We start from the raw sequence: 56,724 nt of genomic DNA on the forward strand, positions 1-56,724 counted from the left end.
ACCCGGAGACGGCGTCCGACCGGGTGCAGCCGTTGCGGGACGCCACCGCCGGCGTGCAGAGCGCGCACCCGCAGCTCCGCGTCGAGCAGGTCGGCGGGCCGTCGATCGGTCAGGCGCTGGACGACACCCTCGGCAAGGACTTCGAGCGGGCCGAACTGCTGAGCCTGCCGGTGACCCTGGCCATTCTGATCATCGCGTTCGGCGCGTTGATCGCGGCCAGCGTGCCGGTGCTGCTGGCGCTCTCGTCGGTCGCCGCGGCGATGGGTCTGTCCACGCTCGCCTCGCACCTGGTTCCGGCCACCGACACCACGTCACCGGTGATCCTGCTAATCGGCATGGCGGTGGGGGTCGACTACTCGCTGTTCTACATCCGCCGAGAGCGGGAGGAACGCGCCAAGGGCCGCTCCGGGCTGGACGCGGTGGAGATCGCCGCGGAGACCTCCGGGCATGCCGTGGTGGTCTCCGGGGTCGCGGTGATCATCGCGATGGCCGGGCTGTTCCTCGCCGGAGACGTCGTCTTCTCGTCGCTGGCCGTGGGCTCGATCCTGGTGGTGGCCGTCGCGGTGACCGGTTCGCTGACCGTACTGCCCGCTCTGCTGGCCCGGCTGGGCCGCTGGGTCGACCGTCCCCGGGTGCCGCTGCTGTGGCGCCTCACCGCGCCGCGCACGGGACGGCACGGCGAGGCGCGTACGCCCCGGCTCTGGCCGACGGTGCTGCGTCCCGCGCTGCGGGCGCCGGTGGCGACGCTCGTCATCTCGGTCGGCCTGCTGCTCGCGTTGGCCGCGCCGGCGCTCGGCATGAAGCTGAAGTTCCCCGGCATGGAGGACCTGCCGCGCACCACGCCGGCCATGCAGGCGTACGACCGGCTCACCGCCGCCTTCCCGAGCACCGGCACCAATCACGTGGTGGCCGTCCGCGCGCCGGCCGACCAGGCCGACCGGGTCGGGGCGGCCCTCACCGACCTGGCCGCCCGCGCCTCCGCCGATCCGCTGTTCGCCCCCACCGAGGCGGACGGCCCGAAGATCAAGGTGTCGGCCGACCGGCGGGTGTCGGTGCTGGACGTCGCCACCCCGTACGCGAGCCGGGACGACCGGTCGGTGCAGTCGTTGGAGAAGCTGCGCGCCGACCTGGTCCCGGCCGAGCTGCGGGGCATCCCCGGCATCGAGTACGCGGTGGGCGGCAGCGTGGCCGACAGCGAGGACTACGCGGCGCACGTCCGCGACAAGCTGCCGCTGGTGATGGGCTTCGTGCTGGTGCTCACGTTCCTCGTCATGACGCTCACCTTCCGCTCGGTCGTGGTGGCGGCCAGCTCGATCGTGCTGAACCTGCTCTCCGCCGGCGCCGCGTACGGGCTGCTGGTGCTGGTCTTCCAGGGTGACTGGGCCGAGGGGCTGCTCGGCTTCACCTCGATGGGAGCGATCGTCTCCTGGCTGCCGCTGTTCCTGTTCGTGGTGCTGTTCGGCCTCTCGATGGACTACCACGTGTTCGTGGTGAGCCGGATCCGCGAGGGGGTACGGGCCGGAATGTCCAACCGGGACGCGGTCTCGTACGGCATCACGTCGTCGGCCGGGGTGGTGACCAGCGCGGCGATCGTGATGGTCGGAGTGTTCTCGATCTTCGCCACGTTGAGCACGATCGACATGAAGCAGCTCGGCATCGGTCTGGCGGCGGCGATCCTGCTGGACGCCACGATCATCCGGGGCGTGGTGCTGCCGGCTCTGATGACCATGCTCGGGGACGCGAACTGGTGGGCGCCGCGGTTCCTGCGCCGCCGTCCGGAGCCCGCTCCCACCGATCCGCCGACGCCCGCCCCGGAGCTGGTGCCCGTCTCCTGAGCAGCCGACCGTGTGCCGGGCCGCGACCAGCGGCCCGGCACGTGTCTTATCGGCGGGCACGGGGGCGCCGGGCGGTCACGGCAGCGGGCAGGGCTCCCGCCAGGCGTCCAACTCCCGGTCCTTGCGGATCGACGCGAAGCCGTAGCCGACCGTGGTGACGCAGAACTCGTCGGTCGTGCCGACGTACTCGACGTGGAAGACCGGTTTGCCGGCGTCCGCGAACGGCAGCAGCTTGGCGCACTGGTCGAGCCGGACGCACTCCTCGTTGACCACGAAGTCGAAGTCCGGTGCCAGGGCCGCGAGCTGCGGCACGTCGTTGACCAGCCCGGGGGAGAGGTCCAGCGAGCGGGCCAGGCGGGCCAGCCGGCGGTTGAACAGCAGTTGGTCGTCGAAGCCCAGGGGGAAACCGCTGCGGTGCCCGTACCCGTCGGCGTCGGCCAGCGCCACCGCGCCGAAGCCCTTGCCCCGGCACAGCCGGAACCGGTCGGCCAGCACCGGCTCCAGCGCGTCCCAGGCCCGTACGTCCAGCCACCGGCTGCCGGATTGTCGACCGGGGGCGCCGAGCACGACGGCGGGCAGTCGGCTGGCGTCCGGGTCGGCCGGGCGCACCGAGCCGACCGCCACCTGGCAGATCAGCCGTCGGTCCCGTGCGCGCAGCTCGGCCGTCTGCGCCGCCGTGGTCGCCACCGGGTCGAGCAGGAAGACGTCCGCCTCCACCGTCTCGTCGAGCGGGCCGTCGAGTTGCCACTGCCACTGCCAGTGGCGGGACTGGGCGGCCGGCCACGGGGTGGGCGCGCCGGGCGGAATCAGCTCGCGTCGGCAGCCGTACGCCGGCAGCACCAGGACGAGCGCGACGGCGGCCGACACGATCCGGCGCAGCGCAGGTGCGGCGCGACGCCGCCGTGGCCGGATCCGCATCGGCAGCTCCCGGGTCCCGGGCGGCCCGTCGCCGCCCCCACCGGCACGCCACCGTCCACCCCGGCGTACCCAACCGGGTCAACGAGCGCGGGGGCGCGGACGACGCGCGTTCAGCGCGGCGCCGCGAAGACCTGCGTCCAGTACGGCCCGTCGCTGCTGGCGATACCGACGCCGATCTCGGTGAACGCGCAGTTCAGGATGTTGGCGCGGTGCCCGGAGCTGTTCATCCAGGCATCCATCACGGCGGCCGGCGTCTTCTGGTTCCACGCCACGTTCTCGCCGTAGGTACGCCACGCGTAGCCGACGCGGTCCAGCCGGACGCCCGTGTCGCTGCCGTCGCTGCCGGTGTGCGTCATCTTGCTGTGGTCGGCCTGGTCCTGGCTGTGCCGCTGCGCGGCGGTCATCAACTTGTCGTCGATGCTCAGCGCCTTGCAGCCGGCCTTGGCCCGCTCGGCGTTGACCAGGTCCACCACCTCGCGGGCCTGATCGCTGACGGTGCCGCCTGCGGTGCTCGGAGCGGTGCTGCGATCGACGCTGCGGCGGGACGTGGCGGTGGTCCGCGACGAGGCCGGGGTGGGCTTGACGACCTTGCTCGGGGACGGGCTCGGCCGTGCCGGACTGGGCGAGCTGGTCGCCGACGGTGGGGCCGGGGCGTCGCTGGTCGCCTGCTCGGTGGGGACCGCGGGAGCGGCGGCGACGGTGTCGTCGACGGCGGTCGGCTCGTCGGCCGTGCCGTCGCCGCCGGGCATCGCGAGCGCGCCGACGCCGATGCTCACCACGAGGGTGGCCGTCGCGGCCGCGCCGCCGATCATGAGCGGGCGACGCCAGTTCCGCGGCGAGCGGTGCCGCCCGGTGCCGGTCCGCCCGTCACCGGCGGCCGCCGTGTTCCGGCCTCCGGTGGTGTACGCGTCGGTCCCGGCGCGCCACCCGTCCGTGACCTCGGTCGGCCGGGTGTCCCCGGTCGGTTCGTCGCCCCGCGCGTGTTCCGGCCAGCTCGTGGTCGGCGCGTCCACGGGGGCGGGTTCCCAGCGGGGGGAGGGCTCGGCGGCGTGCCACTCGTCAGCGGGCTGGTCGGGGTCGTCCCCGAACAGGTACGCCGAGCGGGGCTCCGGGCGGTCGGTCAGCCAGTCCGGCTCGTCGGTCGGCCGCTCGGCGCGCCGGGCGGCGCCGTTCGGGTCCATCGGGTCGGTCCAGCCGTACACGCCTCTGCCTCCACGGGGTCGGTTGTTGGCCCGGGTGACGCTACGACTCGCCCGCGACCTGCGGCAACGTGGCTAAGGAAGAGTTAAGAGGAAGTCGGACGCCAAGGCGGTGACTTCCGGGAATACGGGCGTACAGTAAAGGCGTCCGGACAGAGCGTGTCCGTGCCTTGCGGCAGCCCCCCCGACAAGTGGACAGGTCGACGTGGAGATGATCTACGGCCTGCGAGAACTTGACGAAGGAGGGGTTTGCGGCTCAATATATAGGTGTCGCCAGTCGCGCCCGGTCATGCCCAGATACACCTGGAATGACAGCCGCGTACTTAATGGGCGCGCGCTTGGCCGGCCTTTCCGGCAGCGCATATCAAGGAGTCAGCATGGCGAAGGCCCTCTACGGCCACGTAGGTGCAGCGCCCGACCGGCGTCTGCTCGACGAGGTCACCCGACTGCGTTCCAGGGTTCAGGCACTGGAGTTCGAGATCACGCGTCTGCGTGCCGACAATGATCGGCTCGCGGCGGCTGCGGCGGAAGCGGACGACCTGCTCCGTCTCGCCGAGCCGGCGCTGACCTGATCTTCGGGGTCGGAAAACTGAATCGCAGCACCACCGCAAAAATGCGCGCCGACACCCGTGTGCCGGCGCGCAACGCTGTCCGGCCCCTTTCGCGGCCGACGATTTATGATCTTGTAGCCCGGCCTCGCGTCAAGCGCTCTCGCAGTTATCGCAGAACGTGTCGAACCGCATTCTGATCATGAAAGGTCTTTGCCTTTCCATTGCCGCCGGAACGACAGCGCGTCGTCTCCTCCGCCACGGGCGAGCGCGGGCCGTCGGCACGGCCCGGGGCGGGTCGCGTGCCGGGTGGGTGCCGTCACCGGGTTAGTCTGCGGGTTCACCCAGGTCCCCGCAGCCGGCGACGGTACGGCGGCCACCGGACGAGGATCGAGAAGGTGTATCTCAAGAGCCTGACGGTGAGGGGCTTCAAGTCCTTCGCCTCCGCCACGACGTTGAAGCTGGAGCCCGGGATCACCTGCGTGGTGGGCCCGAACGGCTCCGGTAAGTCGAACGTCGTCGACGCCATCGCCTGGGTGCTCGGCGAACAGGGCGCCAAGGCGTTGCGCGGCGGCAAGATGGAGGATGTCATCTTCGCCGGCACCGCCGGCCGTGCCCCCCTGGGCCGCGCCGAGGTCACCCTCACCATCGACAACACCGACGGCGCGCTGCCGATCGAGTACACCGAGGTCTCCATCACCCGCCGGATGTTCCGCTCGGGCGAGAGCGAGTACGAGATCAACGGCAACACCTGCCGACTGCTCGACATCCAGGAGCTGCTGTCCGACTCGGGCATCGGCCGGGAGATGCACATCATCGTCGGGCAGGGCCGCCTGGACGGCATGCTGCACGCCAAGCCGGAGGACCGCCGCTCGTTCATCGAGGAGGCCGCCGGCGTCCTGAAGCACCGCAAGCGCAAGGAAAAGGCGCTGCGCAAGCTCGACGCGATGCAAACCAACCTGAACCGGCTCACCGACCTCACCGCCGAGCTGCGCCGTCAGCTCAAGCCGCTCGGCCGGCAGGCGGAGGTGGCCCGCCGGGCGGCCGCCATCCAGGCCAACCTGCGCGACGCCCGCCTGCGCCTGCTCGCCGACGACCTGGCCACCCTGCGGACCACGCTCGACCGGGAGATCGCCGACGAGACCGCGCTGCGGGAGCGTCGCGAGCAGATCGAGGGGGAGCACGCCGAGGTGCAGGGCCGGCTCGGCGAGTTGGAGGCCGCCCTCGCCGAGGACGCGCCGCTGCTCGCCGCCGCGCAGGACACCTGGTACAAGCTGTCCGCGCTGCAGGAGCGCTTCCGCTCGATCGAACAGCTCGCCACCGAGCGGCTGCGGCACCTCAGTGCCAGCGGTGACGACGAACGGCCCGGCCGCGACCCCGACCAGTTGGAGGCCGAGGCCGAGCGCGTCCGCGAGCAGGAGGAGGAGCTGCGCGCGGCGCTCACCGACGACCAGATCCGGTTGGCCGAGGCGGTCGAGCACCGCCAGGAGCTGGAACGGCAGCTCGCCGCCGCCGAACGCGAGCTGGTCGCCGCCGCCAAGGCCATCGCCGACCGACGCGAGGGCCTGGCCCGCCTCACCGGCCAGGTCAACTCGGCCCGCGCCCGGACCACCAGCGCCGGTGAGGAGATCGAACGCCTCGCCGTCGCGCACGCCGACGCGCTGGGTCGCGCCGAACAGGCGCAGGCCGACCTGGACGCCGTCGCCGCCCAGTCCACCGAGGCGGACCGGGACAACGCGGACCTGGACGCCCGGCACGCCGAGGCGCTCGCCGTCCAGGAGCGCGCCCAGGCGGCCGTCCGGTCGCTGGCCGACGCCGAGCGGGCCGCGGAGAAGGACGCCGCCACCTGGAAGGCCCGCGAGGAGGCCCTGGCGCTGGGCCTGCGGCGCAAGGACGGCGCCGGTGCGCTGCTCGCCCGCGCCGGTGACGTTCCCGGCCTGCTCGGCAGCCTCGCCGGGCTGCTCACCGTCGCGCCCGGACACGAGGCCGCGTTGGCCGCCGCGCTCGGCGGTCTCGCCGACGCGGTCGCCGTCAGCGGGGTGGACGAGGCCGTCGAGGCGATGCGGCTGCTCAAGATCTCCGACGCCGGGCGCGCCGGTCTGCTGGTCGGCACCCCCGCCGGACCCGGCATGACCGGATCGGCCGACACGCTGCGCCCGAAGCTGCCCGACGGCGCCCGCTGGGCCCCCGACCTGGTCGAGTGCCAGCCCGACATCCGTCCTGCGGTGCACCGGGCGCTGCGTGACGTGGCCCTGGTCGACGATCTCGCGGCGGCGGCCGAACTGGTCGCCGGCAACCCCGAGCTACGGGCCGTCACCCCGGACGGTGACGTGGTCGGGGCGTACGCGGCGGCCGGCGGGTCGGCCAAGGCGCCCAGCTACATCGAGGTGCAGGCGGCCGTCGAGGAGGCCCGCGCCAACCGGCTCACCGCCGAGCGGACCGGCGCGGAGCTGCGGGACCAGCTCGTCGAGGCGCGCGCCGAGGTGACCGCCGCGAAGGAGGCCGTGCAGCACGCCGCCGCCGAGAAGCGGGAGGCGGAGAGCCACCGCAACGCCGCCGCCCGCCGGCTGGCCGAGCTGGGGGCGGCCGCCCGTTCCGCCAAGGCGGAGACTGACCGGCTCGGCGAGTCCCACGCGCGCGCCGAGGCGGCCCGGCAGCGGGACCTCGCCACGCTCGACGAGTTGGAGGAGCGGCTGCGGCTGGCCGAGGAGACCCCGGTCGACGCCGAGCCCTCCACCGAGGAGCGGGACCAGCTCGCCGCCATGGTGCCGCAGGCCCGGCAGAACGAGATGGAGGTCCGGCTCGCGGTGCGTACCGCCGAGGAGCGCGTCTCCTCGATCGCCGGCCGGGCCGACTCGCTCGCCCGGCAGGCCACCGCGGAGCGTGCCGCGCGCGAGCGCGCCGCCGCCCGGCGGGCCGCGCGCGCCCGGGGCGCGGGCATCGCCCGGGCCGTCGCGGGCGGGGCCCGCGCGGCGCTCACCCGGCTTACCACGTCGATCGCGACGGCCGAGCAGCACCGCGACGCCGTGGCGCGCGAACGCGCCGCCCGCGAGGCGGAGCTTCAGGAGGTACGCGGAGCGGCCAAGCGTCTCGGCGCCGAGCTGGAGCGTCTGACCAGCCAGGTGCACCGTGACGAGGTGGCCCGCGCGGAGCAGCGGCTGCGGGTCGAGCAACTCGAGGCGAAGGCCGCCGAGGACTTCGGGCTCGACGTGGAGACCCTCGTCGCCGAGTACGGCCCGAGCCAGCTCGTCCCACCGACCCAGGTCGACGTGGCCGCCGCCGAACGCGACGGTCTGCCGGTGCCCGAGCCGGTGCGCTACGAGCGGCCGGTGCAGGAGAAACGGGCCGCCAAGGCGGAACGCGAACTCGCGCTGCTCGGCAAGGTCAACCCCCTCGCGTTGGAGGAGTTCGCGGCGCTGGAGGAGCGCTTCAAGTTCCTCTCCGAGCAGTTGGAGGACCTCAAGGCCACCCGACGGGACCTGCTCACCGTCGTCAAGGACGTGGACGAGCGGATCCTGGAGGTCTTCGCCAGCGCCTTCGAGGACACCGCGCGCGAGTTTCAGCAGGTGTTCACGGTGCTCTTCCCGGGGGGTGAGGGCCGGCTCATCCTCACCGACCCCGAGGACCTGCTCACCACCGGCGTCGAGGTCGAGGCCCGGCCGCCGGGCAAGAAGATCAAGCGCCTGTCGCTGCTCTCCGGTGGCGAGCGGTCGCTGACCGCGGTGGCCATGTTGGTGGCGATCTTCCGTGCCCGGCCCAGCCCGTTCTACATCATGGACGAGGTGGAGGCGGCCCTGGACGACGTGAACCTGGGCCGGCTGATCACGCTGCTGGCACAGTTGCGGGAGAAGAGTCAGCTGATCGTCATCACGCACCAGAAGCGGACGATGGAGATCGCCGACGCGCTCTACGGGGTGACCATGCGCAGCGGGGTCACCCAGGTGATCAGTCAACGGCTCAACCGGGCCGACGAGGACGACCAGCGGCCCGGCCGCGGCGAGGAGAACGGGTAGTGGCTCGGGAACGGGCGAAGGCGCTCCTGCTGGACTTCGACGGCGTGCTGCGCCGCTGGGATCCGGCGGTGGCCGCCGGTGTCGAGCGGGAGTACGGCCTCTCCGAGGGGGTGCTCACCGAGATCGCCATGCAGTGGGGGAGGCTCCAGCCGGTGCTCACCGGCCAGGTCAGTCACGCCGACTGGGTGAGCAGCGTGGCCGACGCGCTCGCCGAGCCGGCGGGTGGGCCGGACCGGGCCCGCGCGGCCGTCGAGCAGTGGCAGCGCTACCGGGGCGAGGTGGACACCGAGGTGCTGGACTTCGTCCGGGAGGTGCGCGCCGCCGGCATTCCCGTCGGCCTGGGCACCAACGCCACCGACCTGCTCGACGCCGACCTCGCCGCGCTCGGCCTGGTCGGCGAGTTCGACGTGGTGGTCAACTCGTCCACGCTCGGCGTGCACAAGCCCGCTCCGGAGTACTTCCAGGCCGCCTGCCAGGCGCTGTCCACCCCGCCGGCCCGGGTCCTCTTCGTCGACGACGAGGACTGGGCCGTACGGGGCGCCCGGTCCGCCGGGCTGTCGGCGCACCGCTGGGGCGGCCACGCCGACCTGCGCTACCTGCGGGCGGCCCTGGACTACTGAGCGGCGCTCACTCGCCGGTGACGCCGTCGATGCGTTCCCGGATCAGGTCGGCGTGGCCGTTGTGCCGGGCGTACTCCTCGATCATGTGCACGTACACCCAGCGCAGGTTGAAGGTGCGCTTCTTCGCGCCGACCTCGATGAACGTCTCGTCGAGGGAGTGCCCGGCGGCGGCCGCGCGGGCCAGTGCCACCTCCCGGTGGAAGGTGGCGAAGTCCGCCTCGGCGTCGGCGGCGCTCACGTCGTGGTCGGCGTCCGGGTTCTCGGGCGTGAAGTACGGGTAGTCGACCCGCTCGCCGGCGAAGCTCTCCCGGAACCACCACGCCTCCACCTCGGCGAGGTGCCGGACGAGGCCGAGCAGGGTCAGCCCGGACGGCTCGACGCTCGGGGTGCGCAACTGCTCCTCGGTGAGGCCCGCGCACTTGAGCAGCAGTGTCTGCCGGTGGTAGTCGAGCCAGCCGTCGAGCATCGTGCGCTCGTCGCCGACGTACGGTTCGGGGGTCCGGGTGATCTCCGGTGCGGTCCACGTCATGGCGCGCATCCTGCCCGGGACGTGTGACGGTCCGCGACGGGTTATTCAGGGCACCACGACGACGGGCCAGTGCCCCTTGCGGACCAGCCGGGTGGCGACCGAGCCGACCAGCCGGTGACCGGCCTGCTCGGACGCCCCCACCACGACCATGTCGGCCCGGAACTCGTCGGCGGCCGCGCACAGTTCGGCGTACGCGTCGCCGCGTCGGCACAGCAGGGTCACCGGAATGCCCAACTGCTCGGCCCCGCGTCGGCACTCCCGGCGCAGTTCGTCGGCCAGCTCGTCGTGGGTGCGCTGGACCGCGCCGGCGTCCATCCCGGGTACCAGGGAGGTGAGGCCGCTCGCCGAGCTGACGAAGACCACCACGAGCGCGGCGCCCTGTCGGCGGGCCAGCCCTGCGGCGTAGGAGCCGGCCCGCCCGGAGGTACGGGTGCCGTCGACGCCCACCATGATCACCCTCGGGCCGTCGGTGCCGCGCTCGAAGGGAAGCGAGCTGACCCGGGGGCCGTACTCCTCGCGGTCCGGTGCTCCCACGCCCATGGCTCTACCTCACCTCTGCTCGCCGGCCGGGACCGCGCCGGCGCCTACGACAGGATTCGATTCCCGCTCGCCCGCGCCGGAAACCGGGCCGGCGTTGTGCTGGCGCAGCGGCACTTCCTTGATGAAGAGCACGGCGATCAACGCGATCAGCGCGAACGGGGCGGCGGCCAGGAAGATGTCACCGGCGCCGTGGCCGTACGCGGCCTCCACCACCGCCCGCAGCGGACCGGGCAGGGTGTGCACGTCGGGCAGGGTGCCGCCGCTGCCGGAGCTGGACGCCGGGATGCCGAGCTGGGACAGTCCGTCGGCGGTGTAGTCCTTGACCTTGTGGGCGAGGACCGCGCCGAGGGCGGAGACGCCGATCGCGCCGCCCAGGCTGCGGAAGAACGCCACCACCGAGCTGGCCGCGCCGAGCTCGTGCGTGCCGACGGTGTTCTGCACGGCGAGGACGAGGTTCTGCATGGTGAGGCCGAGGCCGACGCCGACCAGCAGCATGTAGACGCTGAGCAGGGCGTAGCTGGTGTCCGCGCGCAGGGTGCCCATGAGCGCGAAGCCGACGGTGAGCAGCGCCGAACCGGTTACCAGGAACCGCTTCCAGCGGCCGGTCTTCGTGATGATCCGTCCGCCCACGGTCGAGGCGACCAGCAGGCCGAGGATCATCGGCAGGGTCATCAGGCCGGCCATCGTCGGGGACTCGCCCCGGCTGATCTGGAAGTACTGGCCGAGGAAGATCGACGCGCCGAACAGGCCCACGCCCACCGCGACGCTGGCGACGACGGCGAGGGTGATCGTCCGGTTGCGGAACAGCCGCGGCGGGATCATCGGCTCGGCGGCCCGGGTCTCCACCCGGATGGCGAGCGCGCCGAGGAGCAGGGCGCCGAGGACCATGGCGACGGTCTGCCAGGACGCCCAGGCGAACTGGTCGCCGGCCAGGGACACCCAGATCAGCAGCACCGAGACCGCCGCCGTGATCAGGGTGGCGCCCCACCAGTCGATCTGCGCCCGGCGCTTGACCACCGGCAGGTGCAGGGTCTTCTGGAGCACGACCAGCGCGGCGATGGCGAACGGCACGCCGACGTAGAAGCACCAGCGCCAGCCGAGCCACGAGGTGTCGACGATCACGCCGCCGATCAGCGGTCCGCCGATGGTGCCGACGGCCATCACGGCGCCCAGGTAGCCGCTGTAGCGGCCCCGCTCGCGCGGCGCGATGATCGTCGCCAGGATCACCTGGGCCAGGGCGGTGAGGCCACCGGCGCCGACGCCCTGGAGCACCCGGCACGCGATCAGCTCGCTGGTGCCCTGCGCCAGGCCGGCCAGCACCGAGCCCAGGACGTAGATGCCCAGGGCGAGTTGGACCAGTGTCTTCTTACTGGTCAGATCGGCCATTTTGCCCCAAATTGGGGTGGTCGCGGTGGTCGCGAGCAGCGCCGAGGTGACCACCCAGGTATAGGCGGACTGCCCGCCGTGCAGCTCCGTGATGATCCGCGGCAGCGCGTTCGAGACGACCGTGGAGGAGAGGATTGCGACGAACATGCCCAGCAGGAGTCCGGAGAGGGCCTCCAGGATCTGCCGGTGGGTCATGTCGACGGCGGGCGCTCGGGACGCTGTCGCCTGGCTCATCGTGTGGTGCCTCCAGCCCGTACGTATTGGTTGCCTCAAGCAACAACTTGCCCGGGGGTGGCGACATTCCCCGCCTCGGGGGGTCATCTCCAGGAATCGTTGAAGCGGCCGAGGAGCCGCGCGAACTCCTCGACGTCCCGGGTCGGCCAGTCGTCGAGCGCGCGGAGGAATTCGCCCAACCGGGCGGACCGGGCGACGTCGAACCGTCGCTGCCCCTCCTCGGTGAGGCTGATCTGCGCCGCCCGCCGGTCACTCGGGTCCGGCTCGCGGTGCACCAGGCCGAGCGCCTCCAGCCCGTTGATCTGCCGGCTGAGCGTTCCCTTGCCCACGCCGAGCCGCGCCGCCAGCTCGGTCAGCCGGATCGACCCGCTGCGCCGCAACCAGAGCAGCAGCCCGTAGGTGTTCGGTTCGAGGGTCGGGTGCACCTCGCGGGCGATCTCCCAGGAGACCGCCCGCCCGCGACGCAGCAGCGCGGTCAGCTCGTGCTCGACGGCCCGGATCGGCTCCGGCTGATGCTCGCTCACGGCCTAGAGAGTACGGCGAGGCCCGGTCACCCGTCGCCGGAGAGGCGGCGGCTCATCACCGGGCGTAGGTGCCCGTCACTGGTGGTGCCCTCGATCACCACATCGGCCTGCCGGCCTTGGTGGGTCAGGGTGGCGACCGCGTTGCCGAAGTAGGGCCCGGCCAGCTTGCGCCAGCGCACCCCCGGCCGCCGGACGCCCGCCGAGCGAGCCAGCGCCCGGGTGGCCCCCGCCGGACCCGACGACCAGCCCATCTTCATCAGCGGTCGGATGCCGGCCGGCACCTGGTTGTGGATCGGCGAGCAGGTGAGCTGGTGCACCGGCGTGACCACCGCGGGGTCGGCGAACCGGGCCCGGGCCACGTACGAGTGGTGCACGTCCCCGGAGAGCACGCTGATCGACGCCGGTGGGGCGTACGCCGGGCCGGCGCCGACCCGCGCGCCGGACTCCCTCGGCGTGCCGGTGCCGATCCGGGCGAACGTCTCACCGAGCGCCTCGAAGGACCGCCGGAACGCCGCCCAGTGCTCCAGGTCGAGAGCCCGGCGCAGCTTCTCGGCCGTGCGGGCCACCCACGGTCGGCGCGAGTCGGCCAGCTTCTCGTTCCACGCCTCGATGTGGTGGATGCCCTGGGGCAGCAGCCAGGGCAGCGAGGCACCCACCACGAGGTGGTCGTAGACGCCGTGGGCCTGGTCCAGGAACCACGACCACTCACCCGGCGGCAGCATCGCGCGGCTGCCCGGCTCGAGCACCCGGCTGCACCGGTTGTCCAGCATGACCAGCCGGGTACGCCCCAGGTCGAGCGCGTAACTCCACTGGTACTGCACGGCCCGCCAGCGCTCGGTGTCGTGCGCCAGGTCGGCCTCCTGGTCGACCCGGTGCCCGAACTCGCGCAGCACGCCGGTGGCGTCCTCGGCGGCGACGACCTTGGCGTAGACCGGGTCGGCGGCGATCTCGTCCGGAGCGAGGTTGCCCAGGTGCTGGTAGACCCAGTACGAGGCCAGCCCGCTGCCGATCCGTTCGGCCCACCACGGCTGCTCGCGCATCTCGGCACGCCACGACGCCGAGGTGTTCCAGTCGTCGATGATCTCGTGATCGTCGAAGATCATCACGCTGGGCACGGTGGAGAGCAGCCAGCGGATCTCCGGATCACGCCACGACTCCAGGTAGAGCTTCGTGTACTCGTCGAAGCTCACCACCTGGTCGGCCGGAGCGCCCTTCGGCCGCCGACGGCGTCGGCGCAGCAGCCGGCGCACGGTCGGTGAGGTGACATCGGCGTACACCTGGTCACCGAGGAGCACCAGCAGGTCGGGCAGCGGGTTCGACTCCGGGTCCGCCATCGACCGCCGGGCGTACGCGTCCAGGGCGTCCGGCGGGAGCTTGCGGGTGGTGGCGTGCTGGGTGGTCTCCCGACACGAACCGAAGATCAGGTTGACCGGCTGGTCCAGGTCGTCGACCGCCCGGGTACGGATGACGCTGGGCGGGAAGCCACTGCTCTCCACGGGCCACACCAGCTCGTCGTCGACCAGCACCTCGTACGTCGTGGTGCTGTCCGGGGTGAGGCCCTCCACCACGACGAGGGCGTAGTGGTGGTCGTACGCCGAGAAGGTGGGCGCGGTGCCGGTGGCGCCGTCGGCGGTGCGGACGGTGACCACGGCGGGCGCGGCGGTCTCCACCCAGATCGTCGCCCGGGTGTCGACCACTCGCCGCAGAAGTGGGCCGATCAGGAGGTGTGCGGCGGGCATGACGCGAGCCTACCGCCGGTTTCCGGACACCGGCCGGGTGCGGTGGCTGGGACGCCGTCGTCGGCATCTGACAGGATTCCGGCATGGCCGAATATCTCGTCCTCGCTCTGGTCCTGCTCGGTGTGCTGATCGCCGGCACAGTCGGGCTGGTCGTGCCCCGTCTGCGGCGGCGGCCCGAGCCTCCGCTTCCGCGCACCGAGGTCGACACCCGGGCCGAAGAGGATCTCGCCGGTCCGCCGGTCGAGGCACCGGAGTCCGATCTGTCCACCGGTGTCCTGGTCGAGCCGCCGCCGGTGCTCGAACCGCAGGTCGAGGTCCCCGAGCCGACCGCCGGGCGGCTGGTCCGGCTCCGCTCCCGCCTGTCGCGCTCGCAGAACGTGTTCGGCAAGGGCCTGCTCGGCCTGCTCGCCCGCGACCATCTCGACGAGGACGTCTGGGAGGAGATCGAGGACAGCCTGATCACCGCCGACGTCGGCGTGGACGCGACCCGCGACATCGTCGACCGGCTGCGCGAGCAGACCCGCGTGCTGGGCACCCGCTCGGCCGGTGAGCTGCGCGCGCTGCTCGCCGCCGAGCTGGTCAACGCCCTCGACCCGAGCATGGACCGTTCGCTGCGCACCGCCCCCAAGGACGGCGTGCCGGCGGTCGTGCTGGTGGTCGGCGTCAACGGCGCCGGCAAGACCACCACCTGCGGCAAGGTCGCCCGGGTGCTGGTCGCGGACGGCCGTACCGTGCTGCTCGGCGCCGCCGACACCTTCCGCGCCGCCGCCGCCGACCAGTTGCAGACCTGGGGCGAACGGGTCGGCGCGGAGACCGTGCGGGGCCCCGAGGCGGCCGACCCGGCCAGCGTGGCCTTCGACGCGGTCAAGCGGGGCATCGACACCGGCGTGGACACGGTGCTCATCGACACCGCCGGTCGCCTGCAGAACAAGGTCGGCCTGATGGACGAGCTGGGCAAGGTCAAACGCGTCGTGGAGAAGCAGGGACCGATCGACGAGACGCTGCTCATCCTCGACGCCACGACCGGTCAGAACGGTCTGGAGCAGGCCCGGGTCTTCACCGAGGTGGTCAACGTGACCGGCGTGGTGCTGACCAAGCTCGACGGCACCGCCAAGGGCGGCATCGTGATCGCCGTTCAGCGCAAGCTCGGCATCCCGGTCAAGCTCGTCGGCCTCGGTGAGGGCAAGGACGACCTCGCGCCGTTCGACCCGGCGCAGTTCGTCGACGCGCTGCTGGGCACCGAGCCCGCTGGACGGGACGCGTAGTCTCGGGTGACCAGTGACGATCGCGCGTACGCGGGCTGGCGTGATCCCGGCCATTCCTCGCAGCGCCTCGGGAGACCGTACGTGACTTCGCAGGAGATCCCGCTGCACGGCGGGAACGTGAGCACCGTGGTCCGGGTCGGCGACACGGTCCGTCGCAACGCCGGGCCGTGGACCCCGTCCGTGCACGCCCTGCTCCGGCACCTGGAGTACGTCGGCTTCACCGGCGCTCCCCGGGCACTCGGGATGGACGAACGCAACCGTGAGGTGCTGTCGTACCTGGAGGGGGAGTGCGGGGAGTACCCGCTCGCCCCGCACTGGGTGACCGACGAGGCGCTGGTCACCGTCGCCACCATGCTGCGGATGTTCCACGACGCGCAGTACGGCTTCGCCCCGCCGGCCGGGGCCGTCTGGCGCTCGTTCGGCCCTCCGCCGCCGGACACCGAGGTGATCTGCCACCACGACGCCGCCCCGCACAACGTGATCTGGCGTCCGGACGGCACCCTCGGGCTGATCGACTTCGACCTCGCCTCGCCCGGCGCGCGGATCTACGACGTGGCGTACGCGGCGTGGACGTGGGTGCCGATCTTCGCCGACCGGGACTCGATCACCCTGGGCTGGAAGCACCCGGACCGGCCGCGCCGGCTGCGTCTCTTCGCCGACGCGTACGGGTTGATCCCGCGGGACCGGCACCGACTGATCCGCACCATCCGCAAGCGGATCGTGGACCACGTCGAGGGCATCCGCCGGATGGCCGCCGCCGGCGAGCCGGCGTTCGTCCGGATCGTGCACAAGGGGCACCTGCGGCGTCCGATGCGGGATCTGCGGCTGCTCGACTACGAGCGGCACGCTCTGGAGAACGCCCTCCGCTGAGCGCGGACCGGTCGATGCTCGGCCGGGCCCGTCAAGCGGACCGGTCGATGGGCCTGGCCGGTCAGCCATCGACGTACGCCGTCCGAACGATCCACCATTGTCCATGCTGCCGACTGTGCGGACTCCGTGACACGTACGAAACAACCCGTCACGAATTGGAAACCCGCACGGGACCCTGGGTGAAACAGCCGGCAACAAAGCTTCCGCGCAACCGGCCTACGGGCGACGCTGCCCCGGAAAGCCGCGAAGGAGGACTTCACCTTTAGGAGGCCAGCGTGCCTGAAGCACCGACGATCGACGGCGCCAATACTACGTGGCTGCTGGTTTCGACCGCGCTCGTGCTGCTCATGACCCCGGGACTGGCGCTGTTCTACGGCGGCCTCAACCGGGCCAAGGGCGTACTCAACATGATGATGATGAGCTTCTCCGCCATCGGGCTCATCTCTATTCTGTGGTGGTTTTACGGCTTCAGCGTCGCCTTCGGGACCGACGTGAACGGCTTCTGGGGCGACCCGGGCGCGTACCTGGGCACCAAGACCTTCCTCGCCGAGACCGACCTGTGGGGCGCCACGACGGAGAACCCCAGCGGCATCGGCATCCCGCTCTACGTGTTCATGGCCTTCCAGATGGTCTTCGCCGTGATCACCGTCGCGCTGATCAGCGGCGCCATCGCCGACCGGGCCAAGTTCGCCGGCTGGCTGCTGTTCGCGTTCGGCTGGGCCACCCTGGTCTACTTCCCGGTCGCCCACTGGGTGTGGGGCGGCGGCATCATCGGCGGTGACATCCACGCGCTGGACTTCGCCGGCGGTACCGCGGTGCACATCAACGCCGGTGCGGCGGCCCTGGCTGTGGCCCTGGTGCTCGGCAAGCGTCTCGGCTGGCCCCGCGAGGGCATGAAGCCGCACAACATCCCGCTCGTCGCGCTCGGCGCCGGTCTGCTGTGGTTCGGGTGGTTCGGGTTCAACGCCGGTTCGGAGCTGACCGTCGACGGGGTCGCCGGTCTCGCCTTCATCAACACCCAGCTCGCCACCGCTGCCGCGGTGCTCGGCTGGATCGCGGTCGAGTGGATCAAGGACCGCAAGCCGACCATGGTGGGGGCCTCGTCCGGCGCGGTCGCCGGCTTGGTCGCGATCACCCCGGCCTGTGGCTTCATCGCCCCGTGGGCGTCCGTCCTGCTCGGCATCGTCGCCGGCATCGTGTGCGCCCTCGCCGTCAGCCTGAAGTACAAGCTGGGCTACGACGACTCGCTCGACGTGGTCGGCGTGCACTTCGTCGGTGGCTGGATCGGCTCGCTCTGGCTCGGCCTGTTCGCCACCAACTCGGTCAACGCCGCGATCAGCGACGTGGTCGGCGCGTCCGACGGCCTGTTCTACGGCGGCGGCGTGACCCAGCTCGGCCGGCAGGCCCTGGCCGGTCTGATCGTCACCGCGTGGTCGTTCGGCATCGCCTGGGTGCTCGCCTTCGTCATCGAGAAGACGATCGGCTTCCGCGTCAAGAACGAGGCCGAGGTCGAGGGCATCGACATCGCCGAGCACGCCGAGAGCAGCTACGACCTGTCCCCGTCCGGTGGCGGCACGGGCGGCGCGTTCGCGATGGCCGGCATCGGCACCCCCGGCGGCGCGTCGAGCACCGCCGCTGAAGAGACCGAGTCCACCGAGCCGGTCAGCGCCAAGGTCGCCGGTTAACGTTCCTTAGATGGAGGGGTTGGACATGAAGCTGGTGACCGCGGTCATCAAGCCGTACCAGCTGGACGCGGTGAAGGAAGCTCTGCACGCCCTGGGCGTGGCCGGGCTGACCGTCAGTGAGGTCCAGGGGTACGGACGGCAGAAGGGGCACACCGAGGTCTACCGGGGTGCCGAGTACACGGTCGAGTTCCTGCCCAAGATCCGGGTTGAGGTGCTCACCGACGAGATCGACGTGGAAAAGATCGTGGACGCGATCGTCGGCGCCGCCCGTACGGGCAAGATCGGCGACGGCAAGGTCTGGGTCACCGGTGTCGAGGAGGTCGTCCGGGTGCGTACCGGCGAGCGCGGCCTCGACGCCCTCTGATCCGGATCACGACGACATGACCTCGTTGATCAAGAAGAACGCGTCAGGCAACGCCGAGAACGGTGACGCGAACCTCTTGATCAACGAGGTCGTCGGCGTACCCGGGGGGATCGGGGAGGCCGCCCGGGTGGGGCGGGCGGCCGCGTACGACAAGTTCCTGCGGGGGTTGCTGCCCGCGCGCGACGGTGTCGCGCTGATGGCCGTCGGGGGCCTGGGGCGACGGCAGTGCGCCCCCTACGGCGACCTCGACCTGGTGCTGCTGCACGCCGGAGTGCCCGGCACGGACGAGTTGGCCGCCAAGGTCTGGTACCCGATCTGGGACGCCGGGCTGCGCCTCGACCACTCCGTACGGACCGTCTCCGAGGCCCTTTCGGTGGCCCAGGACGACGTCAAGGTCGCCCTCGGGCTGCTCGACGCCCGCCTGGTGGCCGGTGACCAGACCCTGGCCGACGCCCTGACCCGCACCGCCGCCGACCACTGGCGACGGACCGCCGTGCGGCAGCTCCCGGGTCTGCGTGAGATCACCGTCGCCCGTTGGCAGGCGCACGGCGAGCTGGCCTTCCTCCTCGAAGGCGATCTCAAGGAGGCCGCCGGCGGACTGCGCGACGTGGGGCTGCTGCGCGCGATCTCCGCCGCCGGGATCACCGACGCGCTGCGCCCCGCCGTCCGCGCCGCCCACCTGCGGCTGCTGGACACGCGCGACGCCCTGCACCAGCAGGTCGGCCGCCGCGTCGACCGACTGGTCGCCCAGGAACGCGACGGCGTCGCCGCGCTGCTCGGGCTAGAGGACGGCGACGCCCTCCTGCGGCGGGTGGCCGGGGACGCCCGCACGGTGAGCCACGCCCTCGACGACGCCTTCCGCGCCGCCGACCGGCTGCGCTCGGGCCGCTCCCGGGGTGGGAACGGCAGCCCGGTACGTCGGCCCGTGGCCCGGGACGTGGTCGAGCACGACGGGGAGTTGGTGCTGGCCCGGACGGCGATCGGCGCACGTCCCGACCCGAGCCTGTCCCTGCGCGTGGCCGCCGCGGCGGCCACCACCCGGCTGCCGATCGCGCGGGCCACCTGCGAGTGGCTGGCCGCGTACTGCCCTCCGCTGCCCGCGCCCTGGCCGGCCGAGGCCCGGGCCGCGCTCACCACGCTGCTGGGCGCCGGTCCCGGTCTGGTGCCGGCTTGGGAAACCTGTGACAGGTACGGGCTGGTGGACGGCTGGCTGCCCGAGTGGACCCGGCTGCGCAGCCTGCCCCAGCACAACCCCGTGCACCGTTACACCCTCGACCGGCACCTCGTACAGGCCGCCCACGAGGCCAGCCGGCACGCCCGCGAGGTGGACCGTCCCGACCTGCTGCTGCTCGGCGCCCTGCTGCACGACATCGGCAAGGGCCTGCCCGGCGACCACAGCACCGTCGGGGTGCCGCTCGCCGAGACGGTGGCGACCCGCGTCGGGCTGCCCGCACCGGAGGTGGCGCTGATCGGCACGCTCGTCCGGCTGCACCTGCTCCTGCCGGACGTGGCCACCCGGCGGGACCTCGCCGACCCGGTGACCATCGCGTCGGTCGCCGGGGCGGTGGGCGACACCGGCACGCTCGATCTGCTGCACGCCCTCGTCCGCGCCGACGCCGCCGCCACCGGCCCGGCCGCCTGGTCGGACTGGAAGGGCCGACTCGTCGCCGAACTGGTCGCCCGCGTCCGTACCGCCCTGGACACCGGTGTGCTGCCCGAGCCGCCGGCCCCGGACCCGGCGCTGCTGGCCGGGCCGCTGCCGGTCGTCCACCTCACCGGAGACCGGGTGGCGGTGGCCGCCGCCGACCGGCGGGGACTGCTCGCCACGGTGGCCGGCTGCCTCGCCCTGCACCGACTGGAGGTGCTCTCCGCCGACGCCTCCGTGGTCGACGGCCGAGCGCTCGTCGAGTGCCGGGTGCAACCCCGCTACGGCCTACCGGCCGACCCGGTCCCGCTCCGCGCCGATCTGCGCCGCGCGGTCGCCGGCGACGTGTCCGTCACCCAACGGCTGCGGGGTCGTGCGCTCGCCGCCCGGGGCAGCGGCGCCGCCCCCCGGGTCGTCTGGCACCGCGAGGCGGCCACCGACGCCGTCCTGCTCGAACTTCGCGCGGCCGACGCCGCCGGGCTGCTGTACCGGGTGGCCGGCGCGCTCGACGAGGCGGGCGCGTTGGTCCGGGCCGCACGGATCTCGACCCTCGGCGCGGACGTCGTCGACGCCTTCTACCTCGTGGGCGGCTGGCCGGACGACGCCACCCGGGCCCGCCTGGAGGCCGCCGTCCTCGCCGCGGTCTGACCGGGTAATTCGGCGTGATCGACACGAGTTCGCCGAGATGGGGGCATCAACCCACCCCGGATACCCCGACTTCGGCGATCCGGAGTCGACGGGTACGTCCGGGGGCGTAGCCGCGGTGCCGCTTGCGGACGCACGCCCGGTGGCGTTCGCGCGGGCAGAATGACGGCCATGCGATGGACCAGGTGGCGGGGGGCGGCGGTCGACGCCGTACTCGTCCTGGCGCTGCTCGTGTTCGGGCTGCTCGCCACCGACCTGGCCGGGGACAACCAGCCGGGCTCGATGCCGGTTGACGCCCTCTGCCGGGCACTTATCGCACTCGCCGCTCTCGCCCTGCTCCTTCGACGGCGTGCTCCCGTGGCGACCCTCGCCGTGGTCAGCGTGGCAACCTCGACGTACCTGGTGCTCGGCTACCCGTACGGGCCGATTCTGCTCGCGTTCCTGCTCGCGGTGTACACCGTGGCGGTGGGACTTCCGGTGCGTCCGGCGGCGCTCGCCAGCGGCGGCGCGTTCGTGGTGCTGCTGGCGCATGTCTTCGCCTCGCGCGGCCCCGCGCCGGGCTGGACCGGAGTGCTCCCCGCGTCGGCCTGGGTGGTCGTACCGTTCGCGGTGGGTGTGGTGGTGCGGGTCAGCCGGGAGGCGGCCTCCCGTACCCGAGCCGAGGAGGCCCGTGAGCGCGCCGAGCAGGGTCGGCGGCAGGCCGACGAGGAGCGGTTGCGCATCGCCCAGGAGGTGCACGACGTGGTGGGGCACGGGTTGGCCGCGATCAGCATGCAGGCGGACATCGCCCTGCACCTGCTGCCGAAGCGGCCGGAGCAGGCGGAGATCGCGCTGACCGCCATCAGCCGCACCAGCCGGGAGGCGTTGGACGAGCTGCGGGTCACGTTGGGTGCGGTGCGGCGGGGCGCGGAGCGTGAGCCCGTGCCCGGTCTGGCGCGGCTCCCCGCACTGCGCGACCGCCTGGCGGGCGCCGGTCTCGCCGTCGACCTGCGCCTGGCCGGTGTCCCACGGGAGTTGCCGGCGGCGGTCGACCTGGCGGCGTACCGGGTGGTGCAGGAGGCGTTGACGAACGTGCTGCGGCACGCCGGGGTGGCGCGTGCCGAGGTGACCGTGGCCTACCGGGCCGACGAGGTGACGGTCGAGGTCACCGATCGGGGCGTCGGCGTCCCAAGTCGGCTCGACGCAGCCGACGAACCCGAGCTGCCCGCCGGCCGCGCCGACGGTCACGGCCGCGCCGACGGTCACGGCCAGGAGGGGGGACATGGGCTGGCCGGCATGCGGGAGCGGGTGGCGGCGCTGGGCGGGCAGTTGACGGTCGGACCGCGTCCGGCGGGCGGGTTCCGCGTCTGGGCCCGGCTGCCGGTGGAGCCGTCCCCGTGATCCGGGTGCTGATCGCCGACGACCAGGACCTGGTCCGCCTCGGGCTGCGCGCGCTGGTGGAGAGCGAGGACGACCTGGCGCTCGCCGGTGAGGCCGCCGACGGGTTACGGGCGGTCGAGCTGGCCCGGCGGGAGCGGCCGGACGTCGTCCTGATGGACATCCGGATGCCGGGCATCGACGGGATCGAGGCGACCCGGCGGATCGTCGCCGATCCCGACCTGACCGGTACGCGGGTGGTGGTGCTCACGACCTTCGAGCTGGACGAGTACGTCTTCGACGCGCTGCGCCACGGCGCGAGCGGGTTCCTCACCAAGGACACCCGGCCGCCGGAGCTGCTGCGCGCGATCCGGCTGGTCGCCGAGGGGGAGGCGCTGCTGTCGCCGTCGGTGACCCGCCGGGTGGTGCGGGAGTTCGCCAACCGGCCGTCGCGGGCACCCCGTCCGCACCCCCGACTGGACACGCTCACCGACCGGGAACGCCAGGTGGTGGGCCTGGTCGGGGAGGGACTGAACAACGAGGAGATCGCCGCCCGGTTGGTGGTCAGCCCGGCGACCGCCCGGACACACGTCAGCCGGGCGATGGGCAAGCTGGCCGCCCGGGACCGGGCCCAGCTCGTCGTCTTCGCGTACCAATCGGGCTTGGTCTCGGGGTGAGGCCGGGCCGCCAGCGGCCGTGCGGCCGGGCGGCTACCCTAGCGGTGGCCGGACTCCGCAGTGCCGGCCGCGTTGTGCCCGCCGGAACACTGACAAACGGGATGTTCGCGTGTTTGACACCTTGAGTGACCGCCTGTCCGGGATCTTCACCAAGCTCCGCGGCAAGGGACGGCTCACCGACGCCGACATCGACGCCACCGCGCGCGAGATCCGCCTCGCGCTGCTGGAGGCGGACGTCGCGCTGCCGGTGGTCAAGGGCTTCATCGCGGCCGTCAAGGAGCGGGCGCGCAGCGCCGAGGTCTCCCAGGCGCTCAACCCGGCCCAGCAGATCATCAAGATCGTCAACGAAGAGCTGATCAACGTGCTCGGCGGCGAGGGGCGGCGGCTCCAGTTCGCCAAGCAGCCGCCCACGGTCATCATGCTGGCCGGCCTCCAGGGCTCCGGTAAGACCACCCTCGCCGGCAAGCTGGCCCGCTGGCTCAAGGGCCAGGGGCACCAGCCGCTGCTGGTCGCCGCCGACCTCCAGCGCCCCAACGCGGTCGGGCAGCTCCAGGTGCTCGGTGGTCGGGCCGGGGTCGAGGTGTACGCGCCGGAGCCCGGCAACGGCACCGGCGACCCGGTGCAGGTGGCCCGCGCGTCGATCGAGCACGCCAAGCGCGCCGCCCGCGACATCGTCATCGTCGACACCGCCGGTCGACTCGGTATCGACGCCGAGATGATGCAGCAGGCCGCCGACATCCGCGACGCCGTCTCGCCGGACGAGGTCATCTTCGTCATCGACGCGATGGTCGGTCAGGACGCCGTCCGTACCGCCGAGGCGTTCCGCGACGGCGTCGGCATCACCGGCGTCGTGCTCTCGAAGCTCGACGGCGACGCCCGTGGTGGTGCCGCGCTGTCGGTCCGCGAGGTCACCGGGCAGCCGATCCTCTTCGCGTCCACCGGTGAGAAGTTGGAGGACTTCGACGTCTTCCACCCCGACCGGATGGCCAGCCGGATCCTCGGCATGGGCGACGTCCTCACTCTGATCGAGCAGGCCGAGCAGGCCTTCGACTCCGATCAGAAGGAGAAGATGACCGCCAAGCTGATGGGCGGCGAGCAGTTCACGCTGGACGACTTCCTCGACCAGCTCATCGCGGTACGGCGGATGGGCCCGATCGCCAACGTGCTGGCCATGATGCCGGGCATGGGGCAGATGAAGGACCAGCTCGCCGAGCTGGACGACAGCCACTTCGACCGGGTCACCGCGATCATCCGGTCGATGACCCCGGGTGAGCGGACCAACCCGAAGATCATCAACGGCTCCCGCCGGGCGCGTATCGCCAACGGCTCCGGTGTCACCGTCATGGACGTCAACCAGCTGCTCAATCGCTTCGCCGACGCGCAGAAGATGATGAAGCAGATGGGCGGCATGATGGGCCTGCCCGGCGGCGGCCGGCGCAAGGCCACCAAGAGCCCGAAGAACAAGCGCAAGGGCACCAAGGGCGGCGGTCGTCCGCGTACCGGCGCCGGGATGCCGGCCGGCTTCCCGGGTGGCATGCCGCAGCTCCCGCCGGGGATGGACCCGAACGATCTGGCCGCTGGCCAGGGCCTCCCGCCCGGCTTCAAGCTTCCGAAGATCGACTTCAACAAGTTCGGCAAGGGCGGCGACAAGGGCCCGCGCTGACGTGTGTCGGTGACGGCAGGCGACTGATCCGGCGCTTAGGGTGATGTTGCCCCGCCGATGGAAGATGTCATGGACACAGCCCCCGCTCCAGGACCGCGTCACGCTCACCGAGTACGCCCTCGGCGCCAACCGGGAGTACGAGCAGGTGGCCCACACCGAGGACCTGTTCGTCACCGAGCGGCCGTGGAAGGTCTCGGTGGACCTGCCTGCGCTGACCAGCCGGAAGAACGACCTGCTCGCCCCCGACGAGGGGTGATCCGGTAGGACTGTGCGCATGGCTCTTCATGTGCGCGGTGTGCTGCTCCCCGACGACGAGGTCCGGGACCTCTGGCTGGTCGGCGACCGGGTGACCTTCACCCCGGTGCCCGACGCGGAGACCGTCGTCGACGGCGGGTTCGTGCTGCCGGGGCTGGTCGACGCGCACTGCCACATCGGCATCGCCCGAGGTGGGGCCCCGATCACCTCGCTCGACCAGGCCCGCGAGCTGGCGCACGTCGACCGGGACGCCGGGGTGCTGGCGATCCGGGACGCCGGCTCGCCGTACCCGTACCCCGAGTTGGACGACGAACCCGACCTGCCGCGACTGGCCCGCGCGGGCCGGCACGTCGCCCCGCCGAAGCGCTACCTGCGGGACATCGGCGTCGAGGTCGACGCCGCCGATGTGGCCGCGACGGTGGCCGCCCAGGCGAAGGCCGGCAACGGCTGGGTCAAGCTGGTCGGCGACTGGATCGACCGGGGCGTGGGCGACCTCGCGCCGGCCTGGGACGCGGACACCCTCACCGCCGCCGTGCGGGCCGCGCACGACGCCGGGGTACGCGCCGCGGTGCACACCTTCTCCGAGTCCGCCGTCGAGATCATGGTGCGTGCCGGTGTGGACTCGGTCGAGCACGGCACCGGCCTGAGCCTCGACCTGATCGACGAGATGGCCCGCCAGGGCACGGCGCTCGTCCCCACAATGATCAACATCGCGACCTTCGGCGGAATCGCCGAGCAGGCGCGAGCCAAGTTCCCCGGGTACGCCGAACACATGCTCGCGCTGCGCGACCGCTTCCCGGAGGTGGTACGGGCCGCCCACGAGGCGGGCGTGCCGATCTACGTGGGCACCGACGCCGGCGGTGGCATCGACCACGGGCTGGCCGCCGAAGAAATGCTGCTGCTGCACGAGCGGGCCGGCATGTCGGCCGAGGACGTACTCGCCGCCGCCTCCTGGGGCGCCCGGGACTGGCTCGGCTTTCCGGGGCTGGTCGAAGGCGGTCTGGCCGACCTGACGGTCTACCCCGAGGACCCCCGCCGCGACCTGCGGGTCGTCCGTGCCCCGTCCCGCACGATCCTGCGCGGCCGAGTGGTGCGCTGACTCGTCTGCGCTGGGCCTTGCGCGGTGGCCGTATCCGCGCTGGCCGCGCTGGGTCTTGCGCGCTGGGCCGTGCTGGCCACTCCCTCGCACCGATCTGGACCGACCGGGCGGGGATCACGGGCGGGCCCAGACAGTCTGGGGCGCGCTGGGCCGTGCAAGATCGCGCCCGATCCTGGATGTAGTGGTCTCGACCTCGCGGGATCCCACTACATCCTGGTTGTAGCGCGATCTTGCCACCCAAGATCCGCGCAAGACCCCCGATGTTGCTGCTTCCGGCGCGTCTGAGGCAGCAACATCGGGGATCTTGGGCGTGGGGCGTGGGGCGTGGGGCGTGGGGCGTGGGGCGTGGGGCGTGGGGCGTGGGGCGTGGGGCGTGGGGCGTGGGGCGCGAATGCCGGCAGGTGGGGGTGTCGACGCCTCCCGGGCGCGGCGGCCCCGCACCTGGCGCATAGGATGTGCGGTCATGGCACGCGTGCTCACTCCCCGTGCGGAGGACTTTCCCCGCTGGTACCAGGACCTGATCGCCAAGGCGAAGCTGGCCGACAACGGCCCGGTCCGCGGCACCATGGTCATCCGCCCGGCCGGCTACGCCATCTGGGAGCGGATGCAGGCCGAGATGGACGCCCGGATCAAGGCGGCCGGCGCGGAGAACGCGTACTTCCCGCTGTTCATCCCGGAGAGCTACCTCAAGCGCGAGGCCGAGCACGTCGAGGGCTTCTCGCCGGAGCTGGCGGTCGTCACCCACGGTGGCGGCAAGCAGCTCGCCGAGCCGGTGGTGGTGCGCCCCACCAGCGAGACTGTGATCGGCGAGTTCATGGCCAAGTGGATCGACTCGTACCGGGACCTGCCGCTGCTGCTCAACCAGTGGGCCAACGTGGTCCGGTGGGAGCTGCGCCCGCGGATCTTCCTGCGGACCAGCGAGTTCCTCTGGCAGGAGGGGCACACCGCGCACGCCACCCGCGAGGATGCCCGCGCGTACGCGCGGCGGATCCTGCACGAGGCGTACGAGGACCTGATGGTCAACGTGCTCGGCATTCCGGTGGTGGTGGGCCTGAAGACGGCCCGTGAGCGCTTCGCCGGGGCGACCGCCACGTACACCTGCGAAGGCATGATGGGCGACGGCAAGGCGCTCCAGTTGGGCACCAGCCACGAGCTGGGCCAGAACTTCGCCAAGGCGTTCGACATCAGCTACTCCGCCAAGGAGGGCGGTCGCGAGCACGCGTGGACGACCTCCTGGGGCACGTCGACCCGGATGCTCGGCGGGCTGATCATGGCGCACGGCGACGACAACGGCCTACGGGTGCCGCCGAGGCTGGCGCCCATCCAGGCGTACATCATGGTTGTCAAGGACGGCGAGGGCGTCGCGGAGGCGGCGGCGAAGCTGCGCGACGGCCTGCGCGACGCCGGTGTCCGGGTCGCGCTCGACGACCGGACCGACACCGCGTTCGGCCGCCGGGCCGTCGACGCCGAGCTGCGCGGCTATCCGGTACGCGTCGAGGTCGGCCCCCGCGACCTGGCCGTCGGTAACGCGACGGTGGTTCGTCGTACCGACGGATCGAAGTCTCCGACGCCGGTGGCCGACGTGGTCGGCGCGGTCCTCGCGGCGCTGGAGGCCGACCAGCAGGTGCTGCACGACCAGGCGCTCGCCCACCGCAAGTCCCGCACGGTCGAGGTGTCGACCCTCGCCGAGGCCATCGAGGCGGCCGCGACCGGCTGGGCCATGGTGCCGTGGTCGGCGGTCGGCGTGGCCGGCGAGGCCGAGGCGAACGGCCAGGGGGTGACGGTGCGCTGCCTGCTGCGGGCCGACGGCTCGGTGCCGGACTCGGAGGACGAGCCCGACCTGGTGGCCATCCTCGCCCGCGCTTACTGAGACGTTAGGAAGGACCCCTTCCTAACGCCTGCGGTAGAGGAAGGGTCCCCTGCTTGCAGTCCGGAGGTGTTGCCGTGCGGTTTGCGCCGGGTCGGCTGATCATGCACCGCAACGTGCGGCACGGCCGGATCGGCTGGGTGCGCCCGGGGCGGGTGGTCAGCGACGACGAGCGGGGCCTCCTGGTGTGGATCGCCCGGGACTCGCCCGTGGCCCACGAGGTCACCGAGGCGGGGCTGAACATGCGGGCGATGCCGTTCGCCCAGTGGGTCTCGTCGTCGTACCGGTTGGCGCACGGCCACTGGAACGGTCCGCCGCTGTTGAAGTTCCTGCCCACGGGCGCGGCGCATTCGGTGTGGTGGTTCCGGGACGCGCAAGGTCGGTTCGCCCACTGGTACGTCAACCTGGAGGAGCCCGGCGTCCGCTGGGACGACGGCTCGGTGGCCGGCGTCGACGTGGTGGACCAGGACCTCGACGTGGTGGTGCGTCCGGACCTGAGCTGGCAGTGGAAGGACGAGGACGAGTTCGTCGAGCGGCTCGCCTTCGGCGACGACTACTGGGTGACCGACGAGAAGGCGGTCCGGGCCGAGGGGGAGCGGGTGATCGCGCTCGCCGAGGCCGGCGTGTTCCCGTTCGACGGCACCTGGTGTGACTTCACCCCGCCCGCAGATTGGGACGTGCCGGACAAATTGCCCCTAGGGTGGGATCGCCCGCCGGTGCGCTGAGAGGTGTTCCGGATCACCGGTGACGTGGTCTCCGGGTCCGATGCGAACGATCGGCGTCGGATCTGGCAGAATAGGTCGCTGGTATCCGGCGCGCGTCCGGCGCCCTCTAACCCGGGCGCGTCGCCAGTCCACCGAGTTGTCTCCGGCCCAACCCCACTGTGCCGGTCGGCGCTCACCCATGCACACCGCCCGTAGTGGGCTGGTGAGATCGCAACAGGAGCGAAACAACTGTGGCCGTAAAGATCCGGCTCCTGCGGATGGGCAAGATCCGCAACCCGCAGTACCGCATCGTCATCGCCGACTCCCGCACCAAGCGCGACGGCCGGGCGATCGAGTTCGTCGGGGTGTACCAGCCGAAGGAGGACCCTTCGGTCATCGAGGTCAAGTCGGAGCGGGTCCAGTACTGGCTGTCCGTCGGCGCCCAGCCGAGCGAGGCGGTGCAGCGGCTGCTGGAGCTGACCGGTGACTGGCAGAAGTTCAAGGGCCTGCCGGCCCCGCCGCCGCTGAAGGTCGCCCCCGAGCGGGCCGACCGCAAGGCGGCGTACGAGGCCGAGGCGAAGGCCGCCGCCGGGCTGGCCCCGGAGACCCCGGCCAAGCCGGCCAAGAAGGCCGCCAAGGCCGCCGAGGCGCCGGCCGCTGAGGCCCCGGCGACCGAGGCTCCGGCCGAGACCCCCGCTGCCGACGCCGGTGAGCAGGCCTGACATGCCGCTGCGTCCCGCGTTGGAGCACCTGGTCAAGGGCATCGTCGACCACCCGGACGACGTCCGGGTCCGGATGGTCGATTCCCGTCGGGGCAAGCGGCTGGAAGTCCGCGTGCACCCCGAGGACCTCGGCACGGTGATCGGGCGGTCCGGCCGGACCGCCAAGGCGCTGCGTCAGGTGATCGGCTCCATCGGTGGGCGCGGAGTACGCGTCGACATCGTCGACTCGTACTGATGCAACTCGTCGTCGGAAGGATCGGTAAGCCGCACGGTGTCCGCGGTGAGGTCACCGTGGAAGTGCGGACGGACGAGCCCGAAGCGCGGTTCGCCCCCGGTACAGTGCTGCGCACTGAGCCGGGGGCGGTTCCGCCGCCGGTGCCGGCGGACGGACCGGGCGTGGTGTTCCGCGTTCCGGCCGAGCTGACCATCGAGGAATCCCGGTTCCACCAGGGCCGGATGCTCGTCGCCTTCGACGGGATCCTGGACCGGAACACCGCCGAGGCGTTGCGCGGCACCCTGCTCGTGGTGGACAGCGCCGACGTCGAGCCTCCGGAGGACCCGGAGGAGTTCCACGACCACCAGTTGGTCGGTCTGGCGGTGGTCACCCCGTCCGGCGAACGTCTGGGCGAGGTCGCCCGGATCGACCACGCGCCCTCGTCCGACCTGCTGGTGCTGCGGCGGCCCGAGGGGCGTACCGCGCTGATCCCGTTCGTCCGGGCGATCGTCCCGGAGGTCGACCTGGCCGGTGGACGCGTCATCGTCGACCCGCCGGCCGGACTGCTCGATCTTTAGGACCACCCCGCATGCGCGTCGACGTCGTGTCGATCTTCCCGGAGTACTTCGCCCCGCTGGACCTGTCGCTGATCGGCCGTGCCCGGGCCAACGGCGTACTCCAGCTTGCCGTGCACGACCTGCGGACCTGGACCCACGACGTGCACCGCACGGTCGACGACACCCCCTACGGCGGCGGCCCGGGGATGGTGATGAAGCCCGAGCCGTGGGGTGCGGCGCTCGACGCGCTCGCCCCGGCCGAGGCCGCGCCGCCCCGGCTGCTGGTGCCGTCGCCGGCCGGCGTGCCGTTCACCCAGGCCATGGCCCACGAGCTGGCCGCCGAGCCGCACCTGCTCTTCGCCTGCGGCCGGTACGAGGGGATCGACCAGCGGGTCCTGACGCACGCCGCCACCCGCATGCCGGTCACCGAGGTGTCGCTCGGTGACTACGTGCTCTTCGGCGGCGAGGTCGCCGTGCTGGTCGTCCTGGAGGCCGTCACCCGACTGCTGCCCGGGGTGCTGGGCAACGCCGGCTCGCTGGACGAGGAGTCGCACGCGCACGGGCTGCTCGAGGCGCCGATCTACACGAAGCCGCCGAGCTGGCGCGGGCACGACGTGCCGGACGTGCTCCGCTCCGGCGACCACGGCAAGATCGCGCGCTGGCGGCGCGAGGAGGGGCTGCTGCGGACGGCGGCCCGACGCCCGGACCTGCTGGCCGCGTTGCCGGCCGATCGGCTCGACAAACGGGACATCGCGGCCCTGGACCAGGCCGGATTTCAACCTCCACCGGGGGATGTGGCAAAGTAGGGGGGTTGCCGCATCCGTCCGCGCCCGTGGGCGGCTGCGAGGATCCCCGACCGGGGTCGGTCCGCCGATCACCACCCGGGGATCAGAATCACCCACCCGCGCACCGAGTGACGGTGCGCCGTGAGCCTTACGAGGACGCAGCGATGAACATCCTGGACGCCCTTGACGCCCAGTCGAAGCGGACCGACCTTCCCGACTTCCGGGCCGGTGACACCGTCAAGGTGCACGCCCGAGTCGTCGAGGGCAACCGGTCCCGTGTCCAGATCTTCCAGGGCGTCGTGATCCGCCGCCAGGGTGACGGTCTGCGCGAGACCTTCTCGGTCCGCAAGGTCAGCTTCGGTGTCGGTGTCGAGCGGACCTACCCGCTCAACGGCCCGGGCATCGACCGGATCGAGGTCGTGACCCGCGGTGACGTGCGTCGCGCCAAGCTCTACTACCTGCGCGAGCTGCGCGGCAAGAAGGCCAAGATCAAGGAGAAGCGGGAGAAGCAGCCCAGCTGACTTCCCGCTCGCCACGCCGCCTGAGCTGCGCGTATGCCGTACCGACCGGACCGCACTACCCTGGTCGTACGGGCGCAGCCAGGCGGTGGCCCCGCCCACGAGGCGGGCAGCCGTCCACAACCGCCCGTGGAGCCTCGACGAGGCTCCCGGGCGGTGGTGTTTCTGCGGACCGGGGAGTGGCGTGGTGCAGACGCTTGACGAGGACGGCACTGTCGATCCGTGGCGCCGGCGGGTTCGCCGCACCCGGCGTCAGATGCCCCTCTGGCAGGAGCTTCCACTGCTGCTGGTGGTGGCCTTCTGCCTCGCGGTGTTGATCCGCACATTCCTGCTCCAGGCGTTCTTCATCCCGTCCGGTTCGATGGAGGACACCCTCCTGATCGGGGACCGGGTGCTGGTCAACAAGGTCGTCTACGACGTCCGTGACCCGGTGCGCGGCGAGGTGGTGGTGTTCCGGGGCACCGACCGGTGGGCGCCGCAGGTCGACCAGCAGCCGGAGCCCGGGTTCGCCGGCAAGCTCGCCCGGACCGTCGGGGACCTGGTCGGGGTGAGCCGCCCCGGCGAGAAGGACTTCATCAAGCGGGTGATCGGCGTGCCCGGCGACCGCGTCAAGTGCTGCGACTCGCAGGGCCGGGTCACCGTGAACGGGACCCCGCTCGACGAGTCGTACGTGCTGCGTGACTCGCCACTGGACCTGCCGCCCAACCCGCAGGAGTGCCGCTCGCGGCGCTTCGACGAGGTGGTCGTACCCCCGGGTCAGATCTTCGTCATGGGCGACCACCGCGAGGTTTCCCAGGACGCGCGCTGTCAGGGGCCGGTGCCCATCGACAACGTCGTCGGCCGGGCGTTCATGGTGGTCTGGCCCTCGTCGCGCTGGGCGGCGCTGTCGGTGCCGGCGACGTTCGACGACGTGGCCGCGCCGGCCACGGCCTCGTCCGGTGTGCCGCCGACCCGCCCGTCCCCGCAGGGCGGTGTGCTGCTGATACTCCCGTTGACGGTCGCGCTGAGGGGTTCCCGCGCGTTCCGGACGGTGACGTCCGGCCCGGCAACGTAGGCTCCTTGGCGTGATTGACGAGCAGACCGACAAGCCGCGTAGCTCCTTCTGGAAGGAGCTGCCGATCCTGCTGGGTGTGGCGATCCTGGTCGCGGTGCTGGTCCGCGCCTTCGTGCTGCAGACCTTCTTCATCCCGTCCCCGTCCATGGAGAACACTCTCAAGATCGATGACCGGGTGTTGGTCAACAAGCTGGTCTACGACTTCCGGTCACCGCACCGCGGCGAGGTGATCGTGTTCAAGGCCCCCACCGAGTGGAGTGGCAACCCCGACGGCGAGGACTTCATCAAGCGGGTGATCGGCGTCGGCGGCGACCACGTGGTCTGCTGCGACCCGCAGGAGCGCCTGATGATCAACGGCAAGTCGCTCGACGAGCCGTACATCTTCTCCATCGACGGGGTCCAGGACAAGGCGGCCGACCAGGAGTTCGACATCACCGTGCCGAAAGGTCGGCTGTGGGTGATGGGCGACCACCGGTCCGCCTCGGGTGACTCCCTGGAGCACTGGCAGCAGTCCGGGCAGAACATCACCGAGGCCACCATCCCCGAGAGCGAGGTCGTCGGGCGGGCGTTCACCGTCTTCTGGCCCGTCAACCGGGCCACCTGGCTGACCGTGCCCGACCAGTTCGACGGCATTCCCAAGCCGTAGGGCGACGGGGGCATGGGCGATCGGCCGCCCGTCTGGCAGGCTGGTGCGGTGACCGTGAGGAGCGACCGTACGGGTCCGGCGGCGGACAGCGCCGACCGTTCCTACACCCTTCGACGCGGGGCGCGGGTGCTGCTGGTCGACGCGGCCGGCCGGATCCTGCTGTTCCACGGCTTCGATCCGGCCCGCCCGGAACACCGCTACTGGTTCACCCCGGGCGGCGGGCTCGACGAGGGCGAGTCTCCGTCGTCCGGCGCGGCGCGGGAGTTGGCCGAGGAGACCGGGCTGCGGGTCGATCCGGCCGAGCTGGGGGAGCCGGTCTGGTCCGACGCCACCGAGTTCCCGTTCGACGGCGACTGGTACCGCCAGGAGCAGGACTTCTTCCTGCTCCGCGTTCCTTCGTGGCAGGTCGACACCGTCGGCTTCAACGACGTCGAGCGGCGCAGCATCGCCGGTCACCGCTGGTGGCGGCCCGCCGAGTTGGCCGCCAGCGGCGAGCGGTACTACCCATCCGAGCTGCCCGACCTGCTGGCCCGGCTCCTGCCGCCGGCCGCCGAGGCGTCGTGCTGACCCCGCCGCGCACCGTCGTTCGTCGCGAGGCCGGGCTCTACGCGCTGGAGCGGGCGTTGCAGCGGCGCGGCTTCCGGCACGTGGCCGGCGCCGACGAGGCCGGCCGGGGCGCGTGCGCCGGACCGTTGGTCGCCGCCGCGGCCGTGCTCCCGGAGGGGCGGCGCGGCGAGATCGACGGGCTCGCCGACTCCAAGCTGCTCACCCCGGCCAGCCGGGAACGGGTGTACGCCGAGGTCGTCGACCGTGCCCTGGCGTACGCCGTGGTGATCATCCCCGCCGACGAGGTCGACGCCCGAGGGCTGCACGTGTGCAACCTGGCCGCGATGCGGCGGGCGCTCGCCTCGCTCACCACCCGACCGGAGTACGTGCTGACCGACGGCTTCGGCGTGGACGGCCTGGGGGTGCCGGGGCTGGCGGTGTGGAAGGGCGACCGGGTCGCCGCCTGCGTGGCGGCGGCCAGCGTGCTCGCCAAGGTCACCCGGGACCGGATCATGGTGGAGTTGGACGGGGTGTACCCGGCGTACGGCTTCGCCGAGCACAAGGGCTACATCACCCCGGAGCACAGCGCGGCGCTGCGCGAGCACGGGCCGTGCCGGGAACACCGCTTCTCGTACGTCAATGTCGCCACGGTCTCCGGCCGTGACGGCCGGCCACCGCGCGCCCGGCGACCGGTCGACCCGGGCTCGGACGAGCCGATGGGGCACTCCGGGGCGTCAGGGGGTACCGTCGGCGTGGCGTTGGGCGAGCAGCCTCGGCCTTCGACGCCCGTGGGGGAAGATGTGGTCATGGAAGGCGGAGTGCGATGAGCGCGGAAGATCTCGAGAAGTACGAGACCGAGATGGAGCTGCAGCTCTACCGGGAGTACCGCGACATTGTCCGCCAGTTCTCCTACGTGGTGGAGACCGAGCGTCGGTTCTACCTGGCCAACCAGGTCGACCTGCACGTGCGCAACTCCGACGGCGAGGTCTACTTCGAGGTCGAGATGCACGACGCCTGGGTATGGGACATGTACCGTCCCGCCCGCTTCGTGAAAAACGTCCGAGTGATGACTTTCAAGGACGTCAACGTCGAAGAGCTGGAGAAGCCCGACATCTCCCTGCCCGCCGACTCCGGCTTCGGCAGCTGACCGCGCTCCTGTCGCGCCACGGGCCCCCACCCGTGGCGGTCACTCGGCGGGCACCACGACCTCGACGCGCTGCACCAGGTTGTTGGCGAAGCCACCACGATTCCACGGCTGCTCGACCGGCTGGGTCCGCCCGGACGCGTCGGTCGCCCGTGCGCTGAGCACGTACCGGCCCGGCGTCGCCGTCCACTCGTACCGCCACCGTCGCCAGGCGAACTCCCCACCCGTCACCGGGTCCAGCTCGGCCTGCGCCCAGCTCGCCCCGCCGTCGACGCTCACCTCCACCGCCACCACCGGCGCGTGCCCCGACCAGGCCCGACCGTCCACCGTGCACGGTCCCGCCGGCAGCACCCGGCGGCGCGTCATGAAGTCGGGAAAACCCGGTGGACGCACCAGGGCACGCGGCTCGATCCGGGTGACCGGCTCGCCCGGGTCGTCCGCGTCGCGGCGCAGCCGGTAGGCCACCGCGTTCTGGTAGCCGTCGAACGGCGTGGTCCGCACCTCGATCGAGTGCAGCCACTTGACGTGCGCCATGCCGTACCAGCCCGGCACGATCAGCCGTAGCGGAGCGCCGTGCTGTGGCAGCAGGGGAGCGCCGTTCATCTCGTACGCCAGCAGCACCTCATCGCGCAGCGCGTCGGCCACCGGCAGCGCCCGCTGGTAGTCCTGCTCGATCCCGCGCTCGACACCGTGATCGGCCCCGGTGAAGACCACGTCCAGCGCGTCCGGGCCGAGGCCCGCCTCGCGCAGCAGTGGCGCCAACGGCGTACCCGTCCACTCGGCGTTGCCGACCGCCTCGACCAGCCACGGCTGGCTCACCGGCCGGGGGTGCAGCAGGGCGCGTCCGTTGCCGGCGCACTCCAGGGTGACCCGGTGGGTGACCCGGGGCCGCTCCCGCAACTCGGCCAGACCGACGGTCAACGGCCGCCCGACCGCCCCGCCGACGGTGAGCGCGTGCGTCGCCGGGTCCAGCTCCGGGATGTCGTAGTGGATCAGCAGGTAGTGCAGCCCGGCGGGGGTGACGTCGTAGCGCAGCGCCTCCAGCGGAAGGCCGTGGTTGCGGGCCGCCAACTGCAACTCGTCGGCGCTGATCGCCTCGTCCGGCTCGGCGAGCCGGGACGGGCCGCTCACGTCCGCGACTGTCGGGCCGGAACCTTCGGCGCCGCCCGCGCGGGACGTCGTCCGATCGTCAAGAGTGGTCATGCCGGCCTCCCCGGAACAGACGGCGGCACCCGCCGTACGCGGCCCAGCCTAGGCCTTGCGCCTGCGCCGGAGAACGGGCACGAGAATTGGCGTCAGTCCGGCCGTACCGATGATGGGTTGGGGATTCGATGCTTGCAGATGAGAAGTTCTGGCGGCTCGTTGCGGTGCTGGGCGGCCAGCCCGAAGTCCAGGACGACCGGCCGTACGAGCGGTTGACCTCCATGCTGTCGGACGAGCCGGTGGAGCGGATCATCAATTTTGCCGAGACGCTCGCATTCAAGCTCTATCAGTTGGACCGTCGGGTGCTCGCTCAGGCGGTCCCACCGGGCGCTGATCAACTGACTGAGGACGGCTTCCTGTACGCGCGCTGCGCGGTGGTGGTGGCGGGGCCTGCGGCATTCGATGCTGTGCTCGCCGATCCGGCGGCGTTCGCCCGCTTCACGACCGTCGCGGCCGCGCACGCGGATTCGATCCTCGACGTCCCGTCGAACGCCTATCAGAAGGTGACCGGAGAGGAATGGGACCACGTCGAGGAGTACGACTACGAGACCGGCTCCAACGAAGAGTGGTGGTGACCTGACCCGCATCTCCTCAGCGCGGCATAGCAGATCATCGGCGCCTCCGGGTGGTCGTCCACAGGGGCGTCTGTTGTCCACAGCTCCGGTGGCCGGGCTGGCGGACGACCCGGCTCCGGGCCGAGGCTGCCGGCATGCGATCGCCATCCGCCACCCGTCTCGCCTCGATCCGCCGTACCGTGCTGCTCTGCGCGGCGTTCCCCCTCGCTCTGATCGTGCAGCTCTGTGGTCTGGCGGTGCTCGTGGCGTCGGTGCCCGGCCAGCCACCGACGCCGACCGTGCCGATCGCGTTCGAGGCGTCCGCTCCCGCTCCCGCTCCCGCCGAGCGCTTTCGCTGGCCGCTCGACGGGCCACCGCGACTGGTGCGCCGCTTCGACCCGCCACCGCAGCCGTGGCTCTCCGGCCACCGGGGCGTCGACCTGGCCGCCTCGGCGGGAACCGTGGTCCGCAGTGCCGGGCCGGGTACCGTCCTCTTCGTCGGTCTGGTGGCCGGCCGGCCGGTGGTCACCGTGGGGCACGCCGGAGGGCTCCGAACCACTCACGAGCCGGTGCAACCCGGGGTACGCCCCGGTCAGGCGGTCGCCGCTGGCGGGCCGCTTGGCGAACTACTGCCCGGCCACCCGGGTTGCCCGGCAGACGCGTGCCTGCACTGGGGCCTGCGCCGGGGCGAGGAGTACCTGGATCCGCTCGCCCTGCTCGGCCTCGGCCCGGTGCGGCTCCTCCCGCTCGACCCGGTGCGCGGGGTCAGCGTTGGGCGAGCAGCGCCGGCAACCGGGTGGCCAGCCGCTCGTACTCGTCGGCGGTGTTGTAGACCTGACCGGTGAGCCGCAGCCACCCACGGCCGTTCCAGCTCATCACCGCCACCTCGGCGGCGAGCCGCTCGCCGATGCGCGTCTGCAACGCCCGCGCGGCGTCGATCGTGGTGCCCGTCCCGGCCGGCAGCGGGATGAGACGCAGCGACACCCCCGGTCCGCCGGGGTCGGGCAGTTGGGCGGGGGGCACCCCCAGAGCGTCCCCCACCACCCGTTGGCCGTACGCGGCGAGCGCGGCGTTGTGTTCCCGTACCCGGTCGACACCGAGGCTGCGCAGCGTGAACAGCCCGGCGGGCGCGGCCAACCACGAGGTGTAGTCGAGGGTGGCCTGCCATTCGACCCGGGCCGGGAAACCGGACTCCTGCTCCCACGACACCACCAGCGGCTCGATCCGCTCGCGCCACTGCGGGGCGACCGCCAGCAGAGCGGTGCCGCGCGGCGCGTATCCCCACTTGTGCAGGTTGCCCGCCCAGAAGTCGGCGCCGATGCTGGCGACCGTGGTGGCGAGCATGCCGGGTGCGTGCGCGGCGTCCACCAGGACCGGCACGCCGTTCTCGTGGGCCACCGCCACGATGGCGGCGGTCGGGAAGAGCTTGGCGGTGGCGGAGGTGAGCTGGTCGACGACGAGCAGCCGGGTCCGTCCCGGGCGCAGGCCGGCCCGGATGGTCTGCACGATCTGCTCGTCGCCGGCGTCCAGCGGAATGGGCAGCACCCGGCTGACCGCGCCGGTACGGCGGCACTCCCGCGCGATGGCCAGACTCACCGCCCCGTACCCGTGGTCGGTGCTGAGCACCTCGTCACCGGGGCGCAGGCCCACCGACTGGAGCACCACGGCGACGCCGGTGGTGGTGTTGCCGATCAGCGCGCTGCCCTCCGGGTCCGCGCCGAGGAAGCCGGCGAGGTGCCGCCGGGTGTGCGCGATCCGGTCGACGAGCCCCTGGGTGAAGAAGCGCAGCGGGTTGGCCTCCATTTCGTCGCGCAGTCGCTGCTGGGCGCGCTGCACGCCGATCGGCACCGCGCCGAACGAGCCGTGGTTGAGGTGGCTGACCGCCGGGTCCAGGGAGAACAGCAGGCGGGCGCCCGGAATCGGCTCGGGAGGCTGCGGGACGCTCACTGGATGATCGTAACCGTCGGGCGGTCCGGCCTCCCCGCCAGTGATCAGGCGCGGGGGTGCGCCTGGCGGTAGGCGGCGCGCAACCGCTCCACCGACACGTGGGTGTAGATCTGCGTGCTGGCCAGCGACGAGTGGCCGAGCAGCTCCTGCACTGCGCGCAGGTCGGCGCCGCCCTCCAGCAGGTGGGTGGCGGCGGAGTGGCGCAGCCCGTGCGGGCTCGTCCGGGGCAGGCCGGCGGCCTCGGCGTACCCGCCGACGATCTGACGCGCCGTGGTCGGATTGAGCCGACCGCCACGGGCCCCGAGGAGCAGCGCGTCGCCCGAGTGCGGGGCGACCAGCGCGGGACGGCCCTGCCGCAGCCACTCGTCGAGCGCCCGCTGCGCCGGCACGCCGTACGGCACCGACCGCTCGCGGCGGCCCTTGCCGAACACCCGGAACACGCGCCGGGCGTGGTCGACGTCCTCGACGTCCAGCCCGCACGCCTCGCTGACCCGTACGCCGGTGGCGTAGAGCAGTTCCAGCAGCGCCCTGTCGCGCAGCGCCACCGCCGCGTCGGCTGCCCCCTCCGTCGTGGGTTCTCCGTCTGTGCCGGGCGTGGTCGTCGGGTGCCGGGTCGGTGCCTCCAGCAGTGCGGCGGCCTGGTCGGCGCGCAGGACGCCGGGCAGCTCCCGGTGCGCGCGAGGGCTGGCCAGCGCGGCCCCGACGTCTGCGGCGAGCAGCCCGGCGCGGTGTGCCCAAGCGCTGAACGCCCGTGCCGAGGCGGCCCGACGCGCCAGCGACGTACGGGCGGCGCCGGTGGTCCGCTGCCGGGCCAACCAGCTCCGCAGGACCGACAGGTCGACCTCGCCCAGGTCTCGGCAACCCATCCGCACCGCGTGGTCGAGCAGCGCGACCACGTCGGTGACGTACGCGCGGACGGTGTGCTCCGACCGGTTGCGGACCTGGGAAAGGTGCCCGGCGAAGTCGTCGACCGCGTCCCGCAGTGGCGGTGGCAGGTTCTGGTGAGTGGCCCGGGTGCCCCGGGCGGACCGGCTCACGGCCGCCACGCCTCTCGCGGCGGCACGGATGCGGTCCGCCGAGCGGCACGCGCACCTTCGCTGGCAGCAGGCACGGCACCAGCGTACGGCCGAGGGTTCTGCTCCGCCGGCCACGTCGGAGGCCGCGTCTACCGGCTGTCGGCGGGACCCTTGGGTTTGTCGACCGGGGCGAGGGCGTAGCCGTCGTCCCGTCGTACCACCATGGACAGTTCTTCGAGCAGTGACAGTTTGCGCAGCGCGGTACGCACGTCCAGGCCGGCGCGGGCGGCGAGCGTGTCCACACCCCGTGCGCCCCGGCGGGGCAACGCCTCCAGCACCGACCGGGCGTCGTCGTCCAGGTCGTCGGTCGGCCGCTGCGGGCCACGGGCCAGCGGGGCCAGGTCCGCGCCGATCCGGCCCACCTCCTCGAGCACGTGTGCGACGCCGGTGACCAGTCGGGCCTTGTCGTTCTCGCGCAGCAACTCGTGCGCGCCGACGGACATCGCCGAGGTCACCGGCCCGGGCACCACCATGGCCACCCGACCGGTGTAGATGGCCCGCCGCGCGGTCTGCGTCGCTCCGCTGCGCGCCGACGCCTCCACCACGACGGTGCCCAGCGTGCCGCCAGCGATCACCCGGTTGCGGATCAGGAACCGGGGCCGCAGTGGCTCGGCGCCCGGCGGCCACTCGCTGACCAGCAGCCCGGTGTCGGCGATCCGGTCGAAGAGGGCGGTGTTGCCCATCGGGTACGGCCGGTCCACCCCGCAGGCGAGCACCGCCACGGTGCGGCCCTCGGCGTTGAGGGCGCCCCGGTGGGCGGCGGCGTCGATCCCGAACGCGCCACCGGAGACGACCGTCCAGTCCCGCTCGGCCAGCCCGTACCCGAGGTCGGTGGCCACGTGCTGGCCGTAGGCCGTGGCCGCCCGCGCGCCGACCACGGCCACCGAGCGCTCCAGCGCCTCACCGAGCGGCCACGCGCCGCGTACCCAGAAGCAGAGTGGTGGGGCGGTCTCCGCGTCCACGCGGCGGGTCAGGTCCGGCAGCCGCAGCCCGACGAGGTCCGCGACCCGGGCCGGCCACTCGTCGTCGTCCGGCGTGACCAGACGCGCGCCGAGCCGATCCGCCCGGTCCAGGGCCTCGGCCGCCACCGTTCGGGCGTCGCCGGTCGACATCCGGGCGGTCACCGCTGAGGCCAGCCGCCGGTCGGGGCTGCCGCCGTCGAGCAGCAGATCCAGCGTCGCCACCGGCCCCAGCCGTTGGACCAGCGCGTGCACCGCGCGGGTGCCGGGCTCGGCCAGCCAGGTCAGCGCCACCCGGGCCAGCCTGCTCTGCTCGTCGGCGCTCATGCCGTCTCTCCTGTCCGTAGCTGGGTCGCCTCTCGTACGTCCTCACGGTCGGGCCGGTCCCGACCGTCGAGGTCCGCGATGGTCCAGGCCATCCGGATCACCCGGTCGAAGCCGCGCGCCGAGAGCGAGCCGGAGTCGAGCCGGGCGCGCAGTTCGGCGGTGACCGGCGCCGGTAGTCGCCAGGGCGGGCGGCGCAGGAACGGACCGTCCACCTCGGCGTTGAGTCGCCGTCCGAGGCTGGCCCAGCGGGTGGCCGCCGCGCCGCGCGCCGCCGCGACCCGGGCGGCGACGGTGGCCGAGGACTCGACGTCACCTCCGGACGCCATCAGCTCCGCCGCTCGTACGGGCATCAGCCGGACCTGCACGTCGATCCGGTCGAGCAGCGGCCCCGAGAGCCGGCCCAGGTAGCGGCGGCGGGCCACCGGCGTGCACTCGCAGTACGCGTCGCCGGACGGTTTCGCGCACGGGCACGGGTTGGCGGCCAGCACCAGCTGCGTCCGGGCCGGGTACTCGGTGCCGCCACCGCTGCGACTGAGCTGGATGCGGCCGTGCTCCAGGGGCTGGCGCAGCGCCTCCAACGCGCCCTTGCTGAACTCGGGGGCCTCGTCGAGGAAGAGCACCCCGCGGTGGGCGAGCGACACCGCCCCGGGTCGGGCCAGTCCGGAACCGCCGCCAACGAGGGACGGGATCGTCGCCGTATGGTGCGGCGCCTGGAACGGCGGACGACGCAGGAGCCGACCACCCGGTGGCAGCAGCCCCGCGACCGAGTGCAGGGCGGTCACCTCCAGCGCCGCGTCGTCGTCCAGCTCCGGCAGGAGCGACGGCAACCGCTCGGCCAGCATGGTCTTGCCGGCCCCCGGCGGGCCCAGCAACGCGAGGTGGTGCCCGCCGGCCGCGGCGACCTCCAACGCGCGCCGGCCCATCTGCTGTCCGGCGACCTCGGCGAGGTCGGGGCCGCCGGTGATCGGCGCCGGGGTGTCCGTCGGTGGCTCGATCAGCGGGCTGCCGTCACGGACGAAGGTGACCAGCCGGTGCAGCGTGTCCACCGCCCGTACCCGTACGCCGGGGATGACGGCGGCCTCGGCGGCGTTGTCGGTCGGCACGATCACGCGGTCGATGCCCGCCCGGGCCGCCGCGACGACCATCGGCAGCACGCCGCGCACCGGCCGGACCGTCCCGTCCAGGCCCAGCTCGCCGAGGATCACCACGTTCTCCAGTGGCAGCAGCGGTAGCTCGCCGGAGCCGCCGAGCAGCGCGGCGGCGATGGCCAGGTCGAACGCCGAGCCGAACTTCGGCAGCGTCGCGGGCAGCAGGTTCAGCGTGATGCGCCGGTTGGGCCACCGCTGGCCGGAGTTGACGACGGCCGCCCGGACCCGGTCGCGGGCCTCGTGCAGGGCGGTGTCCGGCAGGCCGGAGATCACCACCGCCGGCAGGCCGGCGGCGAGGTCCGCCTCGACCTCGACCAGATGGCCGGTGACGCCGACCAACCCCACGCAGAGCACCTTCGCGTAGCTCATGACGCGTCCCCCGTTCGTCGGCACATCTCAGAACGCGCCCTTGACGTGGTCGACCCGCGCGGGACCGGTGTCGGGCAGACGTACCGACACCACGTCGAACCGCACCTCGTCGGCGTTCGTGCCGGTCTCGGCGAGCCAGCGTGCGGCGAGGCCGCGCAGGCGGCGGGCCTTGGCCGGTACGACAGCCTCGGCCGGTGGGCCGAACGCGTCGCCCCGACGCGTCTTCACCTCGCAGAACGCGAGCACCGGCCCGTCCCAGGCGATGATGTCGATCTCGCCTTCCGGACAGCGCCAGTTTCGGACGATCGGGCGTAGTCCCGCCTCGCTCAGGTGCCGGGCGGCGCACCGCTCGCCGTACGCGCCGACCGCCTGGTTCCGCTTCGTCATGGCCGCGACGGTGCCCCTCGGCGCACGAGGACCGCGACCCCGGAACCGCCCGCCTGTGGATGATGGTCGCTCTGTGGACGACCGGACGATCAAGCCCCTGCTGTGCTAAGGCGCGCGGCGGTGTCGATCAACCCGGCCGGGCCGAAATGGCGCGGGCACGGCCCGTCGCATACGGTGCCTGACGTGGACGGACGACGGAGCTTTCCGGAAGATCAGGAGTCGCGCTGGTACCCCGACGAGCGGGGGCGCGGGTACGGCGAGCCCGAGTGGCGCGGCGCGGGTGAACCGCGATACCGCGACGGCGAGATCCCCGAGCAGCGCGGCGTCGAGGACGCCCGCTCCGTCGAGGACACCGGCGTCGGCCGCCGCCGCGAGCCCGACCCGGTCCGCTTCGGCGGCGTGCCCGAGCCCGACCCGGTCCGCCTGGGCGCGTTGGACGCGGGCCGCTTCGGCGGCGCGTCGGAGCCGGACTCCGCCCGTCTGGGCGCACTCGACGCGACCCGCTTCGGTGGTGCGCCGGAAGCGGACTCCGGGCGCTTCGGCGCCGTCGAGGCCCAGCCGGGGCGGTTCGGTACCGCCGAGGCCGACTCGGGGCGGTTCGGAGCGGTCGACCCGCTGGGTGAGATGCGTACGGACGCGGACGGTTACCGTGCGACCCGCTCGCGCCGGGCGGATCGGGACCCTTCGGAGATCTCCGGGGAGCTGCCCGGCCGCCGGGCCGCCCGAGAGTCACCGACCACGGCCATGCCGGACAGCGCCCGGGACCTCCCCCCGGCAACCATCGCGGACGCCGTACCCGCGGTCGCTCTGCTCGCCGGGCAGACCAGACCCGCCGAACCGGGCCAGTCCGCTGCCTTCGCCGAGCAGGGCCACCCTGTCCCACTCACCGCTGAGCAGAGCCGGCCCGCCCCGCTCGCCGGCTACCCGATCGTCGAGCCGACCCGGGGCGGAAGCGGGGAGCACCCGCATCCGCTGGACATGCCGACCGGCCCGATGCCGGGGATCGGCCCCCGCCCCGACCCGAGCGGGGGCGACGCACCGGCGTACTCCGCCGCGCCGGACGGTGTCTACCGGACCCGCCGGCCGGCGTTGGCGGCCCTCTTCGCCCTGCTGACGTTGATCTTCGAGATCCCCGCGCTGCGGGTGTTGCTGGCCGGTGTGACGGGCGACCCGGTGGACGCGGGCAACGTCGTGGTGGGCATCTGCCTGGTCGCCGGGCTGCCGATCTTCGCAACCGGGCTGTACGGGCTCAGGACGGGCGGACTCGCGCTCTCCGACAGTGGCCGGGGTTGGCTGCGCCCTCCCACGGCGTACCTGACTGTCGGTCTGGTGCTCTTCGTCGCCGCGGCGCTCGCCGCCGGCTGACCCGCCGCCGTCCGCCCCGCGCGGCACCCCGGCACGCCGAAACCGGGGAGGGGCGTACACTGGCCAACTGGCGACCGCCTCGCGCGGTCGACCTCGCGCGCCCTCTTCACGAATCGTCGTGTAGCGACGGCCTCCCTGGTCCCGATCTTGATCGGGTCCACCATGGGCCGGCGACCAGGCGCCAGGACGCCCGGCCACCGGCCGGGCGTGACAACCAGGGATCTTGAGGAGTACCCACACCATGGCCGTCGTGACCATGCGTCAGCTGCTGGAGAGCGGTGTCCACTTCGGGCACCAGACCCGGCGCTGGAACCCGAAGATGAAGCGCTTCATCATGACCGAGCGCAACGGCATCTACATCATCGACCTGCGCCAGACTCTCGACTACATCGAGAAGGCGTACGAGTTCGTGCGTGGGACCGTCGCCGAGGGTGGCAGCATCCTCTTCGTCGGTACCAAGAAGCAGGCCCAGGAGGCCATCGCCGAGCAGGCGACCCGGGTCGGTCAGCCGTACGTCAACCACCGCTGGCTCGGTGGCATGCTGACCAACTTCCAGACGGTGTACAAGCGGCTCCAGCGGATGAAGGAGCTGGAGGCCCTTGGTGACCTGAGCGGCACCGCCGCCGGTTACACCAAGAAGGAGACCCTGCAGCTCTCCCGCGAGAAGATCAAGCTCACCCGCACCCTGGGTGGTCTGCGGGACATGCAGAAGCTGCCGGCCGCCGTCTGGATCGTCGACACCAAGAAGGAGCACATCGCCGTCGACGAGGCCCGCAAGCTGGGCATCCCGGTGATCGCCGTCCTCGACACCAACTGCGACCCGGACGAGGTCGACTTCCCGATCCCGGGCAACGACGACGCCATCCGCTCGGCCGAGCTGCTGACCAAGGTCGTCGCCGCCGCCGTCGCGGACGGTCTGATCGCGCGTTCCGGCCGTCGCCGGGGCGGGGACGAGAAGCCCGAGGGTGTCGCGAGCGACGAGCCGCTGGCCGAGTGGGAGCGCGAGCTGCTGGAGCCGAAGAAGGCCGACGAGTCGGCCGCCCCGGCCGAGCAGCCGGCCGCTGCCGCCGCCGAGCAGCCCGCCGCCGAGCAGCCGGCGCAGGCCGCCACCGAGCAGCCGGCGGCCGCGACCGCGGAGTGATCGCATCGTCGCCGCCCCGCCGTCCGTTTTCACTGACGGCGGGCGGCGACGGTACGACGGGCACGTTCGGCCCGATTCCGGGTAACCGGCACCTCTGACCATCCACACGCCGACTCAACATCGAAGAGAGAGCCATGTCCCAAATCACCGCCGCGGACGTCAAGAAGCTCCGCGACCTCACCGGCGCCGGCATGATGGACAGCAAGAAGGCGCTGACCGAGGCCGAGGGCGACTTCGACAAGGCCGTCGAGATCCTGCGCGTCAAGGGCGCGAAGGACGTCGGCAAGCGGGCTGGCCGTACGGCCGCCAACGGTCTGGTCGCCCACTCCGGCAAGGCCCTGCTCGAGCTCAACTGCGAGACGGACTTCGTCGCCAAGACCGAGTCGTTCATCGCGCTGGCCCAGCAGCTGGTCGAGCACGGCGAGCGTTCCGGCGTGACCAACGCCGAGGAGCTGCTCGCCTCCGAGCTGGACGGCAAGGTCGTCGCGGACCTGATCCAGGAGCAGTCCGCCAAGATCGGCGAGAAGCTGGTGCTCAACCGGTTCGCCAAGGTCGAGGGCACCACCGCGGTCTACCTGCACCGCAAGGCCCAGGACCTGCCGCCGGCCGTCGGCGTGCTGGTGTCGTACACCGGTAAGAGCGACGAGGCGGGCGACGCTGACGCCCGCGGCGTCGCGATGCAGATCGCGGCCATGCGGCCGAAGTACCTCAGCCGTGACGAGGTTCCGGCCGACGTCGTCGAGTCCGAGCGGCGCATCGCCGAGCAGACCGCCCGCGAGGAGAACAAGCCCGAGGCGGCCCTGCCGAAGATCGTCGAGGGCCGGGTGAACGCCTTCTTCAAGGACTACGTCCTGGTCGAGCAGGCGTCGGTGGCGGACAACAAGAAGTCGGTGAAGCAGGTGCTGGCCGAGGCCGGCATCGAGGTGACCCGCTTCGTGCGGTTCGAGGTCGGCCAGGCCTGAGCCGCCACCGGGCGCCACGCGCGCCCGTGGGCAGGAGACGTCGAACGAGGAGGCCGCCGGTGTACGTGACAGGCACCGCGGCCTCCTCGTCACATAGGGTCGGCAGCGGCAGGTTCGCGGTAACGCCTCGCCCGGGGCGTGCGCGTGGGGAAGGCGGGGCGGATGACGCAGGTTGTGAGTGACCGGACGCTGGCGGTGGACGACCCGACGGCGCCGCCGCCCGGGCGGGCCCGTCGGGTGGTGCTGAAGCTCTCCGGTGAGGTGTTCGGCGGGGGTGCGATCGGCGTCGACCCGGACGTCGTGCAGGCCATCGCCCGCCAGATCGCCACCGTGGTCCGCCGCGGCGTGCAGGTCTCGGTGGTGGTCGGAGGGGGCAACTTCTTCCGCGGCGCGGAGCTGCAGAAGCGCGGGATGGACCGCGCTCGTGCCGACTACATGGGCATGCTCGGCACCGTGATGAACTGCCTCGCGTTGCAGGACTTCCTGGAGAAGGAGGGCATCGAGACGCGGGTGCAGAGCGCCATCACGATGGCCCAGGTCGCCGAGCCGTACATCCCGCTGCGGGCGATCCGGCACCTGGAGAAGGGCCGCGTGGTCATCTTCGGCGCCGGCGCCGGCATGCCGTACTTCTCGACCGACACCGTGGCCGCCCAGCGGGCGCTGGAGATCCGCGCCGACGTGGTGCTCATGAGCAAGAACGGCGTGGACGGCGTCTACACGGCCGACCCGCGGATCGACCCGACCGCCAGCAAGCTCGACTCGATCACCTTCTCCGAGGTGCTGCGCCGCAACCTGCGGGTGGCCGACGCGGCCGCGTTCAGCCTCTGCATGGAGAACGGCCTGCCGATGCTGGTCTTCGGCGCGCAGGGTGACGACACCATCATCCGCGCGGTGGGTGGCGACAAGATCGGCACCCTGATCACCGCTTGAGCCTGACGACTTTCAGCAGAGCCCACGACGAGCACAGAAGGAGGCGAGGAGACCGGTGATCGACGACACCCTCCTCGAGGCCGAGGAGAAGATGGAGCGTGCTGTCGAGCACGCCAAGGAGGAGTTCGGCGCCATCCGCACCGGTCGCGCCAACGCCGCCATGTTCTCCAAGGTCATCATCGACTACTACGGCACGCCCACGCCGCTGACCCAGATGGCGTCCATCGCGGTTCCCGAGCCGCGCATGGCCATCATCAAGCCGTACGACAACTCGCAGATCAACGCGATGGAGAAGGCGATCCGCGACTCGGACCTCGGGGTGAACCCGAACAACGAGGGCAACCAGCTGCGCATCCTGCTCCCGCAGATGACCGAGGAGCGCCGCCGCGACATGATCAAGGTGGCCCGGCACAAGGGCGAGGAGGCCAAGGTGGCCATCCGGAACGTCCGCCGCCGGGGCAAGGAGGAGCTGGACCGGATCGTCAAGGACGGCGAGGCCGGCGAGGACGACGGCCGCCGCGCCGAGAAGGAACTCGACGACCTGACGCAGCGCTATGTCGCCAGCATCGACGACCTGGTCAAGCACAAGGAGACCGAGCTGCTGGAGGTGTGACCACCGCCGGCTCGTCACGACGAGGCCCGACCCGATCAACGGGGCGGGCCTCGCCCCTTCTCCGGGTCCATCCCTGCGGCCAGACCCGCGACCAGCCGGGCCCCGCGGACCTGTCGTGGCCCCTTTGCTCTGCTTCAACGGAGGCAACACCTCGCGTCCGGTATCCGGACATCGACTGTCGCCTCCGCTGAAGCAGTGCAAAGGACGTGAAGAGAGGGGTCGGCGCCGGAGGCGTACGCCGAAGGGCGGGCCAGCGTCCGCCTCGCCTCGCCGGGGAGTGCAGTAGGCTCGGCAGGATTCCCGGTCACCGGGCGGTGAACACCGGGAATCGAACGACCGTCACGGCGGTCGAGCCAGAGGAACAGTCGCGCTTGTAGGGGATGCTTGTGGTCTTGCGTCATGTGGTGGCACTCGCGCTCCGACACGGTGCGTGATGTCCCGCCCCGACCCCTACGGCGGCGAGCCGCGCGGCTGGGATCGGCCGGAGCGCCCGGTCGCCCTGCCCTGGCCCGAGCAGGAGCTGGAGGCCGGCCAGTGGAGCCGCCGTCCGGCCGCCGGGCCTGAGCTGTACACCGAGCCCCACAGCCGCGCGTACGCCGAGCCGCAGTCACCGGACCCGTACGACGAGCGTGGTCGGGCCGTCCGCCCGGACGACCGGGACCGTTTCGACGACCGGGGTCCTTACGGCGACCGCCCACCGGCCGGTGACCCTCCGCCGCGCTACGACATCCGCGACGCCGGGCCCCGTTACGACGACCGCGACGCTCCACCGCGCTACGACAACGGCGACGACCCGCGCTACGACGGGCCGCGCTACGACGACGATGCCGGTTTCCCCACGGCGCAGCTCGCGCCCATCGGCGCCGAGATCCTGCCGGACGACGACCCGATCACCGACCCGGAGCCGCCGGTGGGTCGGCGGCCGAAGGGACGCCGACGGGCCAGCGTCGACCGACCGGCGACACAGCAGGTGGGTACCGGACGAGCCGGCCGCAACCTGCCGGCGGCGATCGGTGTCGGCCTCGCCCTGGGCGCGCTGATCGTGGTGCCGTTGGCCGTCTATCCGCCGGCGTTCCTGCCGGTGATCGCCGCCGCCGTCGCCATCGGCATCTGGGAGATGGCCCGGGCGGTCCGGCGCAGCGGCGCTCATCCGCCGCTGGTGCCACTGCTCGCCGGTGGTGTCCTGACCGTGGGTCTGGCCTGGTTCGCCGGCCCGGACGCGCTCAGCCTCGGGCTGTTGGTGACGGTGCTCGGCACGATGATCTGGCGGTTGGGTGACGGCCCGTCCGGCTTCCAGCGGGATCTGACCGCCGCCACGCTGATCGCCGTCTACGTGCCGTTCCTCGCGGGTTTCGCGGCGTTGCTGGCGGCGGCCCCCGACGACGGTCGGCTGCGCATCCTGGCCACGCTGATCGCAGTGGTCCTCTCCGACACCGGCGGGTACGCGGCCGGGGTCTCCTTCGGCCGGCATCCGATGGCTCCGTCCATCAGCCCGAAGAAGTCCTGGGAGGGGTTCGCCGGCTCGGTGACCGCGGCGGCGCTGGGCAGCGCCCTGCTGCTGTGGCTGATGTTCGACCTGGCGCCGTGGTGGGGCGCGGTGTTCGGGGTGGCCGTCTCCTGCGCGGCGGTCCTCGGCGACCTCGCCGAGTCGATGATCAAGCGGGATCTCGGTATCAAGGATATGAGCAACCTGCTGCCGGGGCACGGGGGCCTGATGGACCGGCTGGACTCGATCCTGTTCGCGGTGCCGACCGCCTACCTGTTGCTTGCGATCTTCGTGCCGCTGGTGGGGTGAGGCATGCGTCACCATGGCCGGAGCGCTGCCGACCGACGCCGGGGGCCGGTTCGACACCTCCGGACGGGTGCCGAAGGCTTCAGGCGTGACACACTGGACCGGCCATGACGAGTCTGCCGCTGATCCCCGCCATCTCGGACGCCCCCACCGCACGCCGGGCCTCCATGCCACCGCAGCACCTTGCTGACCTGGACCTGGCCGGCCGCCAGTCGCTGGTCGCCGGGCTGGGCGAGCCCGCGTTCCGTGCCAAGCAGATCTCCAACCACTATTTCGGGCGGCTGGTACGCGATCCGCAGGCGATGACTGATCTGCCCGCCGCGACCCGTGCGCGCCTGGCCGACGAGTTGCTACCCACGCTGCTCACGCCGGTGCGTGAGTTGGCCTGCGACGACGGCGCGACCCGCAAGGCGCTCTGGAAGCTGCACGACGGCGCGTTGGTGGAGAGCGTGCTGATGGGCTACCCGGACCGGGTCACGGTCTGCATCTCCAGCCAGGCGGGCTGCGGCATGGCCTGCCCGTTCTGCGCCACCGGCCAGGCCGGGCTGACCCGCAACCTGTCCACCGCCGAGATCGTCGACCAGGCGGTCTACCTGGCCGGGGTGGCGGCCTCCGGCGCGGTCGCCGGCTCACCGCCGCGGCTGTCGCACGTCGTGTTCATGGGCATGGGCGAACCGCTGGCCAACTACAACCGGGTCATCGCGGCGATCCGTCGGCTGGTCAGCCCCGCCCCGGAAGGGCTCGGCCTGTCCCAGCGGCACATCACCGTTTCCACGGTCGGCCTGGTTCCGGCCATCCGCCGACTGGCCAGCGAAGACCTCTCTGTGACTCTTGCGCTGTCGTTGCACGCGCCCGATGATGATCTGCGCGACGAACTCGTGCCGGTAAACCAGCGCTGGAAGGTAGCCGAGGTGCTGGACGCAGCGTGGGACTATGCCGCCCGGACGGGCCGTCGCGTGTCCATCGAGTACGCAATGATCAAAGACGTGAACGACCAGCCGTGGCGAGCTGACCTGCTCGGGCGGCTGTTGGCCGGCAAGTTGGCGCATGTGAACCTCATCCCGCTCAATCCGACCCCGGGCAGCCGCTGGGACGCGAGCCCGAAGCCGGTCGAGCGGGAGTTCGTCCGGCGCTTGCGCGACGCGGGAGTCTCCACCACCGTACGGGACACCCGGGGTCGCGAGATCGACGGCGCGTGTGGCCAGCTCGCCGCCGCCGAGGACACCGACACCTTCACCGACCGCGCCGAAGAGGCACCGGCGTGACCGGGCGTGGCGAACGACACCAGGAGACATAGTGGCGAGTCAGGGTCAGCGTTTCCGGCGCAAGGCGGTTCGCCGGGGATACAAGGTCGACGAGGTGGACGCCTTCCTCGACCGGGTCGAGGCGACGCTCGACGGCCGACAGGTCGGTGCGCCCGTCGCCTCGCAGGAGGTCCACGACGTCGTCTTCCGGGTCCGGTTCAACGGCTATGACGAGTGGCAGGTCGACCTGCACCTGGACCGGGTCGAGCGACAGCTGGCCGAGTTGGAGGAGCGCAACAGCGCCGGACGCGGCGGCGATCCTCGGATGGGTGACCGGATGGGTCCCCCGGACCGGATGGGTCCGCCGATGCGCGACGACCGTGGCGGCATGCCGCAGCCGATGCCTCCCCGCCCGATGCCCGCCCAGGCCGGTCCGCCGGCCGACCGCTACGGCCGGTACGACGAGCCCACCGGCGCCTTCGCCGGCGGGTACGACGCCCCCCGGGGCGGCTACGACGCGCAGCGCGGCCCTGGCCCTGGTGGCCCCGGCCCCGGCCCAGGCGGTCCCGGCCCGATGGGGCCCGGCGGCCCGATGGGTGGGCACGGCCTGCCGCCGCGTGGCCTGCCGGCCGGTCCGGGTGGTTACGGTCCGCCGGACGATCAGCGGATGCCCGGTGGTTACGGTCCGCCGGACGATCAGCGGATGCCCGGTGGTTACGGTCCGCCGGATGACCAGCGCATGCCCAGTGGTTACGGTCCACCGGATGATCAGCGCATGCCCGGCGGGTACGGCCCGCCCGACGGTCCGCGAGCGTCCGGTGGCTACCCGCCGCCGGAGGAGCCACGCTTCGACGGCTTCGAGGCCGGCCGGCGTGCCCGCGCCGACATGACCGCCGAGATCCGGATGCCCGAGCGTGACCTGCGTGACCTGCGGCGCGGCCCGGCGGGTCCGCCGCCGATGCCGCAGCAGGGCATCGGCGGTCCGCCGATGGCCGGTCCGCCCGCCGTCGCCGGTCCGCCGATGGGTGGTCCGCCGATGGCCGGCCCGCCCGGCAGCGACCTGTACCGGGTCGACCAGATCCGCCGCCGGTTCCAGGTCCGTCGCTTCGGCAGCGGGTACGACCCGGACCAGGTGGACCAGTTCTTCGAGTCCCTGCTCGGCGGCATGCAGCGTCGCAACCCGATGCCGGTCGACCCGAAGGACCTGGACACGCTCCGGTTCGGTCTGGTGCCCGGCGGCTACTTCGAGGCCGAGGTCGACGCGGCGCTCAAGGACGTGCAGGACATCCTTTTCGGGCGCTGACCCGGACGCGTACACGAACGAGGGCCCGTCCCCGGGTGGGGGCGGGCCCTCGGCGTTTGTCGGCCAGTCGACCGGCGGACGGCTGGGTCAGGAGCGCAGACCGTTGCGCCGCAGCACGGCATCGCCGATCACGATGACCAGCAGCAGCGCGGCGAGGCCGACCAGCCAGATGTCCTCGACCCTGCCTTCGTGGTTGCCGCAGAACGCCATGACGACCAGCGCCAGCGCGGACAGCACGGCGCCGATGCGCCCCGACTTGCGGTGCCCGGGCTTGTGCTGGTCCGGCGACGTTACCGGCTCGCTTCCTGCCACTGTCGGTCCTTCCCTCGCGATCGGATCTTTGGTTAGTCTGGCACGCCTCCCGCCCGGGGCGGTGCGGTGGGGGTTTCCCGCCCATGCAGCCCTGCCCGCCCAGGCCGGACGGCTCTACGGGCGTCGAGGGGTGGCCGTCAGACTCACTCCGGTAGCGTTTGGCGTACACCTGATTGTCTGTTTGAGGGGGACTGTGCGGTGCGAGTGACCGGAACCGGGCACGCCAGCATGCGGATCGACACGGCCGCGGGCAGCATCCTGTGCGACCCGTGGGTCAATCCGGCCTACTTCGCCTCGTGGTTCCCCTTCCCGGACAATTCGCTGCTCGACTGGGAGACGCTGGGTCAGGTCGACTACCTGTACGTCTCCCACCTGCACCGGGACCACTTCGACGCGAAGCACCTGCGGGACCACATCTCGAAGGACGCCACGGTTCTGCTTCCCGAGTTCCCCACCTCCGAGATGGAGGACGAGTTCCGGGCGTTGGGCTTCACCAAGTTCCTGAAGGCGCCCAACGAGCAGGTCGTGGAGCTGCCCGGCGGTCTGAAGATCATGATCCAGGCGTTGACCAGCCCCACCGACGGCCCGATCGGCGACTCGTCGCTCTGGGTCGAGTACGACGGGGTGCGGCTGCTGAACCAGAACGACGCCCGCCCCACCGACCTGAGCGTCTTCGCCGAGCTGGGGCACGTGCACGCGCACCTGCTCCAGTTCTCCGGCGCCATCTGGTACCCGATGGTCTACGAGCTGCCGCAGGCGGCGAAGACCGCGTTCGGCAAGCAGAAGCGCGACCGGCAGTTCGACCGGACGTGGCGGTACATCGACGACCTGAAGGCCGATCACGTCTTCCCGATCGCCGGCCCGCCGTGCTTCCTCGACGACGAGCTGTGGCAGTTCAACGACATCCACGGCGACGAGGGCAACATCTTCCCCGACCAGTCGGTCTTCCTCAGCGAGTACGCGAAGGTCGGCGGCACCAACGGCATCGTGCTGCTGCCGGGCAGCGTCGCCGAGGTCACCACCGAGGGCGCCAGCACCACCCACCCGGTGCCGGTCGAGGAGTTCTTCGCGAACAAGGTCGCCCACCTGGAGGAGATGCGGGAGCGTAAGCGCCCGATCATCGAGGCGGAGAAGGCATCCTGGCGGCACCCCGAGGTGGACGTGCTCGGCGAGATGAAGAGCCGGATCGAGCCGTTGCTCGACGAGTCGATCTACCTGGCCAAGGGGGTCGGCGGCCCGGTCCGTTTCGACCTGGTGGGGTACGACGGGGAGAGCGTCGAATCCATCGTGGTGGACTTCCCGGGCAAGGAGGTCCGGCCGTACGCCGAGGAGAAGGTGCGGTACCGGTTCCGGACCGAGCGGTCGCTGATCGAGCACCTGCTCTTCATCGACGAGGTGGACTGGGTCAACTCGCTCTTCCTGTCCTGCCGGTTCTCGGCGGCGCGGATCGGCCAGTACAACGAGTTCGTCTACGCGTTCTTCAAGTGCCTGTCCGAGGAGCGGCTCCAGTACGCCGAGGGCTGGTACGACGAGCACGAACGCAGCACCGACGCCGAGGACATCACGCTGGGCGACTGGGTGGTGCAGCGGCGCTGCCCGCACCTGAAGGCGGATCTGACCCGCTTCGGCATCGTCGAGGGTGACCAGCTCACCTGCCAGCTGCACGGTTGGCGCTTCGACCTGCCCAGCGGCCGCTGCCTGACCAGCGTCGGCCACAAGGTGAGAGCCCACCGGGTCGACGCGGAAACCCCCGCCCCCGCCGGAGAAGCCCTGAGCTGACCCCTCCCGCTCCGCGATCTTGCACTTTCGGTGGGAGCAAACCACCGCAATCGCCCCGCAACGGCGACCGAAAGTGCAAGATCGCGGGAGGGGGTGCGCGCGAGACGCACCACCGAGAGCGGGGCGGGCGTGGCAGGGGCGGACGCGCGGAAGGATTACCGGTACGGGCGCGGTCGGGAGATGGCCCGGGACGCGGCGCGGGTCGAGACGTTCAGTGACGGGGTCTTCGGGGTCGTCCTGACGGTTATGGCCGTCGAACTGCTCCAGACCGGCCCGGCCCGCGAGGGCGGAAGGGAGCTTCCCGCCGCCCTCGCCCACGCCTGGCCGTCCTACCTGGCGTACGTGATCACCTTCGGGATCGCCGGTCAGGTCTGGATCGCCCACCACAACATCTGGCGGTACGTGGTCCGGGTCGATCAGATGCTGCTGGTGCTCAACCTGCTCGTGCTGCTCTTCATCGCCACCATCCCGTTCACGGCCGACCTGTTGTCGGACAACCTGCGGGGCAGCGCCACCGAGCAACGGCTGACCGCCGCCCTCTACCTCGGCACCGTGCTCGGTGAGGCGATCTTCGTGAACCTGAGCTGGTGGTGGGCCCGTCGCGCCAGGCTTCTGCACGCCGACCTGGATCCCCGGTTGGCTCGGGCGATCGCACGGCGGATACGGCTGAAGCCCGTGCTCTACCTGGTCGCCTTCGCCTCCGTCTTCGTCGACCCGATCCTGAGCCTCTGCGCGTACCTCCTGCTGGTCGGCTTCTATCTCATCGGCGGCCCGGGTGACCTCCGCCCGTACGCGCGCCGGGCCGAGTCACCGACCTAGGTCCGCGAGGATCCGGCGGGCCGCGTTGTGGCCGGCCGCGCCGATCACGCTGCCGGCGGGGTGGCAGCCGGCGCTGCCCGCGTACACGCCGTCGATGCCGGTGGCGTACGGCATCCGGTCGGTGAACGAGACGGTGTTGTCGACGTGGTGGATGTGCCCACCGGTGATGCCGAAGTGGGCCTCGATGCCGGGCGGCGGCAGCGGCACCGCGTCGGCGATCAGGTCGGCGGTGCCGGGGGCGTACCGTTCGACGATCTCGACGAGTCGGTCGACGTAGCCGGGCAGTTCCGCGTCCCAGGTGGTGCCGGTCAGCTCGTAGGGCACCGACTGGACGAACAGCGCCGACGAGTGGTGCCCGGCCGCGTCGGAGAGCGACGGGTCGACGGTGGTGTGCAGGTACCACTCGATGGTCGGCTCGGCCGGCAGCCGCCCGGCCTGCACGTCCGCCCACATGTCGCGCAGCGCGGCCATCGGCGAGGTGGTGTCCCCGCCGACCAGCGACGCGGAGCCGGGCAGCAGGTGGATCGTCGACCCGAACGGGCTCGGCGCGTCGGCCGGCAGGCAGGAGAAGCGGGGCAGGCCGCGCAGCGCCAGGTTGAGCTTGAGGGTGGTGCCGGGCCGGCGGACCGCCGCCATCTGATCGCCGAGTCGCGCCGGGAGCGCGCCGTCGGGCAACAGCTCCATCAGCCGGTACGGATCACACGCGCCGAGCACCACCCGGGCGCTGACCTCCCGGCCGTCGGCCAACACCACTCCGCTCGCCGCGCCGCCGTCGAGGGTCACCGCGCTCACCGGCGTACCCGTTGCGATGGTGGCCCCGGCGGCGCGGGCGGCGTCGGCGAACGTCCGCGAGACGGTGCCCATGCCGCCCTCGGCGATCATCCAGGTGCCACCCGAGCCGGGCAGCCGGCACATGTTGTGCACGAGGAAGTTGTGGCCCGTCCCGGGGTCGTCCGGGCCGGCGTTGAGGCCGGAGAGGCCGTCGGTGACCGCGTACATGCTGACCAGCAGTTCGGAGCGGAACTCGAAGCGGGCCAGGTAGTCGGCGACCGACCCGCGGACCAGGTCGACGAAGGCCTGCCGCAGTGCCGGGCGGACGTGCCGCTCGGCGGTCTCCTCGACGCTCATGGGCTCGGCCAGCCAGGCGGGGGCGAGGTCCTCGCGTAGCGCGGCGAGTTCGGCCTGCATGGCGTCGTCGGCGGCCACGTCGGCGGGGGAGAAGAACTCGGTGAGCTGCGCCCGGGTGGCGGCGGTGTCACTGCCGAAGAGCAGGTACGGCGAGCCGAGGCCACCCGGTGTGGGCAGGAAGTAGTGCGGGTCGCGGCGCAGCACCGGGATGCGTACGTCGAGGGTGGCGAGCAGCTCCGGTGGCATCAGCCCGAGCAGGTACGAGCCGGTGGAGTGGCGCAGCCCCGGCACCTTGGGGAACGGGTTCTCGGTGCGGGTAGCGCCGCCGATCACGTCGGCGGCCTCGACCACGAGGACGTCCAGACCCGCGCGCGCCAGCAGAACCGCGGAGACCAGACCGTTGTGCCCGGCCCCGACGATGACGACGTCAACCCGGCTGGGAATCTCACCACTCATGCCGCCGCAGCCTAGTCCCACCACCCCCACCACCGCCCGCGGCAACCCGGTGATCAAGAGGTTCGCGTCAGGAAACGCCGTCCGGATGACGCGAACCTCTTGATCAACGGGGGTGGGTGGGGAGGTGGACCGTGAAGGTCGAGCCTTTGGTGGGGGTGCTTTCGACCTGGACCGTGCCTTGGTGGGCTTCCACCAACTTGCGGACTATGGCCAGGCCCAGGCCGCTGCCGCCGGTCTGCCGGCTGCGGGACTTCTCCGCCCGCCAGAAACGGTCGAACACCCGGGGCAGATGCTCGGCGCTGATGCCGCTGCCCGTGTCGGCGACGGCGATGGTCACCTGCCCGTCGGCCGCCCCGGCGCTGATCGTGACACTGCCGCCGGTCGGAGTGTGGCGTACCGCGTTGCCGACCAGGTTGCCGACGACCTGCCGCAGTCGCACCGGGTCGGCGTACACCTGCGGGTCGGCGTCGAGGAGCACCGACAGCGTCACGCCGGCCCGGTCGGCCTGCACGCGGTACGCCTCGGCCACCTGGCCCAGCAGGTC

General features: G+C 72.2%; 54 protein-coding genes (2 of these 54 running past the window's edge). 38 read left to right on the top strand and 16 right to left on the bottom strand.

Annotated features, from left to right (window positions below):
• Positions 1-1,835 carry the 3' portion of an MMPL family transporter gene (locus ABZ272_RS20590; RefSeq protein ID WP_355051552.1) on the top strand. The gene continues 385 nt to the left of window position 1, outside the view, so only the last 1,835 of its 2,220 coding nucleotides appear in the window; its start codon lies off the left edge, out of view; the stop codon is at positions 1,833-1,835.
• Between the two features lie 75 nt (positions 1,836-1,910).
• Here the strand turns inward: ABZ272_RS20590 and ABZ272_RS20595 are convergent, their stop codons facing one another.
• Complete coding sequence (locus tag ABZ272_RS20595) at positions 1,911-2,753, bottom strand: endo alpha-1,4 polygalactosaminidase (RefSeq protein ID WP_355051553.1); 843 nt, start codon at positions 2,751-2,753, stop codon at positions 1,911-1,913.
• Positions 2,754-2,863: 110 nt separating this feature from the next.
• Positions 2,864-3,955, bottom strand: coding sequence for a CAP domain-containing protein (locus ABZ272_RS20600; RefSeq protein WP_355051554.1), 1,092 nt, complete (start codon positions 3,953-3,955; stop codon positions 2,864-2,866).
• 374 nt (positions 3,956-4,329) lie between these two features.
• Between ABZ272_RS20600 and ABZ272_RS20605 the strand changes: the two genes are divergently transcribed.
• The 3 genes from ABZ272_RS20605 (at position 4,330) to ABZ272_RS20615 (ending at position 9,133) form a co-directional block, all read left to right on the top strand.
• Entirely contained in the window at positions 4,330-4,524 is a 195-nt protein-coding gene (locus ABZ272_RS20605) for a hypothetical protein (RefSeq protein WP_030487463.1), read from the top strand.
• 374 nt (positions 4,525-4,898) lie between these two features.
• Complete coding sequence (smc, locus tag ABZ272_RS20610; protein ID WP_355051555.1) at positions 4,899-8,513, top strand: chromosome segregation protein SMC; 3,615 nt, start codon at positions 4,899-4,901, stop codon at positions 8,511-8,513.
• The gene (locus tag ABZ272_RS20615) at positions 8,513-9,133 is read left to right on the top strand and encodes an HAD-IA family hydrolase (protein ID WP_355051556.1); all 621 of its coding nucleotides are present in this window, start codon (positions 8,513-8,515) and stop codon (positions 9,131-9,133) included. The genes smc and ABZ272_RS20615 overlap by 1 nt, the downstream gene beginning before the upstream one ends.
• A 7-nt stretch (positions 9,134-9,140) precedes the next feature.
• Here the strand turns inward: ABZ272_RS20615 and ABZ272_RS20620 are convergent, their stop codons facing one another.
• The 5 genes from ABZ272_RS20620 to ABZ272_RS20640 all read right to left on the bottom strand — a co-directional run bounded on the left by ABZ272_RS20620 (position 9,141) and on the right by ABZ272_RS20640 (position 14,085).
• Positions 9,141-9,662, bottom strand: a complete 522-nt coding sequence (locus ABZ272_RS20620; RefSeq protein ID WP_355051557.1) for a DinB family protein — start codon at positions 9,660-9,662, stop codon at positions 9,141-9,143.
• A 45-nt stretch (positions 9,663-9,707) separates the two neighbouring features.
• The gene (locus ABZ272_RS20625; RefSeq protein ID WP_355051558.1) at positions 9,708-10,202 is read right to left on the bottom strand and encodes a universal stress protein; all 495 of its coding nucleotides are present in this window, start codon (positions 10,200-10,202) and stop codon (positions 9,708-9,710) included.
• A gap of 9 nt (positions 10,203-10,211) precedes the next feature.
• Positions 10,212-11,822 carry an MDR family MFS transporter gene (locus tag ABZ272_RS20630; RefSeq protein ID WP_355051559.1) on the bottom strand — a complete coding sequence of 537 codons (1,611 nt, stop codon included), beginning with the start codon at positions 11,820-11,822 and terminating at the stop codon, positions 10,212-10,214.
• Positions 11,823-11,905: 83 nt separating this feature from the next.
• A complete protein-coding gene (locus ABZ272_RS20635) occupies positions 11,906-12,346 on the bottom strand; it encodes a MarR family transcriptional regulator (RefSeq protein ID WP_355051560.1) in 441 nt (146 codons plus the stop codon).
• Between the two features lie 26 nt (positions 12,347-12,372).
• Entirely contained in the window at positions 12,373-14,085 is a 1,713-nt protein-coding gene (locus ABZ272_RS20640) for an alkaline phosphatase D family protein (protein ID WP_355051561.1), read from the bottom strand.
• Between the two features lie 83 nt (positions 14,086-14,168).
• Here ABZ272_RS20640 and ftsY point away from each other — a divergent pair, with 83 nt between their 5' ends.
• The 22 genes from ftsY to ABZ272_RS20750 all read left to right on the top strand — a co-directional run bounded on the left by ftsY (position 14,169) and on the right by ABZ272_RS20750 (position 34,369).
• Positions 14,169-15,350, top strand: a complete 1,182-nt coding sequence (gene ftsY / locus ABZ272_RS20645; RefSeq protein WP_355051562.1) for a signal recognition particle-docking protein FtsY — start codon at positions 14,169-14,171, stop codon at positions 15,348-15,350.
• Positions 15,351-15,356: 6 nt separating this feature from the next.
• Positions 15,357-16,220, top strand: a complete 864-nt coding sequence (locus tag ABZ272_RS20650; protein ID WP_355051563.1) for an aminoglycoside phosphotransferase family protein — start codon at positions 15,357-15,359, stop codon at positions 16,218-16,220.
• 275 nt (positions 16,221-16,495) lie between these two features.
• Positions 16,496-17,905 (top strand): ammonium transporter, encoded by a 1,410-nt coding sequence (locus tag ABZ272_RS20655; protein ID WP_355051564.1) that lies wholly within the window; start codon positions 16,496-16,498, stop codon positions 17,903-17,905.
• A 25-nt stretch (positions 17,906-17,930) separates the two neighbouring features.
• Positions 17,931-18,269 carry a P-II family nitrogen regulator gene (locus ABZ272_RS20660; RefSeq protein WP_007456507.1) on the top strand — a complete coding sequence of 113 codons (339 nt, stop codon included), beginning with the start codon at positions 17,931-17,933 and terminating at the stop codon, positions 18,267-18,269.
• Between the two features lie 16 nt (positions 18,270-18,285).
• Positions 18,286-20,562: a [protein-PII] uridylyltransferase gene (locus tag ABZ272_RS20665; RefSeq protein WP_355051565.1), complete on the top strand. Its 2,277-nt coding sequence runs from the start codon at positions 18,286-18,288 to the stop codon at positions 20,560-20,562.
• Positions 20,563-20,730: 168 nt separating this feature from the next.
• A complete protein-coding gene (locus tag ABZ272_RS20670; RefSeq protein WP_355051566.1) occupies positions 20,731-21,939 on the top strand; it encodes a sensor histidine kinase in 1,209 nt (402 codons plus the stop codon).
• The gene (locus ABZ272_RS20675; RefSeq protein ID WP_355051567.1) at positions 21,936-22,592 is read left to right on the top strand and encodes a response regulator transcription factor; all 657 of its coding nucleotides are present in this window, start codon (positions 21,936-21,938) and stop codon (positions 22,590-22,592) included. The genes ABZ272_RS20670 and ABZ272_RS20675 overlap by 4 nt, the downstream gene beginning before the upstream one ends.
• A gap of 109 nt (positions 22,593-22,701) precedes the next feature.
• Positions 22,702-24,255 carry a signal recognition particle protein gene (gene ffh / locus ABZ272_RS20680; RefSeq protein ID WP_355051568.1) on the top strand — a complete coding sequence of 518 codons (1,554 nt, stop codon included), beginning with the start codon at positions 22,702-22,704 and terminating at the stop codon, positions 24,253-24,255.
• Between the two features lie 64 nt (positions 24,256-24,319).
• Positions 24,320-24,511 (top strand): hypothetical protein, encoded by a 192-nt coding sequence (locus ABZ272_RS20685; protein WP_355051569.1) that lies wholly within the window; start codon positions 24,320-24,322, stop codon positions 24,509-24,511.
• Between the two features lie 18 nt (positions 24,512-24,529).
• The gene (locus tag ABZ272_RS20690) at positions 24,530-25,609 is read left to right on the top strand and encodes an amidohydrolase family protein (protein ID WP_355051570.1); all 1,080 of its coding nucleotides are present in this window, start codon (positions 24,530-24,532) and stop codon (positions 25,607-25,609) included.
• 463 nt (positions 25,610-26,072) lie between these two features.
• Positions 26,073-27,479 carry a proline--tRNA ligase gene (gene proS, locus ABZ272_RS20695; protein ID WP_355051571.1) on the top strand — a complete coding sequence of 469 codons (1,407 nt, stop codon included), beginning with the start codon at positions 26,073-26,075 and terminating at the stop codon, positions 27,477-27,479.
• A gap of 74 nt (positions 27,480-27,553) precedes the next feature.
• A complete protein-coding gene (locus ABZ272_RS20700; protein ID WP_355051572.1) occupies positions 27,554-28,201 on the top strand; it encodes a DUF402 domain-containing protein in 648 nt (215 codons plus the stop codon).
• Positions 28,202-28,431: 230 nt separating this feature from the next.
• Entirely contained in the window at positions 28,432-28,902 is a 471-nt protein-coding gene (gene rpsP / locus ABZ272_RS20705) for a 30S ribosomal protein S16 (RefSeq protein WP_355051573.1), read from the top strand.
• Positions 28,877-29,137, top strand: coding sequence for an RNA-binding protein (locus ABZ272_RS20710; RefSeq protein WP_172862164.1), 261 nt, complete (start codon positions 28,877-28,879; stop codon positions 29,135-29,137). The genes rpsP and ABZ272_RS20710 overlap by 26 nt, the downstream gene beginning before the upstream one ends.
• Positions 29,137-29,694 (top strand): ribosome maturation factor RimM, encoded by a 558-nt coding sequence (rimM, locus tag ABZ272_RS20715; RefSeq protein WP_355051574.1) that lies wholly within the window; start codon positions 29,137-29,139, stop codon positions 29,692-29,694. Before ABZ272_RS20710 ends, rimM begins: the two co-directional genes overlap by 1 nt.
• An 11-nt stretch (positions 29,695-29,705) precedes the next feature.
• A complete protein-coding gene (trmD, locus tag ABZ272_RS20720) occupies positions 29,706-30,479 on the top strand; it encodes a tRNA (guanosine(37)-N1)-methyltransferase TrmD (RefSeq protein ID WP_355051575.1) in 774 nt (257 codons plus the stop codon).
• Between the two features lie 143 nt (positions 30,480-30,622).
• Positions 30,623-30,979: a 50S ribosomal protein L19 gene (gene rplS / locus ABZ272_RS20725; RefSeq protein WP_030335223.1), complete on the top strand. Its 357-nt coding sequence runs from the start codon at positions 30,623-30,625 to the stop codon at positions 30,977-30,979.
• Between the two features lie 181 nt (positions 30,980-31,160).
• Positions 31,161-32,030: a signal peptidase I gene (lepB, locus tag ABZ272_RS20730; protein WP_355051576.1), complete on the top strand. Its 870-nt coding sequence runs from the start codon at positions 31,161-31,163 to the stop codon at positions 32,028-32,030.
• A 10-nt stretch (positions 32,031-32,040) separates the two neighbouring features.
• Positions 32,041-32,676, top strand: coding sequence for a signal peptidase I (gene lepB, locus ABZ272_RS20735; protein WP_355051577.1), 636 nt, complete (start codon positions 32,041-32,043; stop codon positions 32,674-32,676).
• Between the two features lie 12 nt (positions 32,677-32,688).
• Positions 32,689-33,243, top strand: a complete 555-nt coding sequence (locus ABZ272_RS20740; RefSeq protein ID WP_355051578.1) for an NUDIX domain-containing protein — start codon at positions 32,689-32,691, stop codon at positions 33,241-33,243.
• Entirely contained in the window at positions 33,237-34,049 is an 813-nt protein-coding gene (locus ABZ272_RS20745; RefSeq protein WP_355051579.1) for a ribonuclease HII, read from the top strand. Before ABZ272_RS20740 ends, ABZ272_RS20745 begins: the two co-directional genes overlap by 7 nt.
• Entirely contained in the window at positions 34,046-34,369 is a 324-nt protein-coding gene (locus tag ABZ272_RS20750; RefSeq protein ID WP_011905215.1) for a DUF2469 domain-containing protein, read from the top strand. Before ABZ272_RS20745 ends, ABZ272_RS20750 begins: the two co-directional genes overlap by 4 nt.
• 39 nt (positions 34,370-34,408) lie before the next feature.
• Here ABZ272_RS20750 and ABZ272_RS20755 read toward each other — a convergent pair whose 3' ends face one another.
• The gene (locus ABZ272_RS20755) at positions 34,409-35,569 is read right to left on the bottom strand and encodes a sulfite oxidase (protein ID WP_355051580.1); all 1,161 of its coding nucleotides are present in this window, start codon (positions 35,567-35,569) and stop codon (positions 34,409-34,411) included.
• Positions 35,570-35,697: 128 nt separating this feature from the next.
• On the opposite strand from ABZ272_RS20755, the gene ABZ272_RS20760 reads away from it, so the two are divergent.
• Entirely contained in the window at positions 35,698-36,144 is a 447-nt protein-coding gene (locus ABZ272_RS20760) for a DUF4240 domain-containing protein (protein ID WP_355051581.1), read from the top strand.
• A gap of 134 nt (positions 36,145-36,278) precedes the next feature.
• The gene (locus ABZ272_RS20765; protein ID WP_355051582.1) at positions 36,279-36,968 is read left to right on the top strand and encodes a M23 family metallopeptidase; all 690 of its coding nucleotides are present in this window, start codon (positions 36,279-36,281) and stop codon (positions 36,966-36,968) included.
• On the opposite strand, the gene ABZ272_RS20770 is transcribed toward ABZ272_RS20765, so the two are convergent.
• From ABZ272_RS20770 to ABZ272_RS20790, 5 genes are all read right to left on the bottom strand, one after another.
• A complete protein-coding gene (locus ABZ272_RS20770; protein ID WP_355051583.1) occupies positions 36,889-38,070 on the bottom strand; it encodes an aminotransferase class V-fold PLP-dependent enzyme in 1,182 nt (393 codons plus the stop codon). The genes ABZ272_RS20765 and ABZ272_RS20770 overlap by 80 nt on opposite strands.
• Before the next feature lie 44 nt (positions 38,071-38,114).
• A complete protein-coding gene (locus ABZ272_RS20775) occupies positions 38,115-39,107 on the bottom strand; it encodes a tyrosine recombinase XerC (RefSeq protein WP_355051584.1) in 993 nt (330 codons plus the stop codon).
• 128 nt (positions 39,108-39,235) lie between these two features.
• Positions 39,236-40,432 (bottom strand): DNA-processing protein DprA, encoded by a 1,197-nt coding sequence (gene dprA / locus ABZ272_RS20780; RefSeq protein WP_355051585.1) that lies wholly within the window; start codon positions 40,430-40,432, stop codon positions 39,236-39,238.
• The gene (locus tag ABZ272_RS20785; protein WP_355051586.1) at positions 40,429-41,949 is read right to left on the bottom strand and encodes a YifB family Mg chelatase-like AAA ATPase; all 1,521 of its coding nucleotides are present in this window, start codon (positions 41,947-41,949) and stop codon (positions 40,429-40,431) included. Before ABZ272_RS20785 ends, dprA begins: the two co-directional genes overlap by 4 nt.
• Before the next feature lie 27 nt (positions 41,950-41,976).
• Positions 41,977-42,336, bottom strand: a complete 360-nt coding sequence (locus ABZ272_RS20790) for a YraN family protein (protein ID WP_355051587.1) — start codon at positions 42,334-42,336, stop codon at positions 41,977-41,979.
• Positions 42,337-42,519: 183 nt separating this feature from the next.
• Between ABZ272_RS20790 and ABZ272_RS20795 the strand changes: the two genes are divergently transcribed.
• The 8 genes from ABZ272_RS20795 (at position 42,520) to ABZ272_RS20830 (ending at position 51,686) form a co-directional block, all read left to right on the top strand.
• Positions 42,520-43,701: a hypothetical protein gene (locus ABZ272_RS20795; protein ID WP_355051588.1), complete on the top strand. Its 1,182-nt coding sequence runs from the start codon at positions 42,520-42,522 to the stop codon at positions 43,699-43,701.
• 241 nt (positions 43,702-43,942) lie between these two features.
• Entirely contained in the window at positions 43,943-44,842 is a 900-nt protein-coding gene (gene rpsB, locus ABZ272_RS20800) for a 30S ribosomal protein S2 (protein ID WP_355051589.1), read from the top strand.
• A gap of 134 nt (positions 44,843-44,976) precedes the next feature.
• A complete protein-coding gene (gene tsf, locus ABZ272_RS20805) occupies positions 44,977-45,804 on the top strand; it encodes a translation elongation factor Ts (protein WP_355051590.1) in 828 nt (275 codons plus the stop codon).
• Positions 45,805-45,966: 162 nt separating this feature from the next.
• The gene (pyrH, locus tag ABZ272_RS20810) at positions 45,967-46,734 is read left to right on the top strand and encodes a UMP kinase (RefSeq protein ID WP_151490294.1); all 768 of its coding nucleotides are present in this window, start codon (positions 45,967-45,969) and stop codon (positions 46,732-46,734) included.
• A 55-nt stretch (positions 46,735-46,789) separates the two neighbouring features.
• The gene (gene frr, locus ABZ272_RS20815) at positions 46,790-47,347 is read left to right on the top strand and encodes a ribosome recycling factor (RefSeq protein ID WP_088946658.1); all 558 of its coding nucleotides are present in this window, start codon (positions 46,790-46,792) and stop codon (positions 47,345-47,347) included.
• A gap of 433 nt (positions 47,348-47,780) precedes the next feature.
• Complete coding sequence (locus ABZ272_RS20820) at positions 47,781-49,142, top strand: phosphatidate cytidylyltransferase (protein ID WP_355051591.1); 1,362 nt, start codon at positions 47,781-47,783, stop codon at positions 49,140-49,142.
• Positions 49,143-49,246: 104 nt separating this feature from the next.
• Positions 49,247-50,404, top strand: coding sequence for a 23S rRNA (adenine(2503)-C(2))-methyltransferase RlmN (rlmN, locus tag ABZ272_RS20825; protein ID WP_355051592.1), 1,158 nt, complete (start codon positions 49,247-49,249; stop codon positions 50,402-50,404).
• Positions 50,405-50,435: 31 nt separating this feature from the next.
• On the top strand, positions 50,436-51,686 hold the full coding sequence (locus ABZ272_RS20830) for a DivIVA domain-containing protein (RefSeq protein ID WP_355051593.1): 1,251 nt from the start codon (positions 50,436-50,438) through the stop codon (positions 51,684-51,686).
• Positions 51,687-51,773: 87 nt separating this feature from the next.
• On the opposite strand, the gene ABZ272_RS20835 is transcribed toward ABZ272_RS20830, so the two are convergent.
• Positions 51,774-51,998 carry a DUF2631 domain-containing protein gene (locus ABZ272_RS20835; protein ID WP_007456591.1) on the bottom strand — a complete coding sequence of 75 codons (225 nt, stop codon included), beginning with the start codon at positions 51,996-51,998 and terminating at the stop codon, positions 51,774-51,776.
• Positions 51,999-52,196: 198 nt separating this feature from the next.
• Between ABZ272_RS20835 and ABZ272_RS20840 the strand changes: the two genes are divergently transcribed.
• Positions 52,197-53,777 carry a Rieske 2Fe-2S domain-containing protein gene (locus ABZ272_RS20840; RefSeq protein WP_355051594.1) on the top strand — a complete coding sequence of 527 codons (1,581 nt, stop codon included), beginning with the start codon at positions 52,197-52,199 and terminating at the stop codon, positions 53,775-53,777.
• A 180-nt stretch (positions 53,778-53,957) separates the two neighbouring features.
• Entirely contained in the window at positions 53,958-54,596 is a 639-nt protein-coding gene (locus ABZ272_RS20845; RefSeq protein WP_355051697.1) for a TMEM175 family protein, read from the top strand.
• Here ABZ272_RS20845 and ABZ272_RS20850 read toward each other — a convergent pair.
• Together ABZ272_RS20850 and ABZ272_RS20855 are read right to left on the bottom strand one after the other, a co-directional pair.
• Positions 54,585-56,180, bottom strand: a complete 1,596-nt coding sequence (locus tag ABZ272_RS20850) for an NAD(P)/FAD-dependent oxidoreductase (protein ID WP_355051595.1) — start codon at positions 56,178-56,180, stop codon at positions 54,585-54,587. The genes ABZ272_RS20845 and ABZ272_RS20850 overlap by 12 nt on opposite strands.
• 103 nt (positions 56,181-56,283) lie before the next feature.
• Positions 56,284-56,724: the 3' end of a HAMP domain-containing sensor histidine kinase gene (locus ABZ272_RS20855; protein ID WP_355051596.1), read on the bottom strand. Its footprint extends 1,389 nt past the window's final position; 441 of the gene's 1,830 nt are visible here — the last part of the coding sequence; its start codon lies beyond the right edge, outside the window; it ends in the stop codon at positions 56,284-56,286.

Source organism: Micromonospora sp. NPDC005979 (genome assembly GCF_040614415.1).
GTDB lineage: Bacteria > Actinomycetota > Actinomycetes > Mycobacteriales > Micromonosporaceae > Micromonospora.

What these genes read in the sequence shown, in the direction of transcription:
- ABZ272_RS20595 (WP_355051553.1), bottom strand. Translation starts at nt 2,753, where the DNA reads ATGCGGATCCGGCCACGGCGGCGTCGCGCCGCACCTGCGCTGCGCCGG.
- ABZ272_RS20605 (WP_030487463.1), top strand. Translation starts at nt 4,330, where the DNA reads ATGGCGAAGGCCCTCTACGGCCACGTAGGTGCAGCGCCCGACCGGCGT.
- ABZ272_RS20620 (WP_355051557.1), bottom strand. Translation starts at nt 9,662, where the DNA reads ATGACGTGGACCGCACCGGAGATCACCCGGACCCCCGAACCGTACGTC.
- ABZ272_RS20625 (WP_355051558.1), bottom strand. Translation starts at nt 10,202, where the DNA reads ATGGGCGTGGGAGCACCGGACCGCGAGGAGTACGGCCCCCGGGTCAGC.
- ABZ272_RS20630 (WP_355051559.1), bottom strand. Translation starts at nt 11,822, where the DNA reads ATGAGCCAGGCGACAGCGTCCCGAGCGCCCGCCGTCGACATGACCCAC.
- ABZ272_RS20640 (WP_355051561.1), bottom strand. Translation starts at nt 14,085, where the DNA reads ATGCCCGCCGCACACCTCCTGATCGGCCCACTTCTGCGGCGAGTGGTC.
- ftsY (WP_355051562.1), top strand. Translation starts at nt 14,169, where the DNA reads ATGGCCGAATATCTCGTCCTCGCTCTGGTCCTGCTCGGTGTGCTGATC.
- ABZ272_RS20660 (WP_007456507.1), top strand. Translation starts at nt 17,931, where the DNA reads ATGAAGCTGGTGACCGCGGTCATCAAGCCGTACCAGCTGGACGCGGTG.
- ABZ272_RS20665 (WP_355051565.1), top strand. Translation starts at nt 18,286, where the DNA reads ATGACCTCGTTGATCAAGAAGAACGCGTCAGGCAACGCCGAGAACGGT.
- ABZ272_RS20670 (WP_355051566.1), top strand. Translation starts at nt 20,731, where the DNA reads ATGCGATGGACCAGGTGGCGGGGGGCGGCGGTCGACGCCGTACTCGTC.
- ABZ272_RS20685 (WP_355051569.1), top strand. Translation starts at nt 24,320, where the DNA reads ATGTCATGGACACAGCCCCCGCTCCAGGACCGCGTCACGCTCACCGAG.
- ABZ272_RS20690 (WP_355051570.1), top strand. Translation starts at nt 24,530, where the DNA reads ATGGCTCTTCATGTGCGCGGTGTGCTGCTCCCCGACGACGAGGTCCGG.
- proS (WP_355051571.1), top strand. Translation starts at nt 26,073, where the DNA reads ATGGCACGCGTGCTCACTCCCCGTGCGGAGGACTTTCCCCGCTGGTAC.
- rimM (WP_355051574.1), top strand. Translation starts at nt 29,137, where the DNA reads ATGCAACTCGTCGTCGGAAGGATCGGTAAGCCGCACGGTGTCCGCGGT.
- trmD (WP_355051575.1), top strand. Translation starts at nt 29,706, where the DNA reads ATGCGCGTCGACGTCGTGTCGATCTTCCCGGAGTACTTCGCCCCGCTG.
- rplS (WP_030335223.1), top strand. Translation starts at nt 30,623, where the DNA reads ATGAACATCCTGGACGCCCTTGACGCCCAGTCGAAGCGGACCGACCTT.
- ABZ272_RS20740 (WP_355051578.1), top strand. Translation starts at nt 32,689, where the DNA reads ATGGGCGATCGGCCGCCCGTCTGGCAGGCTGGTGCGGTGACCGTGAGG.
- ABZ272_RS20750 (WP_011905215.1), top strand. Translation starts at nt 34,046, where the DNA reads ATGAGCGCGGAAGATCTCGAGAAGTACGAGACCGAGATGGAGCTGCAG.
- ABZ272_RS20755 (WP_355051580.1), bottom strand. Translation starts at nt 35,569, where the DNA reads ATGACCACTCTTGACGATCGGACGACGTCCCGCGCGGGCGGCGCCGAA.
- ABZ272_RS20760 (WP_355051581.1), top strand. Translation starts at nt 35,698, where the DNA reads ATGCTTGCAGATGAGAAGTTCTGGCGGCTCGTTGCGGTGCTGGGCGGC.
- ABZ272_RS20765 (WP_355051582.1), top strand. Translation starts at nt 36,279, where the DNA reads ATGCGATCGCCATCCGCCACCCGTCTCGCCTCGATCCGCCGTACCGTG.
- dprA (WP_355051585.1), bottom strand. Translation starts at nt 40,432, where the DNA reads ATGAGCGCCGACGAGCAGAGCAGGCTGGCCCGGGTGGCGCTGACCTGG.
- ABZ272_RS20785 (WP_355051586.1), bottom strand. Translation starts at nt 41,949, where the DNA reads ATGAGCTACGCGAAGGTGCTCTGCGTGGGGTTGGTCGGCGTCACCGGC.
- ABZ272_RS20790 (WP_355051587.1), bottom strand. Translation starts at nt 42,336, where the DNA reads ATGACGAAGCGGAACCAGGCGGTCGGCGCGTACGGCGAGCGGTGCGCC.
- rpsB (WP_355051589.1), top strand. Translation starts at nt 43,943, where the DNA reads ATGGCCGTCGTGACCATGCGTCAGCTGCTGGAGAGCGGTGTCCACTTC.
- tsf (WP_355051590.1), top strand. Translation starts at nt 44,977, where the DNA reads ATGTCCCAAATCACCGCCGCGGACGTCAAGAAGCTCCGCGACCTCACC.
- pyrH (WP_151490294.1), top strand. Translation starts at nt 45,967, where the DNA reads ATGACGCAGGTTGTGAGTGACCGGACGCTGGCGGTGGACGACCCGACG.
- ABZ272_RS20820 (WP_355051591.1), top strand. Translation starts at nt 47,781, where the DNA reads ATGTCCCGCCCCGACCCCTACGGCGGCGAGCCGCGCGGCTGGGATCGG.
- rlmN (WP_355051592.1), top strand. Translation starts at nt 49,247, where the DNA reads ATGACGAGTCTGCCGCTGATCCCCGCCATCTCGGACGCCCCCACCGCA.
- ABZ272_RS20845 (WP_355051697.1), top strand. Translation starts at nt 53,958, where the DNA reads ATGGCCCGGGACGCGGCGCGGGTCGAGACGTTCAGTGACGGGGTCTTC.
- ABZ272_RS20850 (WP_355051595.1), bottom strand. Translation starts at nt 56,180, where the DNA reads ATGAGTGGTGAGATTCCCAGCCGGGTTGACGTCGTCATCGTCGGGGCC.